This is a genomic window from Paraburkholderia fungorum (assembly GCF_003610895.1).
Lineage (GTDB): Bacteria > Pseudomonadota > Gammaproteobacteria > Burkholderiales > Burkholderiaceae > Paraburkholderia > Paraburkholderia fungorum_B.
Genome location: NZ_MCAS01000030.1, coordinates 1 through 56,861 on the forward strand (window position 1 = coordinate 1; position 56,861 = coordinate 56,861).

Annotated in this window: 51 protein-coding genes; 23 read left to right on the forward strand and 28 right to left on the reverse strand. The window is 62.7% G+C overall.

Features of this window, described 5'->3' with window-relative positions:
- Positions 1-39: 39 nt before the first annotated feature.
- A complete protein-coding gene (locus BCY88_RS25120) occupies positions 40-1,290 on the reverse strand; it encodes an IS256 family transposase (RefSeq protein ID WP_120342987.1) in 1,251 nt (416 codons plus the stop codon).
- Positions 1,291-1,574: 284 nt separating this feature from the next.
- A complete protein-coding gene (locus tag BCY88_RS25125; RefSeq protein ID WP_120346873.1) occupies positions 1,575-2,627 on the reverse strand; it encodes an NAD(P)-dependent alcohol dehydrogenase in 1,053 nt (350 codons plus the stop codon).
- A 319-nt stretch (positions 2,628-2,946) separates the two neighbouring features.
- Between BCY88_RS25125 and BCY88_RS25130 the strand changes: the two genes are divergently transcribed.
- Positions 2,947-3,975, forward strand: coding sequence for an AraC family transcriptional regulator (locus BCY88_RS25130; protein ID WP_259461506.1), 1,029 nt, complete (start codon positions 2,947-2,949; stop codon positions 3,973-3,975).
- A 20-nt stretch (positions 3,976-3,995) separates the two neighbouring features.
- Here the strand turns inward: BCY88_RS25130 and BCY88_RS25135 are convergent, their stop codons facing one another.
- From BCY88_RS25135 to BCY88_RS25145, 3 genes are all read right to left on the reverse strand, one after another.
- Entirely contained in the window at positions 3,996-4,769 is a 774-nt protein-coding gene (locus tag BCY88_RS25135) for a molybdopterin-dependent oxidoreductase (protein WP_120346875.1), read from the reverse strand.
- Positions 4,766-5,398, reverse strand: a complete 633-nt coding sequence (locus BCY88_RS25140) for a cytochrome b/b6 domain-containing protein (RefSeq protein WP_120346876.1) — start codon at positions 5,396-5,398, stop codon at positions 4,766-4,768. The genes BCY88_RS25135 and BCY88_RS25140 overlap by 4 nt, the downstream gene beginning before the upstream one ends.
- A 126-nt stretch (positions 5,399-5,524) precedes the next feature.
- The gene (locus BCY88_RS25145; RefSeq protein WP_120346877.1) at positions 5,525-6,157 is read right to left on the reverse strand and encodes a hypothetical protein; all 633 of its coding nucleotides are present in this window, start codon (positions 6,155-6,157) and stop codon (positions 5,525-5,527) included.
- 197 nt (positions 6,158-6,354) lie between these two features.
- Between BCY88_RS25145 and BCY88_RS25150 the strand changes: the two genes are divergently transcribed.
- Positions 6,355-7,026 (forward strand): heavy metal response regulator transcription factor, encoded by a 672-nt coding sequence (locus BCY88_RS25150; protein ID WP_120346878.1) that lies wholly within the window; start codon positions 6,355-6,357, stop codon positions 7,024-7,026.
- Complete coding sequence (locus tag BCY88_RS25155; protein WP_120346879.1) at positions 7,023-8,432, forward strand: heavy metal sensor histidine kinase; 1,410 nt, start codon at positions 7,023-7,025, stop codon at positions 8,430-8,432. Before BCY88_RS25150 ends, BCY88_RS25155 begins: the two co-directional genes overlap by 4 nt.
- Position 8,433: 1 nt before the next feature.
- Here BCY88_RS25155 and BCY88_RS25160 read toward each other — a convergent pair whose 3' ends face one another.
- A complete protein-coding gene (locus BCY88_RS25160) occupies positions 8,434-8,853 on the reverse strand; it encodes a VOC family protein (RefSeq protein ID WP_120346880.1) in 420 nt (139 codons plus the stop codon).
- A 227-nt stretch (positions 8,854-9,080) separates the two neighbouring features.
- Here BCY88_RS25160 and BCY88_RS25165 point away from each other — a divergent pair, with 227 nt between their 5' ends.
- Complete coding sequence (locus BCY88_RS25165; protein WP_120346881.1) at positions 9,081-9,404, forward strand: VOC family protein; 324 nt, start codon at positions 9,081-9,083, stop codon at positions 9,402-9,404.
- 114 nt (positions 9,405-9,518) lie between these two features.
- On the opposite strand, the gene BCY88_RS25170 is transcribed toward BCY88_RS25165, so the two are convergent.
- Positions 9,519-11,051 (reverse strand): sensor domain-containing diguanylate cyclase, encoded by a 1,533-nt coding sequence (locus tag BCY88_RS25170; protein WP_183081443.1) that lies wholly within the window; start codon positions 11,049-11,051, stop codon positions 9,519-9,521.
- A gap of 309 nt (positions 11,052-11,360) precedes the next feature.
- On the opposite strand from BCY88_RS25170, the gene BCY88_RS25175 reads away from it, so the two are divergent.
- From BCY88_RS25175 to BCY88_RS25190, 4 genes are all read left to right on the forward strand, one after another.
- A complete protein-coding gene (locus BCY88_RS25175) occupies positions 11,361-12,293 on the forward strand; it encodes a 2-hydroxyacid dehydrogenase (RefSeq protein ID WP_120346883.1) in 933 nt (310 codons plus the stop codon).
- 195 nt (positions 12,294-12,488) lie between these two features.
- Complete coding sequence (locus BCY88_RS25180) at positions 12,489-15,410, forward strand: molybdopterin-dependent oxidoreductase (RefSeq protein WP_120346884.1); 2,922 nt, start codon at positions 12,489-12,491, stop codon at positions 15,408-15,410.
- 97 nt (positions 15,411-15,507) lie between these two features.
- A complete protein-coding gene (locus BCY88_RS25185; protein ID WP_120346885.1) occupies positions 15,508-16,257 on the forward strand; it encodes a 4Fe-4S dicluster domain-containing protein in 750 nt (249 codons plus the stop codon).
- An 11-nt stretch (positions 16,258-16,268) separates the two neighbouring features.
- A complete protein-coding gene (locus BCY88_RS25190) occupies positions 16,269-17,219 on the forward strand; it encodes a dimethyl sulfoxide reductase anchor subunit family protein (RefSeq protein ID WP_120346886.1) in 951 nt (316 codons plus the stop codon).
- A gap of 92 nt (positions 17,220-17,311) precedes the next feature.
- Here BCY88_RS25190 and BCY88_RS25195 read toward each other — a convergent pair whose 3' ends face one another.
- Together BCY88_RS25195 and BCY88_RS25200 are read right to left on the reverse strand one after the other, a co-directional pair.
- On the reverse strand, positions 17,312-19,876 hold the full coding sequence (locus BCY88_RS25195; RefSeq protein ID WP_120346887.1) for an adenosylcobalamin-dependent ribonucleoside-diphosphate reductase: 2,565 nt from the start codon (positions 19,874-19,876) through the stop codon (positions 17,312-17,314).
- A gap of 384 nt (positions 19,877-20,260) precedes the next feature.
- The gene (locus tag BCY88_RS25200; RefSeq protein WP_028197253.1) at positions 20,261-20,545 is read right to left on the reverse strand and encodes a DUF3331 domain-containing protein; all 285 of its coding nucleotides are present in this window, start codon (positions 20,543-20,545) and stop codon (positions 20,261-20,263) included.
- A gap of 345 nt (positions 20,546-20,890) precedes the next feature.
- On the opposite strand from BCY88_RS25200, the gene BCY88_RS25205 reads away from it, so the two are divergent.
- Positions 20,891-21,961: an AI-2E family transporter gene (locus BCY88_RS25205; protein WP_120346888.1), complete on the forward strand. Its 1,071-nt coding sequence runs from the start codon at positions 20,891-20,893 to the stop codon at positions 21,959-21,961.
- Between the two features lie 56 nt (positions 21,962-22,017).
- Here BCY88_RS25205 and BCY88_RS25210 read toward each other — a convergent pair whose 3' ends face one another.
- Together BCY88_RS25210 and BCY88_RS25215 are read right to left on the reverse strand one after the other, a co-directional pair.
- Entirely contained in the window at positions 22,018-22,878 is an 861-nt protein-coding gene (locus BCY88_RS25210) for an alpha/beta hydrolase (RefSeq protein WP_120346889.1), read from the reverse strand.
- 211 nt (positions 22,879-23,089) lie between these two features.
- A complete protein-coding gene (locus tag BCY88_RS25215; RefSeq protein WP_120346890.1) occupies positions 23,090-24,199 on the reverse strand; it encodes an OpgC domain-containing protein in 1,110 nt (369 codons plus the stop codon).
- A 527-nt stretch (positions 24,200-24,726) separates the two neighbouring features.
- Here BCY88_RS25215 and BCY88_RS25220 point away from each other — a divergent pair.
- A complete protein-coding gene (locus BCY88_RS25220) occupies positions 24,727-25,899 on the forward strand; it encodes a porin (protein WP_120346891.1) in 1,173 nt (390 codons plus the stop codon).
- 46 nt (positions 25,900-25,945) lie between these two features.
- Here the strand turns inward: BCY88_RS25220 and BCY88_RS25225 are convergent, their stop codons facing one another.
- Positions 25,946-26,245 (reverse strand): hypothetical protein, encoded by a 300-nt coding sequence (locus BCY88_RS25225; RefSeq protein WP_259461507.1) that lies wholly within the window; start codon positions 26,243-26,245, stop codon positions 25,946-25,948.
- 360 nt (positions 26,246-26,605) lie between these two features.
- Positions 26,606-27,193, reverse strand: a complete 588-nt coding sequence (locus tag BCY88_RS25230) for an NUDIX domain-containing protein (RefSeq protein ID WP_120346893.1) — start codon at positions 27,191-27,193, stop codon at positions 26,606-26,608.
- A 186-nt stretch (positions 27,194-27,379) separates the two neighbouring features.
- Between BCY88_RS25230 and BCY88_RS25235 the strand changes: the two genes are divergently transcribed.
- The 4 genes from BCY88_RS25235 (at position 27,380) to BCY88_RS25250 (ending at position 33,334) form a co-directional block, all read left to right on the forward strand.
- Positions 27,380-28,135 (forward strand): DeoR/GlpR family DNA-binding transcription regulator, encoded by a 756-nt coding sequence (locus BCY88_RS25235; protein WP_183081444.1) that lies wholly within the window; start codon positions 27,380-27,382, stop codon positions 28,133-28,135.
- Between the two features lie 404 nt (positions 28,136-28,539).
- Positions 28,540-31,368, forward strand: a complete 2,829-nt coding sequence (locus tag BCY88_RS25240; protein ID WP_120346895.1) for a xanthine dehydrogenase family protein molybdopterin-binding subunit — start codon at positions 28,540-28,542, stop codon at positions 31,366-31,368.
- The gene (locus tag BCY88_RS25245) at positions 31,365-32,075 is read left to right on the forward strand and encodes a (2Fe-2S)-binding protein (RefSeq protein WP_120346896.1); all 711 of its coding nucleotides are present in this window, start codon (positions 31,365-31,367) and stop codon (positions 32,073-32,075) included. The genes BCY88_RS25240 and BCY88_RS25245 overlap by 4 nt, the downstream gene beginning before the upstream one ends.
- A complete protein-coding gene (locus BCY88_RS25250) occupies positions 32,072-33,334 on the forward strand; it encodes a cytochrome c (RefSeq protein ID WP_120346897.1) in 1,263 nt (420 codons plus the stop codon). Before BCY88_RS25245 ends, BCY88_RS25250 begins: the two co-directional genes overlap by 4 nt.
- A 167-nt stretch (positions 33,335-33,501) precedes the next feature.
- Here BCY88_RS25250 and BCY88_RS25255 read toward each other — a convergent pair whose 3' ends face one another.
- Entirely contained in the window at positions 33,502-33,909 is a 408-nt protein-coding gene (locus BCY88_RS25255) for an SRPBCC family protein (RefSeq protein WP_120346898.1), read from the reverse strand.
- 138 nt (positions 33,910-34,047) lie between these two features.
- Here BCY88_RS25255 and BCY88_RS25260 point away from each other — a divergent pair, with 138 nt between their 5' ends.
- Both BCY88_RS25260 and BCY88_RS25265 read left to right on the forward strand, forming a co-directional pair.
- Positions 34,048-34,464, forward strand: a complete 417-nt coding sequence (locus tag BCY88_RS25260) for a hypothetical protein (protein WP_120346899.1) — start codon at positions 34,048-34,050, stop codon at positions 34,462-34,464.
- 630 nt (positions 34,465-35,094) lie between these two features.
- Positions 35,095-36,063, forward strand: coding sequence for a peptidoglycan DD-metalloendopeptidase family protein (locus BCY88_RS25265; protein ID WP_183081445.1), 969 nt, complete (start codon positions 35,095-35,097; stop codon positions 36,061-36,063).
- On the opposite strand, the gene BCY88_RS25270 is transcribed toward BCY88_RS25265, so the two are convergent.
- On the reverse strand, positions 36,060-36,881 hold the full coding sequence (locus BCY88_RS25270; protein ID WP_120346945.1) for an alpha/beta fold hydrolase: 822 nt from the start codon (positions 36,879-36,881) through the stop codon (positions 36,060-36,062). The two genes, BCY88_RS25265 and BCY88_RS25270, sit on opposite strands and share 4 nt — an antisense overlap.
- Positions 36,882-37,348: 467 nt before the next feature.
- Positions 37,349-37,747, reverse strand: coding sequence for a hypothetical protein (locus BCY88_RS25275; RefSeq protein ID WP_120346900.1), 399 nt, complete (start codon positions 37,745-37,747; stop codon positions 37,349-37,351).
- A 467-nt stretch (positions 37,748-38,214) separates the two neighbouring features.
- Here BCY88_RS25275 and BCY88_RS25280 point away from each other — a divergent pair, with 467 nt between their 5' ends.
- The 3 genes from BCY88_RS25280 to BCY88_RS25290 are packed head-to-tail and all read left to right on the forward strand — an operon-like array spanning position 38,215 to position 42,223.
- Positions 38,215-38,670 (forward strand): (2Fe-2S)-binding protein, encoded by a 456-nt coding sequence (locus BCY88_RS25280; protein ID WP_120346901.1) that lies wholly within the window; start codon positions 38,215-38,217, stop codon positions 38,668-38,670.
- A gap of 1 nt (position 38,671) precedes the next feature.
- Complete coding sequence (locus tag BCY88_RS25285; RefSeq protein WP_120346902.1) at positions 38,672-40,924, forward strand: xanthine dehydrogenase family protein molybdopterin-binding subunit; 2,253 nt, start codon at positions 38,672-38,674, stop codon at positions 40,922-40,924.
- An 18-nt stretch (positions 40,925-40,942) separates the two neighbouring features.
- The gene (locus BCY88_RS25290) at positions 40,943-42,223 is read left to right on the forward strand and encodes a c-type cytochrome (RefSeq protein ID WP_120346903.1); all 1,281 of its coding nucleotides are present in this window, start codon (positions 40,943-40,945) and stop codon (positions 42,221-42,223) included.
- Between the two features lie 84 nt (positions 42,224-42,307).
- Here BCY88_RS25290 and BCY88_RS25295 read toward each other — a convergent pair whose 3' ends face one another.
- The 7 genes from BCY88_RS25295 to BCY88_RS25325 form a co-directional block, all read right to left on the reverse strand.
- On the reverse strand, positions 42,308-42,964 hold the full coding sequence (locus tag BCY88_RS25295) for an amino acid ABC transporter permease (protein WP_120346904.1): 657 nt from the start codon (positions 42,962-42,964) through the stop codon (positions 42,308-42,310).
- Positions 42,965-42,966: 2 nt separating this feature from the next.
- Entirely contained in the window at positions 42,967-43,719 is a 753-nt protein-coding gene (locus BCY88_RS25300; protein ID WP_120346905.1) for an amino acid ABC transporter permease, read from the reverse strand.
- Positions 43,720-43,837: 118 nt separating this feature from the next.
- On the reverse strand, positions 43,838-44,665 hold the full coding sequence (locus BCY88_RS25305) for a transporter substrate-binding domain-containing protein (RefSeq protein WP_120346906.1): 828 nt from the start codon (positions 44,663-44,665) through the stop codon (positions 43,838-43,840).
- Positions 44,666-44,718: 53 nt separating this feature from the next.
- The gene (locus BCY88_RS25310) at positions 44,719-45,792 is read right to left on the reverse strand and encodes an ABC transporter ATP-binding protein (protein WP_120346907.1); all 1,074 of its coding nucleotides are present in this window, start codon (positions 45,790-45,792) and stop codon (positions 44,719-44,721) included.
- Between the two features lie 61 nt (positions 45,793-45,853).
- Positions 45,854-46,762 (reverse strand): ABC transporter permease, encoded by a 909-nt coding sequence (locus BCY88_RS25315; protein WP_120346908.1) that lies wholly within the window; start codon positions 46,760-46,762, stop codon positions 45,854-45,856.
- Complete coding sequence (locus BCY88_RS25320; protein WP_120346909.1) at positions 46,759-47,739, reverse strand: ABC transporter permease; 981 nt, start codon at positions 47,737-47,739, stop codon at positions 46,759-46,761. Before BCY88_RS25320 ends, BCY88_RS25315 begins: the two co-directional genes overlap by 4 nt.
- Positions 47,736-48,830, reverse strand: a complete 1,095-nt coding sequence (locus BCY88_RS25325; protein WP_120346910.1) for an ABC transporter substrate-binding protein — start codon at positions 48,828-48,830, stop codon at positions 47,736-47,738. The genes BCY88_RS25320 and BCY88_RS25325 overlap by 4 nt, the downstream gene beginning before the upstream one ends.
- A 563-nt stretch (positions 48,831-49,393) precedes the next feature.
- On the opposite strand from BCY88_RS25325, the gene BCY88_RS25330 reads away from it, so the two are divergent.
- Positions 49,394-50,287 (forward strand): LysR substrate-binding domain-containing protein, encoded by an 894-nt coding sequence (locus BCY88_RS25330; RefSeq protein ID WP_120346911.1) that lies wholly within the window; start codon positions 49,394-49,396, stop codon positions 50,285-50,287.
- Positions 50,288-50,331: 44 nt separating this feature from the next.
- Here BCY88_RS25330 and BCY88_RS25335 read toward each other — a convergent pair whose 3' ends face one another.
- Positions 50,332-51,414 (reverse strand): calcium:cation antiporter, encoded by a 1,083-nt coding sequence (locus BCY88_RS25335; RefSeq protein WP_120346912.1) that lies wholly within the window; start codon positions 51,412-51,414, stop codon positions 50,332-50,334.
- 430 nt (positions 51,415-51,844) lie between these two features.
- The gene (locus BCY88_RS25340) at positions 51,845-52,210 is read right to left on the reverse strand and encodes a BON domain-containing protein (protein ID WP_120346913.1); all 366 of its coding nucleotides are present in this window, start codon (positions 52,208-52,210) and stop codon (positions 51,845-51,847) included.
- A 392-nt stretch (positions 52,211-52,602) separates the two neighbouring features.
- Between BCY88_RS25340 and BCY88_RS25345 the strand changes: the two genes are divergently transcribed.
- A complete protein-coding gene (locus tag BCY88_RS25345; protein WP_120346914.1) occupies positions 52,603-53,250 on the forward strand; it encodes a DNA-3-methyladenine glycosylase in 648 nt (215 codons plus the stop codon).
- A 273-nt stretch (positions 53,251-53,523) separates the two neighbouring features.
- A complete protein-coding gene (locus tag BCY88_RS25350; RefSeq protein ID WP_120346915.1) occupies positions 53,524-53,868 on the forward strand; it encodes a DUF4148 domain-containing protein in 345 nt (114 codons plus the stop codon).
- A gap of 301 nt (positions 53,869-54,169) precedes the next feature.
- On the opposite strand, the gene BCY88_RS25355 is transcribed toward BCY88_RS25350, so the two are convergent.
- A complete protein-coding gene (locus BCY88_RS25355; RefSeq protein WP_120346916.1) occupies positions 54,170-54,613 on the reverse strand; it encodes a CBS domain-containing protein in 444 nt (147 codons plus the stop codon).
- A 289-nt stretch (positions 54,614-54,902) separates the two neighbouring features.
- Between BCY88_RS25355 and ribA the strand changes: the two genes are divergently transcribed.
- Positions 54,903-55,553: a GTP cyclohydrolase II gene (gene ribA, locus BCY88_RS25360; RefSeq protein ID WP_028197221.1), complete on the forward strand. Its 651-nt coding sequence runs from the start codon at positions 54,903-54,905 to the stop codon at positions 55,551-55,553.
- Positions 55,554-55,710: 157 nt separating this feature from the next.
- Here ribA and BCY88_RS25365 read toward each other — a convergent pair whose 3' ends face one another.
- Complete coding sequence (locus tag BCY88_RS25365; protein ID WP_120346917.1) at positions 55,711-55,920, reverse strand: hypothetical protein; 210 nt, start codon at positions 55,918-55,920, stop codon at positions 55,711-55,713.
- A 26-nt stretch (positions 55,921-55,946) separates the two neighbouring features.
- Complete coding sequence (locus BCY88_RS25370; protein WP_120346946.1) at positions 55,947-56,861, reverse strand: NmrA family NAD(P)-binding protein; 915 nt, start codon at positions 56,859-56,861, stop codon at positions 55,947-55,949.

A 56,861-nucleotide genomic window follows, 5' to 3' on the forward strand; every position in this document is an offset into this window, starting at 1 on the left:
GGGGGTGTCAGAATTTCCGTGTTCAAGGCGGGTTGAGAATTACACGGATGGTCGAACGAATCGGTCCTCATAAAGTATGGCGAACTGGTTCATGGCGGCCTTCCAGTCATGAGCCGCACGCCCCCAATCGGCAGTGATGTTACGCAATGCAAGCCAGATGAGCTTCGTCGCAGCCTCGTCGGTCGGGAAGTGGCCCCGCGTTTTGATGATCTTGCGCAACTGCGAGTTGATGTTCTCAATGGCGTTCGTCGTGTATATCACCTTGCGAACCGACGGTGGAAACGCAAAGAACGGAATTACGCGATCCCAGGCGTTGCGCCACGCCGCGCTGACCGGCGGGAATTTCTGCCCCCATGGCCCATCAGCAAATGCATCGAGTTCCGCCTGCGCCGCTTCCGCGCTGGGCGCGGTGTAGATCGGGCGGATCGCTGCGGCCAGGCCCCTGCGGTCCTTCCAGCTCGCGTAATCGAGGCTGTTGCGGATCAGGTGAACAATGCAGGTCTGCAGCGTGGTGGCCGGAAACACTGCCGCCAGCGCCTCGGGCATACCCTTCAGACCATCGGTGACGGCGATCAGGATGTCGTTGACGCCGCGCGTCCTGAGGTCGTTGAACACCTTCATCCAGAACTTGGCGCCCTCGGTGTTCTCGATCCACAGGCCGAGGATATCGCGTGTGCCGTCGGGAAGAATGCCCAGCGCAAGGTAGATCGCCTTGTTGCGCACCACGGCGTCTTCGCGGATCTTGACCCGCAATGCGTCGAAGAACACCACCGGATACATCGGCTCAAGCGGGCGGCCCTGCCAGGCCGTCACTTCGGCCATGACCTCGTCGGTAACCGAGCTGATGAAATCAGGCGAGACGTCGGTGCCATACTGTTCGAGCAGAAAGCCTTGTATCTCACGCACGGTCATACCCCGGGCATACATGGCGACGATCTTGTCATCGAAACCCGTGAAGCGCCGTTCGTGCTTGGGAATCAGCAGCGGTTCGAAACTACCGTCGCGATCGCGTGGGATCTCGATACGGATCGGACCGTCCTCGGTCAGGACTGTCTTGGCGCCCGTGCCATTGCGCTGATTGGTGACGGCCGCGGGCTTTGCAGCACCGGACGTGTAGCCGAGATGATGGCTCATCTCGCCACCCAGCGCCCGCTCGATCAGCGCCTTCTTCAAGGACAACGTCGCGGCGTTGATCGCTTCGGCCGTCATCGGCCCGTTGCCGAACTTCTCAAGCAGCTCAGCGGGGATCACCGGCAGTTCTGCCGGCGTAGCTTTCGGTTTGCGAGGCATAGGTTCTCCTGGGGAGAATGATATGCCTTGAACACGAAATTAATGACAGGCCCGTGCCGCCCCGCACAGGGGCAACACTAATAAACCAATAACAAAGCAAGGAGAGGCCAACGCCGCAAAAACACAGCCAAAACAGACCACTAACAAAGCAAGGAGAGGCCAACGCCACAAAAACACAGCCAAAACACAAGCAAAACACACCACTAACAAAGCAAGAAAAACCCAAACCAGATCAACAACCAACCCACGACGCAAACCAAAAAAGCGCCGCAGGCAGAAAAAAATCACTTCCGCAAAGAATCCAGATCAATCACAAACCGATACTTAACATCGCTCTTAAGCATCCGTTCATAAGCCTCATTAATCCCCTGCATAGGAATCACCTCAATATCCGAAGTAATCCCGTGCTCGCCGCAGAAGTCGAGCATCTCCTGCGTCTCGGCAATCCCGCCAATCAGCGAACCAGCCAGACGGCGACGCTTGAAAATCAGATTGAACACCTGTGGCGACGGGTGATCGTGTTCCGGAGCCCCGACCAGCGTCATCGTTCCATCACGCTTGAGCAGATTCAAAAACGGATTCAAATCATGCTGTGCGGCCACGGTGTTCAGAATGAAATCGAAGCTGTTGGCATGCGCTGCCATCTCCTCAGCATTCTTCGAGATGACAACCTCATGCGCGCCAAGCCGCTTCGCATCTTCGATCTTCGACGGCGACGTCGTAAACAACACCACATGCGCACCCATCGCACGGGCCAGTTTCACGCCCATGTGACCCAGACCGCCCAAACCGACGATTCCGACCTTCTTGCCCGGACCGGCACCCCACGTGCGCAGCGGCGAATACGTCGTGATACCCGCGCACAGCAGCGGCGCCACGCCCGCCGGGTCGAGATTGTCCGGTACCCGCAGCGTGAATGCCTCATCCACCACCAGTTGAGTCGAATAACCGCCGTAGGTGATCTGACCGTCAACACGATCCACACCGTTGTACGTACCGACGAAACCGTTCTCGCAATACTGCTCAAAACCTTCCTCGCAATTCGCACACGTACGGCACGAATCGACCAGGCATCCCACACCCACCAGATCGCCCACCTTGTGCTGCGTCACGTCCGGACCCACCGCCGTTACGCGGCCGACAATTTCATGGCCCGGCACTACCGGAAAAACCGTGTTCTTCCATTCGTTGCGTGCCTGATGCAAGTCGGAATGGCATACGCCGCAAAACAGGACCTCCATTTGCACGTCATGGGCGCGCAGTTCGCGGCGCTGGATTTCGAACGGGGCGAGCGGCGCGGTCGCGTCGGTCGCTGCATAGGCATAAGTCGTGCTCATGGGTAACTCCAGCAAGAGGGTGATGTCACAAGGCGCCGGCGATGGGCGACGCGCGTCGCCGATGAGGCCAAACCTTGTTGTGAACCGGGATCACGGCGCAGGCGGTGGCCGACATATCCACCGAAACAGTGAACCGGCAACCAGGCCTCGCGCAGCGCGGAAATAGATGATCCGGCAGGGTTCCCATAGTAGGAGCCAGGAGCGAACCGGGGAATACCTGAATATCTTGAAGGTTTGCCTAAAACTCCTGACGATGAGCGCAGTAGGTCGATTGGTGCTAAATTTCAAGCATTATTCTCTTGTGCGTCACTATATCGTCATGTCAACCCGTTCTGTTGAACCCGCCCCCGCCGCCGGTGACCCCGCCGGTCGCGCCCCCGCTTTGGGTAGCCCCGCCCTTGGTGGTCCCGCCGATCCGGCCCAGCAGCGTCTGGTCGAATTGTTCGACGCGCTCGCACCCAATCCGGGGATTACGCGATCGAGCCTGGAAGGGGTCAATCTGATGCGCGCCAACACGCCGATGCCACGCATGCCCGTGATGTACGAGCCGAGCATCGTGATTGTCTGCCAGGGGCGCAAGCGTGGTTATCTCGGCGATCAGGTATTCCAGTACGACGCGCAACAGTACCTGGTGCTGTCGGTGCCGCTACCGTTCGAATGTGAAACCGAGGCGAGCCCGGATATGCCGTTCCTCGGCATCTCGGTGCGCGTCGATCTGAGCATGGTGGCCGAGTTGTTGATGGCGCTGAATGAAACGCAGGGCACCGCGCAGAACGAGCCGCTCGGCATCTATTCGACGCCGCTCGATCCCGCTTTGAGCAATGCCGTTCAGCGTTTGATGGACGCGTTGGCCTCGCCGCTCGACGCGCGCATTCTCGCGCCAGGCGTGGTCCGCGAAATCTGTTATCGCGTGCTGACGGGCGAGCAGGGGGACGCGATTCGCGCGGCGCTCACGCATCAGAATCATTTCGGCCGCATCGCCAAGGCGCTACGGCGAATCCACGCCGACTACCACGGGCAACTCGACGTCGATACGCTCGCGTCGGAAGCGGGCATGAGCCTCGCCGTTTTTCACGCGCAATTCAAGGCCGTGACGGCGACCTCGCCGATGCAATACGTGAAGACCACGCGTTTGCATCACGCGCGTTTGCTGATGGTGCAGGACGGCTTGAATGCGGGCGCGGCCGCGGCGCGAGTCGGTTACGAAAGCGCGTCGCAATTCAGCCGCGAATTCAAGCGTCTGTTCGGCCTGAGCCCGGTCGATGAAGTCAAACGCATGCGCACCGTGTACGATGCGCCGCCGCCGCGAGTGGTCAAACCGGCCGCACGTTATGTGACCGCGGTATAGGCGCGTGTTTGCCGCCAGCGCTATAGCCCGCTGAACCAGTTGTACCCCTGATCTTCCCAATAGCCACCGGGGTTCGTGTTGGTCACGAAGATCGCCGCGATGTGTTTGGGATTCTTGAAGCCCAGTTTGGTCGGTACGCGCAGCTTCAACGGGTAGCCGTATTTGGCCGGCAGCGGGGCGTCGCGGAAATCCAGCGTGAGTTGGGTTTGCGGATGCAAGGCCGTCGCCATGTCGAGGCTGGAGTAATAACGGTCCGCGCATTTGAAGCCGACATAGCGTGCGCTCAGATCGGCGCCGACGCGTTCGAGGAACGTGCGAAACGGCACGCCTCGCCATTGCCCGATCGCGCTCCATCCTTCAATGCAGATGTGCCGCGTAATCTGTGAAGCTTGTGGTAAGGCACGCAGTTGATCGAGCGTCCATGTGCGCTTGTCCGATACCAGGCCCGATACTTCCAGTTGAAACGTCGAGCCGTCGATATCCGGCGCATCGAACTCCGGATAGAACGCGTTGAAGGGGAACGGGTCGGTGATCTGGCTCGCCGCGTAAGTCGGCGCCAGCTTGTTGCGATCGAACAGCCATCCTTGCACGCGATCGTTCCAGCGCGACATGGCCCACAAGACCTTGTCGACGGAATCGCCGTCCTGCATGTTGCAGCCCGAGAGCATCGCCAGCGCGCCGATCGAAAGCGACGAGCGCAGGAACAGGCGCCGCTGCAGGCGTTCGATTTGCGGTTTGTGGTCGGCGAGGACAATGCGTGTGCCGCGCGAATCCTTGCGTTCTGATTCGCTCATGCGCCGCTCCTTTCGTGTCTCGTGAGGCCGGCGCGGCCGGTCAGCATCGGCAGCAGCGTGCGCGGCACCAGCAGCACCAGCGCCAGATGCACGGCGACAAAGCCGACCACGCCCGCCATCGCAACAAAATGCACGCGACGCGCGAAATCGAAGCCGCCGAATAGCGCGGTGAGCCACGAGAACTGCACCGGCTTCCAGATCGAGAGCCCCGACGCCACCAGCAGCACGCCAAGGAACAGCACGAACAGATAGAGCGCACGCTGTACCGCGTTGTATTTGCCGGTATCGTGCGGCAGCTTGAACCGCATCGCGAGGGCCGCGTCGTGTACGACATCGCGTGGATGGACGGGCAACAGCTTGCGGCGGAAATGCCCTCGTCCGATGCCATACGCCAGATACAACAGGCCGTTCGCGCACAGCAGCCACATCGCCGCAAAATGCCAGGCAATCGAGCCGCCCAGCCAGCCGCCGACGGTCGCCCACGCCGGAAATCGGAATGGAAAGAAGGGCGACGCGTTATAGATCGCCCAGCCGCTCATCACCATGCAGACCATTGCAAAGGCGTTGATCCAGTGTGTGATTCGTACGATTAGCGGGTGGACGATAAAGCGCGCTTGCGGTTTAGGCATGGTGAGCGGTGGCGAAACAAACGGAAATCCGAAAGCCGCACGATTGACTCATGCGGCTATCCAGAACGGCCTGGGAAACGAAAAAACGAACGGCTAACGCGCCGCGTTATGTCGGCTTAAATCGCCTCACATCGGCGGCGTGACACCGTGCTCGCCTGCCGAGATGAAATTCGCGGCCATCGAGCCATCGGCTTCCTTATGGGCGAACAGCACAACCTTGGCCCCCGGCACCAGCAGCGAGCGGTCGCCCGGTTCGAGCGCGACGATCGGCACGTCTTGCGGAATCACGATTTTCTTTTCACCGTCCTTGTACTTCACCGTGATCGTGCGGCCGTTGCTGACCACGAGCGAGCCCACCGTGCCGTTGGTCATCGTGCTGTTCGAGCCGAGGTCCCACGGGCGGTGACCTTCTCCGGCACCGCGCATGCTGGCCGGGAAGACATGCACTTCGAGCGCCTTGAGCGTGCCGTCGGGCTGCGGAATCGCGGCGGTGCCGACATAGCTGTCCGGCTTGATGTCGTTCACATTGGCGAGCGTCACGCCGCGAATCGGCGTGTCCTTGGCGAGCTTCACGTCGACGTCTTTGCCGTCGCGCGTGTGGACCTTGAGCAGGTCGCCCGAGAGCGAGGTCACCGTGCCGCGTACACCTGCGGGCGCGGCAGTCTGGGCCTGTGCGACGGATCCTGCGGCAAACAGCGAGACAGCAACGAGCGCGGGGGCGACGATGGCGCGCATCGCATTGGCGGAAACAATCTTCATGAGTCGGCTCTGGGTGGGTGAAGGATAGGGGCAGGTTAGGCGTGCGAGTGGCTCCGCAGGGTGACAGACGGATGACAAAAACGTCATGAACGGCGCGGCGCGGCCACGTAGAATGGCCACCATACCCACGTCCATTTTCATGACCCACGCCTACGGCGGCGCGCGGGGTTGGAAACTGGGCACCATAAGCACGCACCATGAGCATCCTCGTCATCGAAGACGATCCGAAAACCGGCGACTACCTGAAAAAGGGGCTGCGTGAAAGCGGCTACGCGGTCGACCTCGCGCGCACCGGCACAGACGGCCTGCATATGGCGCTCGAACACGCGTACGACCTCGTGGTGCTGGACGTGATGCTGCCGGGCATCGACGGCTGGGAAATCATGCGCGCGCTGCGGGCGCGGCGCGATTTGCCCGTCATTTTTCTGACCGCGCGCGATCACGTCAGCGACCGCATCCGCGGCCTCGAACTCGGCGCGGACGACTACCTCGTCAAACCCTTTTCCTTCACCGAACTGGTGTTGCGCATCCGCACGCTGCTGCGTCGCGGCGTAATCCGCGAGAGCGACGTGTTCGAGATCGCCGATCTCAAACTGGATGTCCTGCGCCGCAAGGTCACGCGCGAAGGAGTCGAGATTCCGCTGACCAACAAGGAATTCATGCTGCTGCATCTGCTGGTGCGCCGGCAGGGTGAAGCGTTATCACGCACGCAGATCGCCTCGGAAGTGTGGGATATGAATTTCGACAGCGACACTAACGTGGTCGACGTCGCCATTAAACGGCTGCGCGCCAAGGTCGATCATCCGTTCGAGAAGAAGCTGATTCATACGGTGCGCAGCATTGGCTATACCTTCGGCGACGGCCTATGAAACTGTGGACCGAACGTTCGCTGACGACGCGTACCACCGTGTTGTTCGCCACGATCGCGTGCGTGGTGATCGGCACGCTGGGTGCGTACTTCTATCACTCGGCGCACGTGTCGCTGGAGCGCCGCGCGGACGTGGTGCTCACCGGCCGTGTCGAGCATTTCAGCCGTATCGTGCGTGATCTTTATTCGGTCAGCGAATTAAAGAACCGGCCGTTGCTGTTCGAGACCATGCTCGGCGCGGAGCAGGACGTGCTGCTGTTTCGCCGCCCAGGCGAAGCGCCGTTTATCGACGTCAACCCCGCGAACATTGCGGTGCCCACCCTGCAGGCCGGTGCACAGAACCGGTTGCCGACGCTCCCGGATATTCACCAGACCCTGTTGCCCGACGGTGTGCCGATTCATTGGGCGATTGCCACGGTCAGGGCGCGTGAGGACGGCAGCGAGGTCGAAGTGATCGCCGCGCATCCGATGACCGAGGAAGTGCGGATGCTGGCCGCGTACCGCAATCGCATCGTACTGGCCACGCTGATCGGCATGCTGGCCGCGACGTTGCTCGCCTACTACGTGCTGCGCCGCACGTTCCGGCCGGTGCGCGAGATTGCCACGCGAGCGGCGCAGATCAGTCCGGCGAGCCTGTCGGTACGGCTCGACAGCGAGGCCGCACCGGTCGAACTCCGCCAGCTCACGCACGCCTTCAATGCGATGCTCGATCGTCTTGCGGACGGCTATCAGCGCCTCTCGCAGTTCTCCGCCGATCTGGCGCATGAAATTCGCACGCCCGTGGGCGCCCTGATCGGCCAGACCCAGGTGACGCTCGCCAAATCGCGCGACGTCGATGAATATCAGCAAGTGCTCGAATCGAATCTCGAGGAACTGAGCCGGTTGAGCCACATCGCGGAAAATATCCTGTTTCTGGCGCATGCGGACCATGCTGCATTGGCGATCGATCGTGAGCCGATCGATCTACGCAATGAACTCGTCAGGATCGCAGATTATTTCGAAGGCCCCGCCGACGAGCGCGGTATGCGCTTTACCGTCGAGGCGCAGGGTATGGCGTCGGTCAATCCGATGCTGTGCCGGCGTGCGATCAACAATCTCGTCGTCAACGCGGTTCGATACGGCGCGAACGATACGGTTGTGCGTTTGAGCGGCACGCAGGACGAACAGGGCGCGACAGTGGTGGTGGAAAACGACGGTGCGCCGATTCCTGACGAGCAGCTGAACCGCCTGTTCGATCGCTTCTACCGCGCGGACGCGGCGCGCAGCGCGTTTACCGAATCGAGCGGGCTGGGCCTCGCGATCGTCAGGGCGATCATGCATCTGCACGGCGGCACGGCGCGGGTGGTGTGTCCGGTGCCGGGCGTGGTGCGCTTCGAGTTGCGCTTTCCGGGCATTCCGGGCAGCTAGTCTACCGGGCTGTTTGCGTGGCCGTGCCCGTATCCGGCTCATGACAACACACGCAGAGCTTGTTGCCATCGGGATCGCGAAAGTACGCACCGTAATAGTCGGCGTGATAGTGCGGGCGCAAACCCGGTGGTCCTTCACAGGCGCCGCCGTGAGCAAGTGCCGCGGCATGCGCCCGATCGACCGTGGCGCGGTCCGCGGCAAGCAGGGCCAACATCTGGCCATTGCCAACGGTGGCGGGTCGATCGTTGTAGGGTTTGCTGATCACGAACAGCGGCCGCGGCGCATCGGCCGCCATCCAGCCGGCCCAGCATGCATCGCTGTCACGGAACTTGAGCCGCAGCCCTAACGTCTCCATCAGCACGCCATAGAAGTTGAACGCGCGCTCGAAATCCGAAATACCGACGAATACGTGGGAAAGCATCAGGGTCCCTCCTGGTTTGCCTTGCAGTGCCGGCCCGAACCGGGCCAGTCGATTCTAACTTTCTTCAGATGCCAGGCTAACGGACGTCAACCGTCTTCATCCCGCGCCCTGGTAGTTGTCAGGGCGCAAACCGGTAATGGCGATACCGGGATGACTGCGCAACTGGTTGCGCCAATGTTTCATCGATACGATGAAAACACCTCATCCCCACTGTCAGGACACTCGCTATGAAACGCTTCCATATCGCCTTGGCCGTTGCGAGCCTCGATGCGTCCATCGAAGACTACACCCGCCGTCTCGACCAGCCGCCTACCGCGGTGGTACCCGGCCGTTACGCGATGTGGCGTACCGATCTGCTCAATTTTTCGATCAACGAGATGCCGGACAAAGCAGGGCAGCTTCGGCACGTTGGCTTCGAGGACGACGCGGTGGAAGGGTACGCGAGCAGCAAAGATGTGAACGGGCTCGAATGGGAGCTGTTTTCGGTCGAAGAGCAGGATCGGCGGATCGTCAGCACTTACGGCGAGGCGGTCCGGACCGACCAAGGCTGAGCCGGGTCGAATAGGCGCGCAACCAGGTGTCTGGCGTAGCGCCCGATCCGCTGATGCAGCGCTGTCTTCAGCGATCGAAACAACGCCGTGCGGGCATACGGGCGCACGCCAGGATCAATCGCCCGGGGCGTCCGCAGCCGGACGGTTGGCGTAGTGCGCGCGCTTTTCCTCATACATCAGCAGATCGGCACGTTGCACGCCGGCTTCGAGCCGGTCGCCGCGCTGGCACGTCGCCGCGCCCATCGAAAAACTCAGCAGCGAACCGGGATAAAACTGGTTGTTCAGATCGACCAGCTGGCGGATCGAGTCGACCATTGCGGCGCCGCCGCGCTCGTCGGTGTCCGGCAACAGAATCGCGAACTCGTCGCCGCCGATACGCGCCGCGTAAAAAGGCGCGTCTATCGCCTTGGCGAGAACCTCGCCGGCGCGCCGTAACAATGCATCGCCGGCGGCGTGGCCAAGCTGGTCGTTTACGCGTTTGAGGCCGTTCAGATCGGCCATGATGATCGTCACGGGCCACGGACCCTTGCGCTCAAGGCGGTTCAGCTCATCCACGTAGAACGAACGGTTGCGCAGCTTGGTCAGCACGTCATGTTTGCCCAGGAACTCCAGGTACGCTTCGGCCTTCTTGCGCGCCGTGATGTCGGTGAGGGCCACCAGCACCAGGTCCCAATTGTGTTCATGGCCCGGCAGTACCGAAAATTGCAGGTGCACGTGCACCTCGTTACCGTCGAGCGCATAGTTGAGCACTTCGCGCTGCTGAAACAGCTTGCCGTCCCACAGATCGAGCAACTGCTCGCGGAAATGCGGCCGCATGTCGTCGCGGAAAACGTCCGGCAGGTGCGCCAGCAGCGTTTTTTTGTCTTTCGCCGCGAACATGTCGAGCGTGTGCTGGTTCACGTCGAGCACGTGAATTTCCTGCATGCAGCGTTCGACAAACTCGGGATGCACGTCGGTGAACACCCGAAAATCGCTGATGCCGGCCGCCCGCGCGCCGTCGAGCAGCCGCTTGACCGCGCTGAAATCCTCCACCCACAGCGATACTGGCGAATACTCGAACAGGCCGCGCACGTACTGTTCGGCAAGCGTCACGCGGTGCCGCGCGCCTTCGAGTTCGGTAATGTCTTCGACGGACACGAGCACGCGGTCCCAGCGGCCTTCATGACCGGGCAACACGGCGCCCTTGAGCAACACGTCGAGGCGCCGGCCGCCGAGCGTGTAGTTGACCGTCTGGCTCGTGAAGTGGGCTTGTCCGGCCCATAGCTGACACAGCTCCTCAAGATGAGTCTTGAGCATGTCGTCGCGGAACACGGTGGCGAGATTGCTGGTGAGCGCGTCGAAATCGGCCGCCTCGAATTGCGTCAGCGTTTTCTGATTGACCTTGATAACGCGAATGCTGTGCGCGCATTCGGCAACAAGTGCCGGATATTCGGCGAAATGGGCGCGCAGATCGGTTACGCCCTCTGTCCGCCATCTGTCGAATAGCGCGTGCACGCCGCTGAAGTCTTCGAGCCAAAGCGACACAGGAGCGAGTTCGAACATTTCGGAGTCGTCCTTCGATCCCCCAAGGGGACTTCCTTCGGGGCGGGCGACTTCCTGTGGGGCGTCACTGGCGGGCGCTGGGCCGCGCGGGGGAGTGTCCAGCATGGGATTTCCGTGGTCGGCGTTCGGCTATTTTAAAGCGGTTGGGTTCGGTTCAAAAGAAAGACGTAGGGTGCATGGTATTTGCGCCGATCCATTCAGGAAGATAACGGCGTGGCCTGGGTGGACTTTAGGCCCTGCGGCAGCAGGTTCGCAACAGGACTTTCCGTTCGCGGTCGCTTTCCGGCCGTTCGCGAGGCGTTCACGCAGGCGCTCTCAATCGCTTGCGAGCGCCCGCCAGCGGGGCTGGGCGTGGCTTGCTACACTCACTCGTCGCGCCTTCGTCCCTCATCGTCCCAAGAAAAAACGTCCCTCATGAAGCCATCCCTGCTGGTTTTGATCCCTTTGAAAGACGCAAGCCGCGCGAGTGTCGAGGCGGCCTTCGACGTCGTCCATGCACCCGACGCCACCCAGCGGGCCGCCGCGATCGCCGCGCATGGCGAGACGTTCCGTGCCGTGCTGACCAATGGCACCACCGGCCTCACAGCCGCTGAAATCGACCGGCTGCCGCAACTCGAGTTTGTCAGCGTGCTTGGCGCAGGCTATGAAAACCTCGCTGTCGACCATGCCCGCTCCCGCGGCATCGTGCTCGCGAGCGGCGCGGGCACCAACGATCATTGCGTGGCCGATCACGCGTTCGCCTTGCTGCTCGCGGTGGTGCGCGACGTGCCGCAACTCGATCAGGCCACCCGCAAGGGCGCCTGGCGCGACACCTTGCCGATGCGCCCGAATGTGTCGGGCAAGCGGCTCGGCATCGTCGGGCTCGGTCATATCGGCGAGAAGATCGCGCGACGCGGTGCCGGGTTCGATATGGAAATCGGATATCACAACCGCAAACCGCGCGAAGGCTCTTCGCTGCGCTATTTCGACAGCGTGCAGGGTCTCGCGCAGTGGTGCGACTTCCTGATCGTGGCGACGCCTGGTGGCGCCGCTACGCGCCATCTGATCGGCAAAGCGGTGCTGGACGCACTCGGTCCGCACGGTTTCGTGGTCAACGTTTCGCGCGGCAGCGTGGTGGATACCGCCGCGCTGGCCGTTGCGCTCACTGCAGGCACGATCGCCGGGGCGGCGCTGGATGTCTACGAGGGCGAGCCGCATCCGCCCGAAGCCTTGCTGGCGCTGCGCAACGTCGTCCTGACACCGCATGTGGGCGGCCGCTCGCCGGAGGCGATCACCGCATCGGTCGACAATTTTCTGGCTAACGCCACGCGCCATTTTGCCGGCGAGACGGTTTTGACGCCGATCTGACATCCGAAGGCGACAAAAGACAGCGGAAGGCAGCCGAAGGCGGCTGAATAAAGGTGAAGGCAAATTGAAATCATCGGCGTAGCGGATAGTTTCTGTCGTAAATCGTGATTTCCCTTGTGGCCCGGTGGCGAATAGGATGATCGGTATCGAACCCACATCGCTTCGACATAGCCGGAGCCGCGACGGAGATCCCGCATGGAACACCACGCCCGCACGCAGGACGAACGGCTCGAGATCAAGACGACCACCTGCTACATGTGCGCCTGCCGTTGCGGCATTCGTGTGCATCTGCGCGAAGGCGAGGTGCGCTATATCGACGGCAACCCTGAGCATCCCCTGAATCAGGGGGTGATCTGCGCCAAGGGCGCGTCGGGCATCATGAAGCAGTACTCGCCCGCGCGTCTGACCCAGCCATTGATGCGCAAGGCGGGCGCGGAGCGGGGCAGTGCGCAGTTCGAACCGGTGTCGTGGGAGGTCGCGTTCGACGTACTCGAAAAGCGCCTGGCCACGATTCGCGCCACCGATCCGAAGAAATTCGCGCTGTTTACCGGCCGCGACCAGATGCAGGCGCTTACCGGGCTGTTCGCCAAACAGTTCGGCACGCCTAATTACGCGGCCCACGGCGGCTTCTGTTCGGCGAACATGGCGGCCGGCATGATCTATACGATCGGCGGCTCGTTCTGGGAGTTCGGCGGCCCCGATCTCGACAGCGCCAAACTCTTCTTCATGATCGGTACGGCGGAAGATCACCATTCGAATCCGCTCAAGATCGCCATTTCCAAGTTCAAACGCGCGGGTGGACGCTTCATCGCAATCAACCCGATTCGCACCGGTTATGCGGCGATTGCCGACGAGTGGGTGCCCATCAAGCCCGGCACGGATGGCGCGCTGTTCATGGCGTTTCTGCATGAACTGATTGCCGCTGACGCGTGGGATCACGAATTCGTGCAGCGCTATACGAACGCGGCGGAGCTCGTGGATCTCGACGAAGCCAGCGAGAACTTCGGCCTGTTCGTGCGCGACCCGGATCGGCCGGTGGGCAATCCGCTGTTTCCACAGAATCACCTCTGGTGGGATGCCGCCGCCGCGCGCGCCGTGCCGCACCATGCCCCGGGCGTCACTCCCGCACTCGACGGCCGCTATACGCTCGACGACGGCACGCCGGTCACGCCGTCGTTCGCGTTGCTGCGCGAGCGCGTGGCCGACTGCACGCCCGAGTGGGCCGCCGGGATCACCGGCATCGCCGCCGACACGATTCGCCGCCTCGCTGCCGAAATGATCCAGACGAGCCGCGACCACCGGATCACACTGCCGATTTCCTGGACCGATGCGTGGGGCGAGACGCACGAGACCGTCACCGGCAATCCGGTCGCCTTTCACGCGATGCGCGGGCTGGCCGCGCATTCCAACGGCTTCCAGTCGATCCGCGCGCTCGCGGTGTTGATGTCCTTGCTCGGTACGATCGACCGTCCGGGCGGCTTTCGTCACAAGTCGCCGTTTCCTCGCGCAGTGCCGCCGTCGGCCAAACCGCCGAACAGCCCGGACGCGGTCAAGCCGAATACGCCGCTCGCCAGCGGGCCGCTCGGCTGGCCCGCCGCGCCCGAGGATCTGTTCATCGACGAAAACGGCGGCCCGGTGCGCATCGACAAGGCGTTTTCCTGGGAATATCCGCTCGCCGTTCACGGCGTGATGCATAGCGTGATCACCAACGCCTGGCGCGGCGATCCGTATCCGATCGATACCTTGCTGATTTTCATGGCCAACATGGCCTGGAATTCGTCGATGAATACGGTGAAGGTGCGCGAGATGCTCGCCGACAAGCACGCGAACGGCGAGTACAAGATTCCGTTTCTCGTGGTGTGCGATGCGTTCCAGTCGGAGATGACGGCGTTCGCCGATCTGATCCTGCCGGACACCACCTATCTCGAGCGGCACGACGCGATGTCGATGCTCGACCGGCCGATCTCCGAGTTCGACGGTCCGGTGGACTCCGTGCGCGTGCCGGTCGTGCCGCCGACAGGCGAGTGCAAACCGTTCCAGGAAGTGCTGATCGAACTCGCTTCGCGTCTGAAGTTTCCGGCCTTTACGACGGCCGAGGGCACGCGGCGCTTTCGCGACTATCCGGATTTCATCATCAACCACACGACGACGCCTGATTCCGGCGTGGGCTTTCTGATCGGCTGGCGCGGCAAGGACGGCGACAAGGCGCTGGTGGGCGAGCCCAACCCGCAGCAGTGGGAGCAGTACGCAAAGAACAACTGCGTATTCCACTACCGCCTGCCGGAGACGCTCCAGTACATGCGCAACTGCAACGGGCCGTATCTCGACTGGGCCGTGAAAAACGGCTTCCGCAAATTCAACGAACCGATCCTGATCCAGTTGTACTCCGACGTCATGCAGAAGTTCAGGCTCGCCGCGCAAGGCCGCACGAGCGGCAGGCAGCCGCCGGATCACCTGCGCGCGCGCGTGGAGAAGTACTTCGACCCGCTGCCGTTCTGGTATGCGCCGCTGGAAAGCGATTCCACCGATCTCGCGCGGTTTCCGCTCGCCGCCGTGACGCAACGGCCGATGGCCATGTATCACTCGTGGGATTCGCAGAACGCGTGGCTGCGGCAGATTCATGGCGAGAACTATCTCTACATGAATCCGCTCATGGCCGCCGAAAACGGCATTGCCGACGGCAGCTGGATCTATGCCGAATCGCAATGGGGCCGCGTGCGCTGCATGGCGCGCTTTAGCGAGGCCGTCGAGCCGGGTACGGTATGGACCTGGAATGCGATTGGCAAAGCCTCGGGCGCGTGGAATCTGGGCGCCGGCGCGAACGAATCGCAGCGTGGCTTCCTGCTCAATCACCTCATTACCGACGAGCTGCCCGGCCGCGACGAAACGGCGGCACGCCTCTCGAACTCGGACCCGGTGACGGGTCAGGCGGCATGGTACGACGTGCGCGTGCGGCTCTATCCGGCGGAAGCGGACGCGCGTCACACCTTGCCGCAGTTCGACGCGATGCCCGCGTTACCGGGGTCGAACGGGGTGATCTCGCGGATCGTGCAGACCTATTTCGCGGGGCGTGGTGAGTTCGCGGCGCGGCTGCGCGGCGCGACGGGGTGCAAGTGACGCGCGATTCCCACGGGAGAGGACAGTGCGGCTCGGACGCACCGGTTGCGCCACGAAGCATGCGAACAACGCGATAAAGCAGCACAAGGAGCCTTTGATGACCCAGATGGCATTGGTAATCGACCTGAACGTGTGCGTGGGGTGCCAGGCTTGCGTGACGAGTTGCAAGGAGTGGAACACGTCGGGCGAGTCGGGCAGTCTCGCCGACCTGAATCCCTACGATGCGGATCCGTCCGGCACGTTCTTCAACCGGGTCCAGAGTTTCGAGGCCGGCAGCTTCCCGAACGCCGACACGATCCACTTCCCGAAGTCATGCCTGCATTGCGAGGACCCGCCGTGTGTGCCGGTCTGTCCGACCGGCGCGAGCTACAAGCGCAAGGAAGACGGCCTCGTGCTGGTCGATTTCGACAAATGCATCGGCTGCAAATACTGCGCGTGGGCTTGCCCGTACGGTGCGCGCGAACTCGACGAAGCGCGCAAGGAGATGACGAAATGCACGTTGTGCGTCGACCGCATTCATGACGAGAACCTCTCCGAGCGCGATCGCCAGCCGGCATGCGTGCTCGCGTGCCCGACCTCCGCGCGGCTGTTTGGCGATATCCACGATCCGGAATCGGTGGTATCGAAGGCGATCGAGGAGCGTGGCGGTTATCAACTGATGCCTGAGTGGAATACACGGCCGGCGAACCACTATCTGCCGCGTGTCAAAACGCCGGCTTCGGGTTGTGGGAGCGGCGCCTGTTCGTGCAAGGACACGGGTACAGCCGCGCAGGCGCCCGAAGAATCGCTCGATGCGCGACTCGAGCGCGGCGAACTGCATCTTGCGTCGATGGCGACGCGCATCTGAGGGACCTCGCGATGAATCCTGCTTTTTCAGTAGTTTTTCTCACGACCTTGAGCGGCGCGGCGCAGGGCCTGCTGATCGCACTCGTTGGCGTAGAGACGGCAGCGCACCTCGGACTCGTCATGGCGCCCGCGAATGCGTTCTATGTCATCGGTGCGGGCCTGGCGGTCGTGCTGGGCTTGCTTGGGTTGATCGCCTCGTTTTTTCACCTTGGGCATCCGGAGCGCGCATGGCGTGCGATTGCGATGTGGCGGACCTCGTGGTTGTCGCGCGAATGCCTGTGCCTGCCGGCGTTTCTCGCCTGCGCGTTTTTCTATGGTGTCGCCCACGAATTTGGCTCGCCGTGGTCGCTCGCGATAGGGTGGCTCGGCGTGTTGGCGAGCGCGACGCTGTTTGTCTGCACGGCGATGATCTACGCCTGCCTGCGCTTTCTGCAGGAGTGGGCCACGCCGCTCACGCTGGTCAACTTCGCCCTGCTAGGCTGCGCGTCCGGCTTCACGCTGGCGACGGCGCTGACCGCCTGGTTCGCGCCGGGATTGACCGTGGAACTGGCGCTCTGCGCTTGCGGGCTGACGCTCGCCGGCTGCGCGAGCCGCTCGGCATCGCTCGTGCGCAATGCGCGATTGCGGCCGAAGTCCACCGTGCAGAGCGCGACCGGCATCGACAACCCGAAGCTCGTGCAAGTTTCGCGCGGCTTTACTGCCGGGGCGTTCAATCTGCGCGAGTTCTTTCACGGCAAATCGGCGGGGACGCTGCGCGGCGTCAAATGGGGATTTCTCGTGACCGCGTTTGCCATACCGGTTGGTTTGATCGCGCTGGGGGCGGGCTTACATCCGCTTGGCGCGTCGCTCGGCTTGCTGGCCGGCGCCTGCCTTGTGCAGTACGCCGGCCTCGTGGCGGAACGCTGGTTCTTCTTCGCGGAGGCGAAGCATCCGCAGAATCTGTATTACGCGAGAGTCGGCTGAAGGGGCGCTTGCGCGGTGGGTAGATCGTGCAACTGTGCAACTGGGCACGATCTACCGGCATGCGGCCGCTCCCGCCGGCCGTTGCCTGTCACTCACCCGCACGCGCCGACTTCGCCACACGCGGTGCAGAAGTCGCACCCATCCTTGCGAATCACCGCGTTCGCACCACACGATCCGCATTTGCGTCCGAGCATGGTATGCAAGCCTTGCGTGCCACCCGCTTGCGCCAACGCCGTTTCGTCAGCATCGCCCGGATGCGGACGAATGCCGAAATCCGCCGGTAACGCGCTCTCGGCTTTCATCTGCCCACGCGGCAAACGCGCCAGCATGCGCGACGGCACCTGATTGCCTTCAGAGTCGAGAAAGCCGCGCCGATGCAGAATCTGCTGGATCGCAAAGGCAAGCGCCGCCACTTCCGAATCGTGCCAACGTGGCGTGCGATGACCGTCGAGCCGCTGCACCTCACCGAGCCGCACTTGCCCGCGATCCCACGAAACCTTGCGCATATCCTGCAGGTTGCGCGCGACGAAACCACCGCGCGCAGCAAGCGAGAGCGAGCGCATCGTGGCCGTGATCCATTGCTGAGACTCGTCGCGCTGACCCGTCGGAATGAAGAATTCGATGGGGCGCTCGATCGTGACCTCTTCGCCGCCTAGCCGCCCCGTCACTTCGATGAACGAGACCGCCACATAAAGCGATTTCTTGCCGGCTTGTGTCAGGTACTCGACTTTTTCAATGATCGCGGGCAACTCGCCCTTGGGCCGATGATCGATCGCGATCCGCAGCGGATCCTGATCGGTCTCGGCCAGCGTGTCGTCCACTTGCGGTGGCGGGCTTACGCTCAGCACCGCGCCCAGCGTTTCATTCGGACGATAAGTGGCGAGGCCCTTGAGACCACTTTTCCACGCGTCGAAGTAGAGGCTTTCGAACGCCTCGAATGGATAGTCCGCCGGCACGTTCACCGTCTTCGAGATCGACGTGTCCACGTAGGGCTGCACGGCGGCCATCATGTCGAGGTGATCGCGCGCCGACATCTCGAGCGCGCTCACGAAGTAGTCCGGCAAGTTGCTCACATCGCCACCGAGTTCGCGATAGAGGCGGTACGCGTAGTCTTCGACATCGAACGATTCGCGACTGCCGTCGGCCATCACCTTCATGCGGGTATAGGTCCACGAGAAGGCCGGTTCGATGCCGTTCGACGCGTTGTCGGCGAACGCGAGGCTGACCGTGCCGGTGGGCGCGATCGACAGCAAATGACTGTTGCGGATGCCGTCGCGGCGGATCGCCTCCTTGATGTCGTCGGGCAGGCGCGAAGCGAATGTGCCCGTTTCCAGATAGCGCCCGGCGTCGAACAGCTCAAACGCACCGCGCTCGCGCGCCAGTTCCACCGAGGCCCGGTAGGCTTCGTCGCGCATCAGCCGCGCGATGCGCACGGCAAAGTCGCGGCCTTCCTGCGCGTTGTAGCGCAAGCCGAGCATGACCAGCGTATCGCCTAGGCCGGTGAAGCCGACGCCGATGCGCCGCTTGGCGCGCGACTCGTCATATTGCTGCTGCAGCGGCCAGAGCGTGACGTCGAGCACGTCGTCGAGAAAACGCACCTGGGTGCGGGTGCGTCTGGCAAGACCGTCCCAGTCGAACGAAGGTTTGCCGCCTTTCAATTGCGCGAACGGATCGAGCACGAAACGCGTGAGGTTCAGCGGTCCGAGATTGCAGCAGCCGTAGGCCGGCAGCGGTTGCTCGCCGCACGGATTGGTGGCGCGGATGGTTTCGACGGCGCGCAGATTGTTGTCCTCGTTCATGCGCGAAATGAACACAATGCCGGGCTCGGCGACGTCGTAGGTGGAGCGCATGATGCGATCCCAGATCTCGCGTGCGGGCCGTTCGCTGTAGACCCACAGGCCGTCTTCGCGTTGCCGCACGTCGCCTGCCGCGCGCAGCGCCGGCGACGGCTCGGCGCGGTGCACGAGCGGCCAGGGCTGGTCTTCTTCGACCGCGCGCATGAATTCGTCGGTGATGCCCACCGACACGTTGAAGTTGTTCCAGCGGCCCTTCGAATGCTTCGCCTCGATGAACTCGATCAGATCAGGGTGGTTACAGTCCAGCACGGCCATTTGCGCGCCGCGCCGCGAGCCGGCGCTTTCCACGGTCCGGCATGAGGCGTCGAATACGTCCATATAGCTGCATGGTCCGGACGCCGCGGAACTGGTGGTGTGGACGCGCGCGCCTTTGGGCCGGATCGCGGAGAAGTTATAGCCGACGCCACCGCCGCGGCGCATCGTTTCGGCGGCTTGCAGCAACGCTACATAGATGCCGGGCAGGCCTTCTTCATCGACGCCTTGAATCGCATCGCCGACCGGCTGCACAAAGCAATTGATCAGCGTGGCCGCGATGCCCGTGCCGGCCGCGCTCATGATGCGCCCGGCGCCGAGCGCGCCGTGCCGCAGATTGTCGACGAAGAGCGCTTCCACCGATTCGCGCAGCGCCTCCGGTTCCGCCTGAGCGACTCCGCGGGCGACGCGTTTGAACACTTCGTCGGCCGATTGTTCACTGCCTTTTGCGTACTTCTCCTGCAGCACGTCCAGAGAGAATTGTTGCGGTGCAATGAGTTGGCTGGGAGGCGTTGCTGCCGCGCGGGTGTCCGGGGTGTCTTCTGCCATGGTGTTGCCTCTCGTTTGCCGCCAGACGGGCTGCGGCGGGTTCGAATGGGATTGAGGGCATTCATTTAACCGTGCGCGTTTGGCAGGTGCGGTGACCTGGCGCAACGGGGATCACCTTAGCGCACGTGGCGAACGGCCGCAATCAGGCTTTTGTGGCCGGCCCGCCCATTGGCGGCGTCAGCCGCAGCGGCTTTTCTGAAGCGACCTGCATCAGGCAGAAAGTTGGCGGGCAGCGCCGGGCGTGTGCGAGTGCGGTTGGGAAGGGGGCAAGCGCGGCGCGCCGGAGCGAACGCCTTGCGAAGGGGAAAATGACGGCGAACGTTCCAGGCGTATTCCGGGGTGTTCGAGGCGTTTGTCAGGAAAGTGCCGTCCAGGCAAAAAACCTCAGGCTTCGACCAGTTCGCCCAGCACCTCGGCGCAGATCATCGCGGAAGCATTCGAAGGTGCCGGCCGTTCAGCCGGCTTGAACACCGCATCGCCGCGGCGGATCTTGCGGCGCGTCACTGCGCACGTTCCCGACGTGTGCGCCGAGCGCCGCCGCCACCGTTGCTCGCCATAATGACAGCGCCCCGGTTCGACCCAGCGGATCACCAGCGTCGTGTCGGAGCGCTCGAGAATCTCGATACGTACGCCATTGGTTCCGTCAAGGGGGATGGACTCTAAGGTCATCATCGTCGGCTCCGTATTGTGGTCTGCCGAATGTAGTCCCGTGAGCGCTGGATAGCCATTGTGCCGCGGTTGAAACACTGTTCTCCAAATAGCAACAATGAAACTTGACATTCACGCAAGTTTGAAACGACGGGGCTTTGCGGGCGATATGCGCGGCGAATTTACGATAGCGTGGATTTTTGCAACGCACTGTTGTACGCAGCGAGACAAGCATGCTGCCTGCGAAGGGCGCCGGTGCTTCCTTTAAGATGTGGTTATTGATGAGCGACCGTGCAACGCAAGTGTAGCGGGTTTGCATTTTTCTGGACGGCTCGCGCGCATATCCACAAGATCCTAAGAGCCTTCATGATTTCAAGCCCACCCGATTCGCCGACACCGCCTGATTGCCTGAAAAAACAGAAAGCGGCATCACTCGTCCTGTACATCGGACTCGTGCTGCTGGCGCTGTGGGTCGTACGCGATTTCATAGCGGCGATGGCCTGGGCCGGCGTCGTTGCGATTGCCCTGTGGCCGCTTTTGCAAAAGGTGGAGGGCAGCCGCTGGTTCACTGGCCGCACCACGTTGATCGCCGTGCTGCTGACCTTCGCGGTCGCCTTGCTGGTGGTGCTGCCGTTCGGTATCGGCATTTCGCAGGCGCTGCGCGAAGCGCACGACATGAACGAGTGGTTCAAGACCGTACAGGAAAACGGCATTCCGATGCCGGCTCTTGTCGAACGGCTGCCGTTCGGTGTGCAACAGATTTCAGCCTGGTGGCAGGCGAATCTCGCTCAGCCGCTGCGCGACTCGGCGGCCATGAAGGGATTGCACAGCACCACCGTGATGACGCTCGGCCGCCATTTCGGCGCGCGCGCGGCGCACGGCGTGATGGTGTTCGCCTTCATGCTGGTCACGCTTTTCGTGATCTTTCAGGCGGGGCCGCGTCTGTCGGGCTCGCTGATGAAAGGCGTGCGGCGCGGCTTCGGCAACGACGGCGCGCAGTTGCTCGAGCGTATGGCTACGGCCGTGCGGGGCACGGTGTCGGGGCTGGTGGTGGTCGGGCTCGGCGAGGGGGTGTTGATGGGCGTCGCCTATTTCGTGACCGGCTTGCCGCACGTCGCCCTGCTTGCATTCATCACGGCGATCGCCGCGATGCTGCCGTTCTGCGCGCCGGTCACATTCGGCCTCGCGGCCTTGTGGCTGTTCTCGCAAGGCTCGGTGGCCGGGGCCATCGGGCTAGCGGTGTTCGGTTCGATCGTGGTGTTTGTCGCCGAACATTTCGTGCGGCCGGTGCTGATCGGCAACTCGACGCGATTGCCTTTCCTGCTGGTGCTATTCGGCATTCTCGGCGGCGCGGAGACGTTCGGTTTGCTGGGCCTGTTCATCGGGCCCGCGCTCATGACCGTGCTGGTCGTGCTGTGGACTGACCTCGTGCAATAGTTGCACGCAATGTGGCGGTGCAATCAGGACTGCTGATTCGCCGGTTCAGTTCTGATTTACTTGTCCTGATCGCGCGCGGGTTGTTTGACGCAACCCAGCGTATATTTCAGCGCGGCAGGCAGCAGCGCGCTCCAGACCTCCCAGGTGTGGCCGCCGTCGATGATGCGCAGCGCAGCCGGATTTCCCGCCAGCCGAAGATGCGTGTAAAGCGAAGACGCGTCGGCCTGGATCGTGAGGTCGTCGTCACCCGCGGCGATGAACATCGGCAGGCGATACGGCCGGCTCATGTAGCGCTCCCATTGCGCCGGATAGTTGAGCGCATGCCAGACGTGCAGATCGAACTGCCGGTCGCCGAATACGCCGACCCGGCGTGCCGCCGAACCGGGCGGGGGCTCGTTCGCATAGATCGCGGGGCTCAGCAGGAGCGCGCCGCAAAAAAGTTCGGGTTGCGTCATGGCATAGCGCAGTGCGCCGAACCCCCCCATCGAAACGCCGCCGATCATCCGCCCGCCGCGTTGCGTGGCGACCGCGTAGTGCGTTTCGATCTCCGGCAGCAGATCGGCGAAGAACGCGGTCTCCATCTTCTCCTTGCGATCGACATACCAGTCCGTGCCGCCTTGCGGCATCACGATCGCGACCGGCGGTATCTCCTTGCGCTCGATCAGCGTATCGGCGGTGGCTTGCAGGTGACCCTGCGTGAGCCAGTCATTGGCGTCGCCGTTGTTGCCGTGCAGAAGGTAGAGCACGGGAATGCGGGGAGCGTCGTGACGATAGCCGGTGGGCAGATAGAGCGTGTAGGACCAGTCCCGGCCGAGTGCTTCCGAATGGAAGCTGCGGCTGACGATGGTGCTGGCGCTTGCCGTCGCGCCGACAGCAGCGCACAGCGCGAGGAGTGCGGAATGTAGGAATAGACGCATGTCAGAGTAAGAGGCCGCCGCGCAGGTCGCGCGCGGCCGTCATGCTATCAGGATCAGCAGTGGAAATCGGCAAGCGGCAAGCGGGAAAGTGACAACGCGGGAATTCCGCAGTAACTCCGCGATAACCCCGCAATCCCGTCAGACACACAGATAGCACACGATAAGCGGCAATGCCGCAAAAGCGCGGCGCAGGTGCGCACGCGCTGCCGCCTCAGGGCGACGTTCTGAGGCGCAAGCTCCAGAGGCGCGTGGTGAAACGCTTGAGCGGCTCCGACGCTCTTGCGACAGCGAACAGTGCGCCGACGGCGCAGGCGTCCGCCACCAGCCCGAGGGGATAGTTCAGATAGCCGTCGGTCGCGGCATACAGCACCGAATCGACGACCAGAGAAATCACCGCGCCCGCGACAAAACACAACAGCCCTTTACGGCCGATCATGCCGACCCACGGCAGCCATTGCGCGAGCTTTTTTGCCCAGCCGAGCTGGATCAGGTTCGCGACGAGCCAGGCAATCGCAAGAAAATTGATCGCGCGCAGGTAGGAGAGGTTTTGCTTCAGGCTGCCATCGAGTGGCTCGCGTTCAATGAACAGTTTGTAGTAGGCCGCGGCGGCGACCACGGCGAGCGCCAGGATGCTGACCAGCCAGCCGAAGCGATGCGCGTTGACGCGCTGATAGACCGGCTGGCAACGGGCCAGCACACCGAGCACGAACAGCAACTGCCAGGCAAACGGGTTGAAATCCCAGTGCATGTCCGGCGCGGCGGGCAGGTAGGCGTTAATCGCCGGTGCGGCCGCCCACAGGGCGACGCTGCCGGCCAGCAGCAGCCATGGCTTGCTGCGCGCGAGCGGCAGGATCATGGGCACCAGCAGCGCGAAGAACGTGTACATGGGCAGCACGGAGGCGAGATACGGCTGACGGCGGAACAGCAGAATGTCGCGCAGGGCGGCCACGGGCGTGGCCATCAGATCGTCGAGATCGGTGGTGGCGAGATTCGGGCCGTCGATACTGAATGCGCTGAGCACCGCGCTGACCAGCAGCATCAAGCCGGCCGTAATGAGGAATGCCCGATAAATTTCGAGCGAGCGCCGCAGGAAGCGGCTGCGCGCGGTCGCCTCGTTACGCCGTTCGGCGAGTGCCGCGTAGGCCGTTGCCGTGGCGAAGCCGCCGAGAAACACGAAGACTTCCGCCGCGTCGCACAGCGCATACGCGTGCAGCGTGATGCGCGAGAGAATGCTGCCGCCGATGTGATCGACGACGATGATCAGGAGGACCAGCCCGCGAAAAAAATCGAGCTCAATTAAACGGGTTTGCGACTTCTGCATTGTGTGGCGCCAAAAGCAGCCCCGTGTGACGGCGCGCTAGTTCAGCGCGGCGGCGTCTCACAAAGCTTTTGAAATTGGATTGGATGCGGCGGCGGACGGCCGCCCTGTGCAAGGCCGCGTCGCAGCCTGAACCAGCCATGCGAGGCTCGGTTGTGGAGGCCAGTAAAAATGACCCGTTTGACGGCGCGGAGTTCCGCTGCAGCGCCGCAAAAGCTTTCGATTATATTTCGTTTCATGACAAAGTGGCCACGAGACGTGCAGGACGGGTGCCGCCAATACGGCAGCCAGCTTGGGTCCGGGCGGTACAGCGCCGTTTACCTGAATCGGCGTTGCGAAAAAAGGGGGTGACCCACGCAGTGGAGATTTCGCAACGTTTTGAGATATGGGCGTGACACCTGATGGACGGCGACGTAACGGCGTGTGAGGATTTCTTCAAAGCGCGTCGGGGTCGATAAACGCCTCAAGAAGCGTCAAGAAGAAAGCGGTCGGATCGAGTTGTCCCATTACTCGAGCTCAGGGAGATCTTCATGAACAAGCAAGTGTTCGCGCTGGCTGTCTCCACTGTTTTGTCCGCGATTCCGTTAGCCGTTTTCTCCCCGCCTGCTTTTGCCCAGACGAGCGTGACGCTGTACGGCGTGCTCGATGAAGGCATCAATTACACCAACAATGTCGGCCGTGGCCATGTCTATGAACTCGCGAGCGGCGATGCCCAGGGCAGCCGCTGGGGCCTGAAAGGCGACGAGGATCTCGGCGGTGGTCTGAAGGCAATCTTCCAGCTGGAAAACGGTTTCGACGTCAGCTCCGGACGGCTTAACCAGGGCGGCCGGATGTTCGGGCGCCAGGCGTTCGTCGGCTTGAGCTCGGAGCCATACGGCACACTGACGTTCGGCCGCCAATACGATTCGGTGGTCGACTATCTGGCGCAGACGACGGCCAACGGCAACTGGGCCGGTGCGCTGTTCTCGCATCCCTACGATAACGACAACACCGACAACTCATTCCGTCTCGACAACAGCGTCAAGTACACCAGTCCGTCGATCTCGGGCTTCCAGTTTGGCGGCGTCTACAGCTTTAGCAACGATACGGGTTTTGCCAACAATCGCGCGTACAGTTTCGGCGGCCAGTATGCCTACGGCGGACTGCTGGTAGCCGCGGCATATCTGCAGGCCGACAATCCCGGCAACGGCTCGAACGGTGCGATTACCGCGAACGACGCCAGCTTTATCGCTGCCCGCATGCGCGTGTTCGGCGGCGGCATTACCTATACCTTCGGGCCGGCCACGGCTGGCTTCGTGTACACCAATTCGAACTACCTCGACCCGACCGGCAACGGCTATCTCGGCGTGACGCCGCTCGTGCCACCGGGCGTGCTGTTGAACTCGCTCAAGTATCAGAACTTCGAGGTGAACGGCAAGTATCAGATTTCACCGATGTTTTTCGTCGGCGCGCAGTACGTGTACACGATGGAAACCTACGACGCCTCGAACGGTGGTGTGAAGCCGAGAATTCATTCGTTCGGCTTGATGGCGGACTACAACCTGTCCAAGCGCACCGACGTGTACATTCAGGGCGAATATCAGCAGGTGACTGGCGATTCAACCTACACGATTCTGGACTATGCCTTCACGCCCGGTACCCAGTCGCCCTCGTCGACGTCGAAGCAGGTCGTGGTGCGCGCGGCGATACGGCATAAATTCTAGGGCGAACGGTGAGAGGGCCGCGAACATCTTACGGAGCAGGGCAGATTCAGTTCATCACATAGTTCTGAATCAGTATTCCGACTATCACGCCGGCAGGAATACCGAAAGTTCTGCCGCGAATGGTCGCGGTTAGATCTTCGTCGAGTACGAAGCTGCAGCGGCGTTCACGCCAGACCGTTTTATAGGCCAATGGTTTTGCATCGACAATAACAAGGGAAATGAGCGCGGTCAGGATGACCTGCTCCAATGCATGCAGCTTCGCAATAAACGGCGAAAATTCACCGGCATTGCACAGCACCACCATAACGACTGCAGCGATCAGGGCGCCGAAAAAGAAACCACCCATGAATCTGTTCGCTGAATTAAGAGAATCCACTTGAACCTCAAATCATCCGCCGGCTTTGTCGAGCTGGCGGAGTAAAAAATATGCTTACGGAAATGGCTTTCCTGTTTGAAGACGCACCATGCTTGGCCGCGAAGCGGATGGTCTTCAAAGGAACCCGTAAGGATATTTTTTTGACCCTCTTCAACATATCGTCCTTTTCCTAATGTTGCGTGGGATTAGGCGGAGATGGTGCGGCGCGTGACCTGACCTGACCTGACCGCTGAGAGAAAGGCTGTAGCAGCGGCAGGGCGCTTGCCGCACTTCGCGCGAGCGCCCATACCTGCTGCCGTCGGTTTTGTCGAGTGTGCTGCGAGTTGCCGCTTACGCGCTGAACAGATTCAACCTGGCGTACTGCAACAACATGATCGTCTTTCCGTCGACAATCTCGCCGCGCCCGATCATCTCCAGCGCTTCGTCCACGGGCAGTTCCAACACCTCGATATCTTCGCCTTCGTCGGCGATTCCGCCGCCCGCGCCGACTTTTGCCGCCGCATCGTATTCGGCCACGAAAAAGTGCAGCTTTTCCGTCACTGAACCCGGGCTCATGAAAGCTTCAAATACCTTGCGCACGTCATGCACGCGGTAGCCGGTTTCCTCTTCGACTTCGGCGCGAATGCGTTCCTCGGGGGAGGCCGCCTCCAGCAGACCCGCGGGCGCCTCGATCAGCATGCCGTGGTGGCCGTTGACGTACGCCGGCAGGCGGAATTGCCGGGTCAGCACGACTGTGCGGCGGCGCGGGTCGACCAGCAGCAGCGTTGCGCCATTGCCGCGATCGTAGGTCTCGCGGCTCTGGCGCTGCCAGTTGCCGTCCGCGCGCTGATAGTCGAAGGTGGTTTTCTTCAGCACGTACCAGTCGTCTGATAGCACTTTTACGTCGACGATCCGCACTCGCCCGGCGATTTCGTTCATGACTCGCATCCTGTCCTCGCATCTGGTTCTGTTGGAAAAGGAAAACGCGGCCTGCACCGCGTGCAATTCATGGTATCGTGCAGTATCGTGCAAAAACAAGAAATTTCGTGCAATGTGTTCAACCAACCGACTCAACCAGCTCAACCAATCGACCCAACCAGCGGGAACACCCACAGGATCGCCGTCATGCTGACATCACAAAGAAAACAGCTGATTCTCGACACGCTCGAGCGTGACGGGCAGGTGATTGCCAAGACCCTGAGCATGGAGTTCGAGGTTTCGGAGGACACCATCCGGCGCGATTTGCGCGAACTTGCCGCGGAAGGGCAGCTCCAGCGTGTGCATGGCGGCGCCTTGCCGGCCTCGCCAGCGGCGGCGGATTTTGCCGGACGCGAACATATCGAATCGGCGTCGAAGGCCGCAATCGGCCGGGCGGCAGCGGGCCTGATCGGGCGCGGGCAGATTGCGTTCGTCGACGGCGGCACGACAGCCGTGCAACTGGCGCGTCATCTTCCGCGCGACTTGCGGGCGACGATCGTCACGCACAGTCCGAGCATCGCCGTCGAACTGGCGCAGCACACGGAGATCGAGGTCATCATGATCGGCGGTCGCCTGTTCCGGCATTCAATGGTCAACGTGGGCGCGGCGGCGATTGAAGCCCTCAGCCACATTCGCGCCGATTTCTATTTCATGGGCGTGACCGGGGTGCATCCGCAAGCGGGCCTGAGTACCGGCGATATGGAGGAGGCCTACGTGAAGCGCGCGCTCGCGGAGCATGCGGCGGAAACGGTGGTGCTGGCGTCGGCGGAAAAACTCAATGCGGCCTCGGCGTACAGGATCGCGGACGTGTCGGCGGCCGGTACGATCGTCGTCGAGAAGAACACGCCCGAGGCGCTCACCGCGCCGTTCGAAGCGTTGGGTATCACGATCTTGCGCGCCTGATAAAGCGTTATGAACTTGCCGTTATAACGAATCGTGACGAGAGTCATGCGCTATCCATACGCGATCCGTTATTTCCGAGATAGAGAACAAAAATTGACGCACCCTATTGCGATTCAGCGCGATAATCCCCGCCTTTGCCCTCTGGAGGGCAGGAAAATAGGCACTCACGGTAGTTCAAGGTAAATCAGATCGACTGCGGCATAGCCGAAGTGATGGCTGCTGCACGTCGCCGGTACGCCCGGGCGGATGTAAGCGCCCGCGGTCCGAACATCTCCCTCGTGGTTTACAGCCGTTTCGCGCAGATCAGCCACGTATAAGCTGGTAGGAGAGGCGCGTCGCGATGGTCTGTGCTCCGCGTTCGTCCTGCCATGGGGTTGCCGCCGTGTTCACTAAAGGAGAAGTCCATGGGGAAACTCGACCTTTCGCGTCGTAGTTTTCTGAAGGCCAGCGTATTGGCGGGTGTGTCGGTGTATATCGCGCCGATGGGCAGCCGCGCATTCGCTGCGTTGTTCGAAGAAAAGATTCTGACGCCGGTTCAGTGGGATGCCGCCAACGGCCAGGCGAAATTCCGTATCGACGGGATTGCCAAAGTGACGGGTTCGAAAGTGTTCGCGCGCGACATTCGCGCCGCCGACATGCCGCACTGGCCGCAGCAGCAATCGCACGCTTTCATTTTGCGCACGACGCAAGCCGATCGTAGCTACGAAGGCTTCGATCTGACGCTGCTTGGCGACGAACTGAAGCCTGACCGCGTGGTCACGGCGGCCGATCTGACGCGCGACGGCCTGATCTTCCCGGCCTTCTACGGCGACGACATGTTGCTGCCGCAGGGCAAGACGCCCGCGTATCTCGGCCAGGCGGTCGCGATCCTGATCTATCACGACTTCGCGCGCTTCCGCTTCGCGAAAGACAAACTGAAGTTTCAGGATCAGATCATCCGGTATGGCGCGCAAACCGGGCCGCTCGAACGCGATCCGTGGGGCACCTTCCGCTTCGTGCGCGTCGGCGGCAAGACGCCGTATGACGACGATCTCTTCTCCAGCCTGAAAGACGCGCCGGTGTTCCCGAGCATGATGCGCAAGCACCAGCCGGTGTGGCCGGACGGCGTCGAACACGGCAAGCTCGACGAGCAGGGCATGTTCCATGCCGGACAGATCCAGCAGGAGCTGGATCATCCGTCGGCGGACTGGCTCGTGCTGGAGCGCGAATACAACACGCAGTCGATCGACACGGCCGCGCTCGAACCCGACAACGCGAACTGCTGGTACGACGCGGCGACCCAATCGCTGCACATGGTCGTGCCGACCCAGGCGCCGTCGGAAGTCGCCGACAGTGCCGCCGGCATGGTCGCGAAGTGCGCGTTCCCGGTGAAGAACCTGTTCATTCACCCGTGCTATACGGTTGGCTACGGTTCGAAGGACCACTTCAACGTGCCGTTCTACGGCCTCGTCTGCGCGATGTATGCGGACGGCCGCCCGGTGCGTCTTGCCAACGATCGCTACGAACAGTTCCAGACTTCCTTGAAACGCCATGCGTTCAAGATGAACTACCGGATCGCGGTCGATAAGAACACCGGTTTGATGCAATCGTTCAAGGCCGAGATGGAAGCGAACGGCGGCGGGCGCTGCAACTTTTCGCCGTCGGTGGCGATGGTTGGCGCGACGGCCGCGCAATCGATCTATTACTTCCCGAAGAACGATCTCGCGTCGGTGGCGATTGCCTCGCGCGCCATCGACGCCGGTTCGGCACGCGGCTACGGCACGCTGCAAAGCATGGCCGCGACCGAGATGATGGTCGACGAAATCGCCGCGCAACTGAATATCGATCCGATCGACTTCCGCCTCAAGAACGCGCTGCGCTCGGGCATGAAGAACACGCAGGGCGCGGTGCCCGCCGGCGCGATTCGCGTCGACGACGTGCTGCAGAAGGCGAAGGTTCATCCGCTGTGGGTGAATCGGGCGAAGCGTAAGGCCGAGTTCGAAGCCGCGCATCCGGGCACGCGTTATGGCGTCGGTTTTGCCTGCGTGCAGAAGGACTTCGGCACGGGCGCGGAAACTTCGTTCGCGAAGGTCGAGTTCAGCGCCGACGGCAAGATCGGCCTGCAACATACTGCCGCCGAAATCGGCACCGGCATGTCGACTTCGCAGGCGATTGCGGTTGCGAAGTGGCTCGGCAAACCGGCCACCGACGTGCATGTCGCGATCACCGACTGGCCGGATCTGCCGGTCGTCACGAGCGGCGATCCGTACATGATGTCGCAGGCGGACCAGGACAAGCTGGCCGCCAATCCGCGCTGGTCGCCGGGTTATGCGTCGCCGTCGAGCGCGACGAATTCGGCGTTCTACTTTACGCACAGCACGCGCGAAGCGGCCCGCGTCGTCTTCGCGCACGGCTTGTGGCCGGCGGCGATGTCGATCTGGAGCCAGGGGCTCGGCGGCGGCCAGGCCGCGCCGCTGGTGGTGCGCATGGAGGACGCGCGTTGGGTCGACGGCAAGCTGTCCGCGGCGGGGCTCGAAGCGCTGCCGTTCGAACAGCTCGCGAAGAAGGCGCACGAGTTGGGTCTCGTCACCGGCGCGACCGTGCACGTGTTCAATCGCTGGCAATGGACCGAGTCGGACTTCGAGATCGACGGCAGCGTCGAGCGTCTGCCGCTCGACGGCCTCGCGCTGCGCTACGGCGATAACGCGTCGGCAGATAAGAAGAAACTGCAAACCACGCCGAACCACTACCGCGTACTCGATCGTCAGCGCGTATTCATTCCGCCGGTTCAGCGCAATAACGCGGCCGTGACCTACTACAGCGCGGTTGGCACGCTGGTCGAACTGTCGGTGCATGAAGCAAGCGGCAAGGTGAATGTGCTCGCGCATCACTCGATCATGGAGTGCGGCAATCAGCTTTCGCCCCAACTCGTATCGGGCCAGTTGCAAGGCGGCCTTGCAATGGGTATCGGCCATGCGCTGCACGAGTATTTGCCGCTCTACGAGGATGGCCCCGGCAACGGCACGTGGAACTTCAATCGCTATCACTTGCCGCGCGCGACGGACGTCGCCGTCTGGACCCAGACCGGCGAAGTGCTGCCGCCGCTGACCGAGACCGACCCGCCGAAGGGTATCGCCGAAGTCGTGATGATTCCGGTGGTCGGCGCCATCGTGAACGGCATCGCGCACGCGATCGGCCATCGCTTTACCGACCTGCCGGTCACCCCGCAACTTATTCAGAAGGTGCTCGCATGACGGCCCCCACTCAAACTTCCGCCAATGCCGCGAGCGGCGCCAGCGCTGCTGTTCCTGCCGTTGCTGCTTCGGGCGCTGCGGCGGCCAACACTGCTTCCGGCGCCTCGGGCGTTGCTGCCGGCGCGCCCGCGGCAACGGTGGTCGAGCGTCCGTTGACGCATTTCCGCACGCTGCCGGTGTCGATCAAGGTGAACGGCGAGATCGTCGGCCCGACCGACGTGCCGGCCGGTCTGATGATGATCGATTTCCTGCACGAGTACCTGCATCTGACCGGCTCGCGCCTCGGTTGCGGCCAGGGCATCTGCCACGCGTGCGTCGTGATCGTCGACAAACCGGACGGCACCAGCGAAGAAGTGCGCACCTGCATCACGGGCGCGAATTTCTTCAACGGCAAAACCATCCGCACGATTGAAGGGCACGCGAAGCGCAACGAAGCAGGCGAGGTCGTGGAGTTGTCGCCGATCCAGCAGAAGTTTCTCGAGCACTTCAGTTTTCAGTGCGGCTACTGTACGCCCGGCTTCGTCAACGCGGCGACCGTGTTGATCGAACGCCTGAAACGCCAGCCGGTTGCGAAGAATCAGGTCGAGCAAACCATCACCGAGGCGTTGAACGACCATATCTGCCGCTGCACGGGCTACGTGCGCTACTACGAGGCCGTGAAGGAGGTCGTGATGACCACGCCCGGCCTCGTAAAGGATGCCGCATGATGAGCGCCTCCATGAATCTGCGCCGCGTGCTGCTGTTGCTCGGCACGGCGGCTTTGCTCAGCGCCTGCGGCAAGCACGACGACTCCGCCGCGGCGATGCAGGCCGCCGCCGCGTTGGGCCCGCAATCCACGGCGGCCGATCCGCTCGCGCGCGGCCGCTACCTCGTCAAAGCCGCCGACTGCGCCGCCTGTCATACCACCTCGGACGGTGCGCCGTTCGCCGGTGGCGTGAAGCTGGCTTCGCCGTTCGGCACCTTCTACGGCACCAACATCACGCCGGACAAGGACCACGGGATCGGCAACTGGACTGCGGACGATCTCTACAAGGCACTGCACGACGGCGTCACGCCGACCAAACAGTTGTATCCGGCCATGCCGTACACGTCGTACCGCCAGCTGTCGCGCGCGGATAGCGACGCGATCTACGCGTATCTGATGGCGCAGAAGCCGGCAGCGGTGGCGAACCACGAACCGGAGTTGTCGTTTCCGTTCAACATGCGTTTTGGCGTGCGCTTCTGGGACTGGATGTTCCTGAAGGACACGTTGCCGGACGCATCGAAGGGAGCGTCGGCGGACTGGAATCGCGGCCGCTATCTCGCGAGCGCGCTTGGCCACTGCGCCGAATGCCATACGCCGCGCGGCACCTTCGGCCAGCTCGACGGGGCGAAGCCGCTCACGGGCGCGGCGCTCGGCCGGATCGCCGCGCCGGACATCACGCCGCATGGTCTGGCGGCGCGTGGCTGGACAGCAGCGGACTTGCAGACGTTCTTCGCCACCGGTATCGCGCCGCAGGGATCGGCCTTCGGCGAGATGTATCCGGTTGTGCATCTGAGCAGCCAGTACATGACGCATGACGATCTGCGCGCAATGTCGACCTATCTGCTCGGCGATCAGGCGCCGGCGCCGCAACCCTTGCAATCGGTCTCGGCCGATGCCGCGCAACTCGAGGCGGGGCGCAATGTGTATCTGGCGGTGTGCGCCGGTTGTCACGGCCTGGGCGGCGAGGGCAAGCCGCACGTCGCGGTGCCGATGCGCGGCAACTCGACCGTGCGTCAAGGCGATGCCCATAACCTGATCGTGGCGATGCTCGACGGCATTGGCGCCCAGGATTTCCCGGGCCTCGAGCGGATGCAGGAGATGCCGGGCTTTGCCACGCAACTCAGCGACGGCGAACTTGCCCAGCTCGCGAACTATCTGCGCGCGACGTATGGCGGCCAGCCCGCCGACGTGACGGCCGATGCGGTGAAAGCGCTGCGATGAAACATGCCATGCGTCAGGGCGCTGCAAGTCTGGCGCAAGGCGTGATGAGGGGAAGGTAGAAGAGCCGGTGCCGTCAAAGGCGCCGGCTTTTTTTATGGAGTTTTACGCGGACGGCAACGCTCGGTATCGCCACGCTGCCGCTTGCATCGAACCTCGCATCGTGCGGATCAATCTCGCGCTTCCAGCAAGGCCTTCAGCGCGTTCAGATCACGCTCGACCCACTGCGCGTCGGCGGCGAATTTCTCGTCTGTCATGCCGGGCAGGCGAAACAGCGTGAACTGGACATCGCTGCCGTTGCCATTGGCGATCACCCGCAGCGGGATGTAAATCTCGTTGCCGTCCGGCAGGAGCACGTAATGATCGAGCACGCCGTAGTCGTTGACGGCGGAGAAGCGCACCTTCACCGGGCCGTCGCTGCTTTCGAAACGCCACTGCGCGCCCTCGTGGCCGAGCGGTTTGCCGAGGCCGGATGCCCACAACGGGAATGCTTGCGGCGGCGAAGTGAAAGCGTAAACATCGCGCCAGTCGCGCGCGATATGGACGCTGATGATATGTGCCCGCGACGAACCGGTCATTGTGTCTCTGCTCTCCTGTGAACGGCGCGCAATGAACTCGCGCGCGATGGTCGGCTCAAATGGTATCGCGCCGTCGCCCCCCGGCGGCGCGCGCTACGTTTCGCCGTAGACCAATCTGATTCCCTTTCCGGAGACTTCATGAGTAATCGCGCGACGCAAACCGCTCCCCAGCCGTCTTCCGCCCAATCGCAGAGTGCGCCGCTGGCTTGCGTGCAGGGCACGATCAGCAAGGTGTTCCTCGCCCCCGAGTTTCACAACAACGCCGATCACCAGCACTTTGTCATCAGGATCGACAAGGTGCTGAAATTCGCTGGCGGGACGCAGGATCTGACCGGTACCGAGGTATTCGTCGCCGTGCGCTTTGGCGACAGCGAGGGGTTGGCGCATGAAATCCCCGGCTTGCAAGCGGGCCAGCCAATCGAGGCTCAAGGTGAATATATCTCCGACGCCAGCGCTTATCCGACCCAGGACAACTCCAACCCCGTTTTGCCGGTACTGCACTTCACGCACCATCCGGTCGGTTACGTGAAGTATCAAGGCCAGACTTACAGCTAGCCGTCCGTCGATCCTGGCAAGCGGATGGGCGTGATGTCCGTCCGCTTGCCTATGCTGTTCCCCTCTGCGCTCGCCATCGCGGCGGGCGGTCATTCAAGTTTTAACTACACTTTGCCGTTAAAGAAAACGTTACCAGTCGATCATCCTGTGGCGTAGCTGCTGACGGATCGTCGCGACCATGCGCGTAGAAGCCTTTGGCCAATACCACGCATGAGGCGCGGATCGACCGTGTGGGCCGGATCAGGCCGCCTGGGCGGCGACCGGCCTGTGCGAAGGCTTGCGACGCGAAGATGGTTGCACACGCAACCGAGTCTGCATCACCGTGCGTAAGGTTTGTATCAGAGTGTGTGAGGCGGGGCGTTTTTTGCAAAACGCACTTTACAATTCCGCGTGAATTTTAATCGGCAATCTGGCCCTTTTCGCGGAAGATCGCCTGTTTATCGGGCATTCGGCATTCGGCATTCGGCAGTCTGTCAGGCGAAAGGGATTGGGTTGCACGGCATGGCATGAGTGAGCGCCGCACGAGGCGGCCTCGCTGTGTCGCGAGAGAAAGCAGCGCTTCACCAGAATGCGCGCATCTCACGCGACAGGGCGGCACTCGGCCTGCCCATAGAAAAGCAGGAGTCGAACATGTTGGGAAAGCGTTTCGACAGAACAATGATGGCCAGTCTGGCGGGCGTGTCGTTTGCGCTGGCGTTCAGCGGTTGTGCGAATGTGGGGCAGCAAGGCGCGCAAACGGGCGCGGCATCGGCCGCGCCGGTTGCTTCGGCTGCGTCCGGTGTGCCGGCCGCGGCTGCGGCGCCGGCTTCCGACGCGCTCGCGGGCTCGTCGGTCAAGCTGGCCGCCGGCGACGGCACGCCGCTTAAGAAGACCCCGCCGCTGGTTTATCGTGTCAAGCGTGGCGATACGCTGGCGCGCGTCGCCCAGCACCATCATTGCAGCGTCAGGCAGTTGCTGGCGTGGAACGGTCTGAAGTCTTCCTCGCGGTTGAAGCCGGGGCAGGTGCTGCACGTCGCTTCGCCGGAAACGGTGCGGGCGGTCAATCTGGCCAATGCGGCGGCCGCCGCTGCGAAGGCGGCGGCTGCGTCCGCGCCGGCTGTTCCGCTCACAGCGCAGGCGCCGGGGACGGCCAATGCGCAGGCAAGTGCGCAATCACCGGCGCAATCACCCGCGCCCAGCGCGGCCGAGGTGCGCGAAGTCGCCCAGGAGACTTCGCGGCATGCGAACGGTGTGTCGCTCGCGTGGCCTGCGGGTGGCCGCGTGGTCGAGACTTTCCAGCCAGGCGAAACGCGCGGCATCGAAATTGGCGGCAAACCCGGCGATCCGGTGCGGGCCGCGGCCGACGGCAAGGTGATGTACGCCGGCACGGGCCTGAACAGCTACGGCAGTCTCATCATCGTTCAGCACAACAAGGACTTTCTGACTGCTTACTCGCATAACCGCAAGCTGCTGGTGAAAATCGGCGACATCGTGCGGCAGGGGCAGCAGATTGCCGAGATGGGCGACGAAAATAACTCGCGCGTCTCCGTGGGCTTCGAGTTGCGCCGCGACGGCAAGCCGGTCGATCCGATGCCGTATCTGCCGCAAGGCCGCGGCTAGGCGGCGAGCCAGCGCAACGCCGCTGCGACGATCGCTTCGGGTGCATCTTCCTGCATGAGATGACCGGCCTTAGGCACGGGCTGAAAACTCGCGCCGGGGATGACCGCCGCCAGTTGCCGGCCGCGTTCGAGCGGAATCCACTGGTCGTCTTCACCCCACAGGACTTGCGTTGGACAGCGCATCTGCGAATAGCGGGCTTCGACCTCGTCGGTGTAGCGCTGGTCCATTTGGGCGATCTGGCGATAGAACGCGGATTGTCCCGTTGCGCCGAGCCAAGGTGTCACATAAGGCGCAAGTTCCTCGTCCGGAATATCACGGGCGATGGCGCCACGCACGTAGGCCTTCACCACCGCTTCGTGAATATACGGCGGCAGTCCGGCGAAGGCCGCGCCGTGTTCGCGCACGTGCCGCACGAACGGCGACCCCCATGGCGCGACGGCGACCGGATCGATCAGCATGAGACTGCGATAGTCGCACCCGTCGATCAGATGCGCGCGCAAAGAAGTCGCGCCGCCGAAATCGTGCGCGATGACGTCCGGATTCTTCAATTTCCAATGCGTGAGCAATTCCGCCAGGAGCACGTTCTGCACGCCGAGTGAGACGTCCTGAGCGTCACGTTGCTCGGATTGGCCGTAGCCAAGCAGATCGTAGTAATAGACAGTGCGAACTTGCGCGAGATGGGGCGCGATGCGATGCCACACATACGAAGAAAACGGTGTGCCGTGCACCAGCACCAGCGGCGGACCGTTGCCGGTCACGCGAAAGCGCACGGTTTGATCGCGGAACGTATAGCTGTCGGGCAGTGGCCAGATTTGCATGACGGTGAGCATCGGGAGAAAGTCTGCTTACCTTAGCAGGGCGCACTCAAGTGTGCAGACCGGCCTGTCGCCGTATCTTCCAATGCGCTTCCCGCAAAAGCTCACCTTTGTTTTATTCAGCAAAGCCAGGCAAATTCAATGGATGGCGATTCACGGCGTCGCCGGATTGAGTGGCGAGCGATGCACTGTTACGAAGCGCGCACGAATCGCCTTGAAATAGGGGATTTTTGTATGGGCTCGGTTCGGAAAGCCTGGTAATCGCCGCGGGTACGTCGATTCGGTATTTCATGAGACAACGCGTGATCGACCGGAATACACGCGTGGCAATGGTGAGGTAATTCGGGAGCCGAAGGCGCAATGATCACCGGACGTCGTGCTGCCGCGCTCAAGCGCGGCGGCGACGTCCAATCAATACCGACAAAACCCGGCCACACTCAGCGAAACTCAGCGAAGAAACGCGCCGCCGGCTACTTCGATTCAATACCGCGCAGCAGTTGCGACACCTGGCCGTGGTGATGCAGGATCGCCGGGTCCGCTTGCAGGAGCGGCAAGTAGCGCGGCAGGAACGCGTTGTTGGGTTGGTCGGAGGAAAAGAGGCCAGAGACGGCTTCGGCGGCGGCGAGCCGGTCGGCGGCGTCCGCTTCCTTGTCGTCGAGAATCTCGTCGACGTTCGCGATCACTGTGGAAAGCGGCGTGAGCCAGCGGAACCCCGAGCCGTTGATGAGCACTTGCAGGAAGGCCGCGGGCGTCACCGGGCCGAATTCCTTTTCGTACACTGCGCGTTCGTGATCGAGAATCGACTTATGCAACGCCAATAGCGGTTTGCGAATGTCCGAAAGGAATTGAATGCATTGCTGGTCGTTCATCTTGCCGCTCCTTCGGGTAGTCATGCCGGATCAAGCCGGGCGATCGTGTCAAACCAGATCCATGCTAACAAAATCGCTAGAGGATGCGCCAATAAGCGTGATGCGTGTACGCGAAGCGTTTCAGATCAAACCCATGCGGCAATCGTAGTGCATCGATCCGAATCCCGTTTCATATCCAGCCGGGGCGCGGCCGGAGCGTTTTCGCCGCGCGGACACGCAGTCGGCCTGCACGCCTTGTCTGCGAACTTCTTTATACAAGACTACAATTTCCACGCCCCTCCCAGCGCACTCGCGCTTCGCATCATCTGCTGCATCCTTTGAACGATAACCGCATTGCGGATTAGCACGGCTTATCGAATAAACACAGCAAGTCTTTGCGTTTTGGTTCGACACCGCCGTCTAAAAAGACTGAATAAGCAGTCTGAACAAGCAGCCTGGCAAACAATAAACCCCACTCGGAGCCGCCCATGACAACGTTCAATATCAACGGCCAGACTCATACTGTCGACGCACCGCCTGACATGCCTCTGCTATGGGTTCTGCGCGATCTAGTCGGCTTGACCGGCACCAAGTTCGGCTGCGGCATCGCTCAATGCGGCGCGTGCACCGTGCATCTGGATGGCGTCGCGGTGCGCTCGTGCGTGCTGCCGGCGGCGGCCGTCGGCGACCGGCAAATCACCACCATCGAAGCGGTCGGCGGCACGCCGGCCGGGCAAAAGGTGCAGCAGGCCTGGCGTCAACTGGACGTTGTGCAGTGCGGCTACTGCCAGTCGGGGCAGGTGATGTCGGCGGCTTCGCTGATCGCGAGCAATCCTGATCCGAGCGATGCGGATATCGACGCCGCCATGGCGGGCAATATCTGCCGCTGTGGGACGTACAACCGCATCCGCGCGGCGATCAAGCAAGCCGCGAAGGGGGCCTGACATGTCCCAGGGACTGCTCGATGCACAAAACGGCGCGCCGCCTCCGAAGGGCGACAAGGGCGGCAAGGGCGGTATCACCCGCCGTACGTTCCTGAAATTCAGCGTCACGGTAGGCGCGGCAACCGGCGGGGGCTTGCTGCTTGGCTTCAGCATGCCGGCCGTCAGTCAGGACCAGAAGGCCGGCAAATCGGTGATCGGCGGCGATGCCGATGAAGCGCCACAAACCGGCGTGTTCGCGCCGAACGCCTTTATCCAGATCGACACGGCGGGCAAGGTCACGCTGGTGATTCCGAAAGTCGAAATGGGACAAGGCGTCTACACGTCAATCCCGATGCTGATCGCCGAAGAGCTCGAGGTGCCGCTCGATTCGGTCACGCTCGACCACGCGCCGCCAAACGAAAAACTTTTCATGGACCCGCTGCTCGGCGGCCAGCTGACCGGCGGTTCGACGTCGATTCGCTATGCGTGGGAGCCGATGCGCCGTGCCGGCGCGACCGCGCGCGCGGTCCTGATCAACGCCGCCGCCCAGCAATGGCAGGTCGATCCCGCAAGCTGTCATGCGCAGGCTGGCCAGGTGATTCATCCGGCGAGCAACCGCAGCATCGGGTACGGACAGTTAGTGAATGCCGCGGCGAAGCTGCCCGCGCCGCAGAACGTGCAGTTGAAAGATCCGAAAGATTTCAAGGTGATCGGCACGCCGGTGAAACGGCTCGATTCGCCAGAAAAGGTCGACGGCACCGCCATGTTCGGACTGGACGTGCGTCTGCCCGACATGGTCTACGCGGCCATTGCGAATTGCCCGGTGTTCGGCGGCACGCTTGCCAGCGTCGACGATACCAACGCGAAGAAGATTCCCGGCGTGCGCCAGGTCGTCAAGCTGGATAACGCGGTCGCCGTGATCGGCGATCATACGTGGGCCGCCAAACGCGGTTTGCAGGCGCTGGATATCAAATGGAACGAAGGCGCGGGCGCGCAGATCGGCATGAAGCAGATCGTCGACGATCTCGCCAATGCCGCGCAGCGCAACGGCGCGGTGGCGCGTAAAGAGGGCGACGTCAGCAACGCGTTTTCAAACGCCAAGACGCGCGTCGACGCGGTGTATCAACAGCCGTTCCTCGCGCACGCCACGATGGAACCGATCAACTGCACAGTGCACGTGCGGCCCGACGGCTGCGACATCTGGCTCGGCTCGCAAGTGCCGACGCGGGTGGTGGACGCGGCGGTTGCCGTCACCGGCTTGCCCGCGGACAAGATCGTCGTGCACAACCATCTGATCGGCGGCGGCTTTGGGCGGCGGCTCGAATTCGACATGGTCACGCAGTCGGTCAAGATCGGCAAGCAGGTGTCGACGCCGGTAAAGGTGCTGTGGACGCGCGAAGAAGACATCCAGCACGACATGTACCGGCCGTACTACTACGACAGGATCTCCGCCGGGCTCGACGCGAACGGCAAACCGATCGCGTGGCAGCACCGGATTGTCGGCTCGTCGATCATGGCGCGTTTCGCGCCGCCCGCATTCCAGCATGGGCTCGATCCTGATGCCGTGGAAGTCGCGGCCGACCTGCCGTACGACCTGCCGAATCAACTGGTCGACTATGTGCGCCAGGAACCGCATGCGGTTCCCACTGCATTCTGGCGCGGCGTGGGGCCAACGCGCGGCACCTTCGTGGTCGAGAGTTTTATCGACGAACTCGCCGCGCAGGCAAAAGTCGATCCGGTCAAGTACCGCCAGGATCTGCTGGGCAAAACGCCGCGCGCGCTGAACGTGCTCAATACCGCCACGCAGGCGGCGAACTGGGGCAGTGCGGTGCCGAAGGGGCAAGGGCGTGGCGTGTCGGTGATGCATGCATTCGGCAGCTTCTTCTCGATCGTCGTCGACGTGGCCGTCGATCAGGGCGAGGTGGCCGTCAAGCACGTCGTGTGCGCGGTCGATTGCGGGATGGTGGTGAATCCGAACACGATTGAGGCACAGGTGCAAGGCGGCATCATCTTCGGCATCACGGCCGCGCTCTATAGCGAGATCACGATCAAGGACGGCCGTGTGGAGCAGAACAACTTCACCGACTACCGGATGCTGCGGATCGATCAGGCGCCGCCCATCGAGGTCCATATCGTGAAGAGCAGCGAGGCGCCCGGCGGCATCGGCGAGCCGGGCACGGCGGCGCTCGCGCCCGCGCTGACGAACGCGATTTATGCGGCCACCGGCAAGCGGCTGCGGCAATTGCCGGTCGGCAGCCAACTGCAAACCGCCTGAGCCTGACTGGAGCCCAACATGAACAACACACTCAAGGGTTTCGGCGCGGTGCTGTGCGCGACGTTGCCGTTCCTGACGCAAGCCCCGGCACAAGCGGCGGATCAGGCGCTGGTGCAGCGCGGCGCGTATCTGGCGAAGGTCGGCGATTGCGTCGCCTGTCATACGGCGCCGAAGGGCAAACCGTTCGCGGGTGGCCTCGCGATGACCACGCCGATGGGCCAGATCTACACCACCAACATCACGCCGGATCAGCAAACCGGCATCGGCAACTACACGGAGGCGGACTTTGCGAGCGCGATGCGCGAGGGCGTCGCGAAAGACGGTCACAACCTGTATCCGGCCATGCCGTATCCGTCCTATGCCAAGGTCAACGACGACGACATGAAAGCGCTGTACGCGTACTTCATGAACGGGGTCGCGCCGGTGCAGCAGGCGAACCGCGAGCCGGACATCAAATGGCCGTTGAACATGCGCTGGCCGTTGAAGTTCTGGAACATGGTGTTCCTGGAGAAGGGCGCCTATCAGGACAAGCCAGGCAAGGACGTGGCGTGGAATCGTGGCGCGTATCTGATTCAAGGTCTCGGGCACTGCGGCTCGTGCCATACGCCGCGCGGCATCGCGTTCCAGGAGAAAGCGCTGGATGAAAGCGGCAGCGCGTTCCTGACCGGCGGTTTGCTGGACGGCTGGTTCGCGGCGAATCTAACCGGCGAGCACAACGTCGGCCTCGGCCGCTGGAACGATCAGGATCTCCAGGCGTTCCTGAAGACCGGCGCGAATCGCCATGCCTCGGCGTTCGGTTCGATGACCAGCGTGATCAACAACAGCACGCAGGGCATGAACGACACCGACATCGCGGCGATGTCCGCGTACCTGAAATCACTGCCGCCGGCGGGTGGCAGTGGCGCGCCGCCTTACTCGTACGATCCACAGGCGACGAAGGTGTCGCTCAACCGTCCCGCGAACGATGCCGGCGCCCGCGTCTATACGGCTTACTGTATGCATTGCCATGGTGTCGATGGGCGCGGCTTCGCACCGATGCTGGCGCCGTTGGCGGGGAATCCGAACGTGCTGGAGAAGGATCCGTCCTCGCTGATCAACGTGACGTTGAACGGCACGGAGGATCTGGTGATCGGCGGCATTCCCGCGCCGTATCCGATGCCGAAGTACGCGCCGGTGCTCAACGATCAGCAGATCGCCGACGTGCTGAGCTTCGTGCGCGCCGGGTGGAATAACGGTGGGCCGGCAGTCACGGCGGCCGACGTGGCGAAGCTGCGCAAGTCGACCCAGGCGGCTCGCTAGAAAGCACTGCGTTCAGGGCTCGCAACAAAAAAAGCGGCAACCGTGTAGAACGGTTGCCGCTTTTTTACCGGCTCGCAGAAAGCGTCAGCGGTGCTGCCCGACCTTCTGCCGCTTCTCCAGCACTCGTGCATACCACGTCAGCGGGAAACACATCGCGAAGTAAATCATCGCGACCATGCCGTAGATCGGAAACGGGCGGAAGGCGGCGTTGGTGATCATCGTGCCGGTCTTGGTCAATTCCGTGAAGCCGATGATCGACGCGAGCGCCGTGCTCTTCACCACCTGCACGAGGAAACCGACCGTGGGCGCCACGGCGATCTTGAGCGCCTGCGGCCAGACGATGTAGCGCAGTTGCTGGCTGAACGTCATGCCCAGACTCGCCCCCGCTGCCCACTGGCCACGCGGCACGGCTTCCACGCAGCCACGCCAGATATCGACCAGATACGCGCTGGTATAAAGCGTCAGCGTGACGGTTGCCGCGACCCAGGGCGAGACGTCGACGCCCAGCAAGGGCAGGCCGAAGAACGCCAGAAAAAGCTGCATCAGGAGCGGCGTGCCTTGAAACACTTCGATGTACAGCACCACGATCCGCCGCAGCCACGGCAAGGGCGAAACGCGCATCGCGAGCAGGATCAGCCCGACAATGCCGCCGCCGACAAACGCGATCAGCGACAGCAACACCGTCCAGCGGGCGGCGAGCAACAGATTGCGGGCGATGTCCCACAGCGTGAAGTCGACCATGATCAACGCTCCGTCGGCAGAGTGCGGGCACCGCGCCACATCAGGCGGGTGCGCCAGTTACGCGGCGCGCTCTCACCGCTGCCGCCGCGAGCCACGCGGCCCGCAAAGAGGTTGCGGCCGAGCCGGTTCATGAGCTGCCGCAACACGATCGACAACACCAGATACGTCGCGGTGATGATCACGTAGCTCTCGAACGAGCGGAAATTACGCGACTGGATGAAGTTAGCCGCGTAGGTCAGGTCGGGCACGGAGATCTGCGAGACCACCGCTGAGCCGAGCATCACGATCAGCACCTGGCTCAACAAGGAGGGAAACACGTTGGCGAGCGCCTGTGGCAGCACGACGTAGCGGAACACCTGGCGCCCATGCAGGCCGAGCGCTTGCGCCGCCTGCACCTGGCCGCGAGAAATCGAATCGATCCCGGCGCGCACGATTTCGATCGCGTAGGCGCCGAGATTGACGGTCATCGCCAGAATCGCGGCCTGCACTTCGTCGATATGAATGCCGAGGCTCGGCAGGCCGAAGAAAATGAAGAACAGCTGCACGATGAACGGCGTATTGCGGATCAACTCGACATAGGTCGCGATCACCGCGCGTGCCCACTTCGGGCCGGCCACCGCGATGCTCGCCCCGCCAATGCCGACGAGGCCGCCGAGTACGGTGGATACCGCGGTCAGCCCCAGCGTGACGGCGACGCCGCGCGCGAGCAGCCCCGCATAGAGGCCGAAGCCGCTGAAATCGAACGCATAGGTCATGGCGTGGCGCTCATCGTGAGGTCAAACTCCGGCGCGAACGCCCGAAGGAAGTCCCCTCTGAGGGCGGCCCGAAGGATCCCCCTGGGGGACCGGCTCGGCCAGTCCGCGCAATCAAGGTTTAGAGGTCGGCCGGCAGCGGCGCACGCAGCCATTTCTGCGAAATCGCATTCATGGTGCCGTCCTTGCGGGCCTTGGCAATCGTTTCGTCGACTTTCTGCTTCAGACGCGGCTCGTTCTTGTTCAAACCGACGTGATCCGGCGAACTGAACAGCGAGAATTTCTGCTCGGGATCGTTTGCCGGATGACGCGCAAGAATGGTGGCGCCGACGTCGTTGCCGACTACCATCAACTGTACCTGACCAGAAAGAAACGCCGAAATTGCGCCGTTAGGATCGTCGAATCTTTTTATGGTCGCGCTGGGCGGCGCGATCTTGCTGATGCTCAGGTCTTCCAGGGTGCCGCGCGCGACCGAAATCGTTTTGCCGGCGAGGTCGGCCGCGTTCTTCACGGGCAGCGTCTTCGGACCGAAGACCGCGAGGTAGTAGGGCGCATAAGGCTGCGAGAAATCGATCACCTTTTCGCGCTCGGGCGTCTGGCCGACTGAAAGCAGCATGTCAGCCTTGTGGTCGGCCAGATAGGCCATCCGGTTGTCGCCCGTCACCTGCACGAGTTCGACCTTCGCGTTGAGCGCCTTGCCGATCAGATTGGCCACGTCGATGTCATAGCCCATCGGCTTCATGTCCGGGCCGATCGAGCCGAACGGCGGGTAGTCCTCGAATACGCCGATCCGCACCGTTCCCGACTTGGCGATGTTGTCGAGCGCGTCCGCATGCGCGGCCGGCGACGCCAGGGCGCACAGCGCGCCGAGGCCGGTGAAGGCGAGCGTCGCGGCAAGGGTGGCGAAGACGCGGCGTGCGTTCGATTGGGCAACTTGGGGCTGATTCATGGTCTTTCCTCTGTCGAAAACTCGTTATTGGAATGGGCTTCAGGATGAGCGTTTCAATGCGCCGCGCGGGCCGCGATCAGTTTGCACGCGTGCGGTGGCAGTTCTGCGATCACCGGCATGCCGAGCGTCAGTCCCGGCGTTTCGCGCGGCGTGGTCGCGGCAGTCAGGGTGAAACCCGCACAATCGATCGTGGCTTCAAGCGAGGCCCCCACGTCGCGAATAAACGTCACCGTGCCTGCAAGGCGATTCTGCCCGGCATCGGCGGACGCCGATTTGACGCACACGTCTTCCGGCCGGATCAGGAGGCGGATATCGCTGCGGGAATCCGGCACGCGCAGCGGTTGCGCAACCGCAATGCGCCTGCCGCCCGGCAGGCTGACGCCGCCCGCGCCGTCGTAGCTGACCGGCAGGATATTACCGAGCCCGATGAAGTCGGCGACGAATTCGCTGACCGGGTCGCGATAAATATCGAGCGGTTTGCCGACTTGCGCAATCCGGCCTTTCTCCATCACGACGATCTCGTCGGCCATGGTCATCGCCTCGCGCTGGTCGTGCGTCACCATGATCGTCGTGATGCCGAGGCGTTGTTGCAGCAGGCGGATTTCGACCTGCATCGCTTCGCGCAATTTGGCGTCGAGTGCGGAGAGCGGTTCGTCGAGCAGCAGCAGTTTCGGTTGCGATGCAATGGCCCGCGCAATCGCCACGCGTTGCCGCTGGCCGCCGGAAAGTTGCGTGACCGGCCGGTTCGCCATATGCGGCAACTGGATCAGCTCCAGCAATTCGGCCACGCGGCGCGCTTGCGCGTCTTTCGCGGTCTTGCGCAGCCTGAGCGGATACGCGACGTTTTGCGCGACCGTCATATGCGGAAACAGCGCGAGCGACTGAAACACCATGCCGAAGTCGCGCTGGTTGGCGGGCAGATGCGTGATGTCGCGGCCGGCAAAATCGATGCGGCCCGAGCTCGGCGTTTCCAGCCCGGCGATCATCCGCAAGAGCGTGGTCTTGCCGCAGCCGGACGGCCCGAGAAAGCACACCAGCTTGCCGTCGGGCACGCTCAGATCGACGCGGTCGACGGCGTGGGCCGCGTTGAAACGCTTGGTCACGGCCTGCAAGGTCAGATGGGTCATCGAATGCTCCAGCAAAAAGGCATCGTCGCGGCGGGAATCGGGAAGGTATTCAAAGCGATGCTCAAAGCGCCACGCCTTTGTCGCCGATCAGCTTCTCGAGCAGCCAGATCAGCGCGAAGTCGATTACGACGATGAATACGGCGAAACAGAACACGGTCGGATCGAGCGACGACACCGTGCGGCTGTAGAGCCACACCGGCAGCGTCATCGTGTCGATGCCATACAGGAAGAAGGTCACCGTAAATTCGTTGAACGAGACGATAAAGGCGAACAGCATGCCGGCGAGAATGCCGGGGCGCATGAGCGGCAGAATCACGTCGATCAGCGCGCGACCCGGGCTCGCGCCCATCACGCAGGCCGCTTCCTCGAACTCCGGGCCGATCGAGGCCACCGAGGCGGCACAATTTTTTACGGTGAACGGCAGCGCCAGAATCACGTGCGCGATGATCAGGCGGAATACGCCGAGTTCGATCGGCAGCACGTTGAACACCAGCAGCAGCGACAAGCCGAGCATCACCAGCGGATAGACGAGCGGCAGCGCCACCAGTTGTTCGACCGCGGGTTTGCCGCGAAAGCGGTAGCGGCTCAGTGCGTAGGCGGCGGGCACCGAGACGAGCGTGGCGATGAGCATCGTCGACAGCGCGACGATCAGGCTCGTGCTGAGCGCGGCGCCCATTGAGAGCGAGTCGCTCGCATCCGGCGAGACGAAGCTGTGCCACGCCGCGCGGTACCAATGCAAGCCGTAGGCGTGCGGCGGGAACTCGAGCGTGTCGGCCGCGCTGAACGACATCGTGATCATCGTCAGGATCGGCAGCGCGGCGAGGAACAGCACAATGGCGGCGAGCAGCGCGGTGGCCTTGCCGAGCTGGCCAGGCATGGTGGTCGGCAAACGCGGCAAACGCGGCAGGCGCGGTGAGCGCGGTGAGCGCGATGGCGGCGTCAGGCGCGGAGTCTGGATCGGCGTGCTCATGTATGAGACCCCTCGGCAAGACGTTGTGTACGGCGCGCGAGGCGCTGCGACAGCGCCATCACGGTGAGCGTCGCGATCATCAACACGACCCCCGATGCGGACGCGGCGGGCCAGTTCAGCAAGGGTGCGACCTGATCGTGCACCAGCACGGCGAGCATCGGCACGCGGCGTCCGCCGAGCAGCAGCGGTACGGCGAATGCGCTGGCGTTGTACGCGAACACGAGCAGGGCGCCGGACACGAGACCCGGCATGGCGAGCGGCAGCAACACATGACGCAGCGTTTGCCAACGCGTCGCGCCGAGCGTGGCCGCGGCTTCTTCATACGAGCTCGAGACCGCGCGCATCGCGCTCGACAACGGCAGCACGGCAAGCGGAAACGCCGTCTGAATCAACCCGAGCAACACGCCGTGTTCGCGGTACAGCCACATCACCGGGCGCTCGACCAGACCGCTGCCGAGCAGCGCGTGATTGAGCAGGCCCGCCGGACCGAGAATGATCAGCCAGCCATAACCTTGCAGCAGCAGATTGACGAGCAAGGGCAGCAGTACGCCCGCCAGCAACAGCCGCCGTGCGAGCCGTGATTGGGTGCGCGCCATGGCCAACGCGACCGGAATCGCCAGCAGCACGGCGCAGATCATGCTCTGGAATGCGAGCTTCAGCGTGAGCCACAACGACTTCAGGAAATAGCCGTCGAGCAGATCGGCGTAGTTCTGCAGCGTGAAGCCATGCCATTCGTTGCCCTGGGTGCCAAAGCTCATCCGCAGCACGACGAGCGCTGCCGCGCCGAGTATGGCGAGAAATAGCAGGATCGGCGCGAGCAGAAGCCAGGGGCGCGCCCTTGCGAGCGCCGTGGACGCGGGTTCGTCCGGTGCGTCGGACGCGGCGCCGGGCGAACCGGGCGTGCCCGGCGCATCACCCGACGCCGCGTCCGACGCCGGCGAAACACGCCGCGAAAAGCGCGCGAGCATCGCGGTCATGCCGAGAAAATCTCGGTATAGCGCTTGATCCACGCGGGCTGCACGACAGCGAGCGCCTTGTCGTCATGCAGGATCGCTTTCTCGGCGATCTGTTGCGGGCTCGGCACGAACGCGCGGCTTTCGGCGGGAATCACGGCTTTCGAATTGACCGGCCCGTTCAGCACGTCGGCCGCCATGCGGCCTTGCACGCCGGCGTCGAGCGAATGGTTGATGAAGGCGTGGATCAGATCGCTGTCGGCGGGATGCGACTTCGGGATCACCGTGAACATCAACTGCGTGGCGAAGCCTTCCTTCATGCCGTAGGTCACGCCCATTTTGTATTCGGGCTTGCGGATCTGGTCGGGGAAAAAGGCCGGCGAATAGATGCCGCCGATATCGAGCGAACCGGTGCGGAACAGATCGGCCACCTGATTCGGATTTTCGCCGAGCGTCATCACGCGGTCTTTCAACTGCATCAGCTTCTTGAAGCCGGGTTCGATGTTCTGCTGCGAGCCGCCATTCATTTTCGCGGTGATGATCGCGAGGTCCACCGCTTCGGCCCATTCGGGCGGCGGCAGGAACAGGCGTCCGGCGTACTTCGGATCCCATAGGGCTTCGTACGAAGAGGGCGCCGTTTTGACCGTCGACGTGTTGTAGATCAGCCCATCGGACCACAGCAGATAGCCCACGCCGAAGCCGTTCGCGCCCGTGCGGTATTGCGCCGCGACGTCCTTCAGGTTCGGCAGCTTGTCGAGATCGGGCTTCATCAGCAGGCCCGCGTCGCCGAGACCTGCCGCGCCGACGCCAGCCAGCGTGATGACGTCATAAGTGGGGCGATCGCCCGCGGCCTTGACCTTGGCCACCATGCCGGAAGTGCCGTCGGCGCGGTCGGCGATGACCTTCGCGCCGGTCTTCGCCATAAACGTGGCGGCGATATTGCGCAACGCGGCGGCGCCGGTGTCGTCCGACCAGGTCAGCAAACGCAGCGTCTTGCCGGAGAAGTTGTGCTCCTGAGCTCGCAGATTGACGAATGGCATCGGCAAGGTGGACGCCGCGAGTGCCGCGCCAATCGTCTTGATGGCCTGCCTTCTACCCCGTTTAATTTCCTGCATGGCGGTCTCCTGTGTTGAACGCCGGTTGCTTCGTGATATTCGCGCTGACCGCTGCCGCTGGATCGCCCATTTGCGCTGCGTGTCATACCTGACTTCAGTGCCCAACCCCACGCGATACCGGATGCGTTGCGTGTTGATGCACTCTAGGTTTGCCAAAATCCCCCAACAAACGAAATATGCGCATGGCGCGCATGACGGAATCTCATGGCCTGGTTCTCGTGCGATGCTAGCGGCGGTTTTGCGATGAATCGTGGGAACGCCAATCCAGTGGCGTATCGGGGTTAACGTCCATGATCTTTTTTGCGCCGGCGGGGTGAGGGGAGGTATGAGGAAAGCTCGGTTCTGGTGCGATGCCAGGCGGGATGTGCCCCGAGTCGGTGCAAGCGGCGGCGCTCAGGCGGGAATTGATCGTCGCGACATGAGCGAAACGCATGTGCGTTCGCTTGCGCGCCATTCGTGCAAGAACTTCTGATCGCGTATCCTGTGGGCTCAAGGGGCGTACTGGCATGTAACGCTGCCTGCGCACCCAATGATTTTTTCTGATCCCGGACTGGACTACTCCGATGCGACGTCTCCCGCCGCTCAACGCGCTGCAGATTTTCGAAACCGTCGCACGGCACCGCAGCTTTACGCGTGCCGCGGATCACCTATGCCTGACGCAGGGCGCGGTGAGCCGCCAAATCATCGCGCTCGAGGACTATTACAAGTTTCCGCTCTTCAAACGCCACGCCAAGGGCCTGACGCTGACCGCCGAAGGCGAATTGCTATTGCCGGCGGTGAAAGAGAGCTTCGCGCGTATCGAGGAGATTTCGCTGCGCCTGACCCGGCAACGCACCGATCTCGCGCTGAAGGTGCCGACCTGCGTGATGCGCTGGATGCTGCCGAAGATCATGCGTTTCCAGGCTGAATATCCCGAGTTGCACGTGCAGATCACCACCACCTGGCAGCACGACGTCGACTTCCAACTCGAGCCGTTCGATGCGGCGATCATCTATGGTTCGTCGCCGGGTGTGGGCGTGCAGGCGGTGCCCTTGTTCGAGGAGCGTTTGACGCCGGTGTGCGCGCCCGATCTGCTGAAAGACAAACCGCTCGGCGCGATTGCGGATCTGGCGCGTCATACGCTGCTGCATCCGACGCGCGACCATCGCGACTGGAAGATGTGGCTCGCCAAGGTGTGCGAGATGGATGCCGCGAATGCGCAGGCCATCGACGCGGAGCACGGCCCGAGCTTCGACACGCTCGACATGGCGACCAACGCTGCCTTGCAGGGTTTCGGCGTCGCCATCAGCGATCTCGCCTTGATCGACGAAGACGTTGCAGCGCGACGCCTCGTGCGGCCATTCGATACGGTGCTCAAGACCGGCTGGCGCTATTACTTCGTGTATCCGGATTCAGTCGCGCATCAGCAGAAGCTGAATCTGTTTCGCGACTGGATTGCGGCGCATTGGGAAGAGTAGGAGGCGTGCGTTGCTGGTAACACGCCGCCCTCTTGAGCCGCTTGTCAGGGCGCGAAAGACAGAAACAGATACGCCGCGAACAACGACAGATGGACGGCGCCTTGCAGGATCGTCGTGCGTCCGGAACTCAGCGTCAGGGTGCCGACCACCAGCGTGAGCATGAGCAGGACGGTTTCCTTGCCGTCGATACCGAGGATGAGCGGCTGGGCGGTCCACAAAAACACCGCCGCAACGGTTGGAATGGTCAAGCCGATACTGGCCAGCGCCGAGCCGAGCGCGAGATTCAGGCTGTTCTGCAAGCGATCGGCCCGCGCCGCGCGCACCGCGGCAAGCCCTTCGGGCAGCAGCACCAGCGCGGCAATGATGATGCCGACCACCGCCGGCGGCGCGCCGGCGTTCTGCACCGCCGTTTCCACCACGGGCGAGAGTACTTTCGCCAGCAACACGACTGCGACGAGGCACACCACCAGCAAGCCGCCGCTTGTCAGCGCCACGCCGATGCTTGGCGGGGCGGCATGAACGTCCTCGTCAGGAACGCCGGCAAGAAAGTAGTCGCGATGCCGCACGGTCTGGACGAACACGAACACCCCGTACAGCACCAGCGAGGACACGCCCGCGAACGCCAGTTGCGACGACGACAGGACTGGGCCCACGCTGGTTGTCGTGTAGTTCGGCATGACCAGCGTCAGCACGGACAACGAGGCGAGCACCGCCAGCGCGGCCGCGGCGCCACGGCTCTGAAAGTCCTGCTCGCGATGCCGGATGCCGCCCACCAGCAGGCAGATACCCACGATCCCGTTGCAGACGATCATTACCGCGGCGAACACCGTGTCGCGCGCGAGGCCGGCTTTTTCCGGCCCGGACGTCAACATCACCGAAACGATGAGCGCGACCTCGATCACGGTCACGGCCACTGCCAGCACCAGCGTGCCGAACGGCTCGCCGACGCGATGCGCCACCACTTCCGCATGGTGGACCGCCGTGAACACCGCAGCGCACAGCGCGACCCCAATCAACGCGAGCAGCAGCCCGTTGCCCGGCAAGGCGTAGGCGGCGCCCAGCACGATCCAGGCGACGAAGGGAGCGGCAATGGTCCAGCGGGGTAAAGCGGTCGCGGGCGTGGTCATTCGGAGCTTCCTTTCGTGGCGGGTTCTTGTTGCTTGTATCGGACTGGCGCGCTGCGGACAGACGGGCACCGGCAAGCTATGCGAGCGGGCGTGAGTGCTAAACCATCCTGTCAACAACGCGCCCTAACGCATTAAATTATAAAGGATAGTTTACGGCGGGCGAGGCTTTGTCAGCCTGCGGTACGGATTGCGCCGGCGCAGTGGCGAAGGCAGGCAAGCGGCGGCTGTGCTGCATCCGAAGGATTGGGCCACGCAGCGTTGCGCGGAAAATGCCGGTCGGTTTCGACGGCGCGGTTTCGATGGTCAATCGCCATCGGTCCACAACTGCCGGAATGGAAACTCGGGGAAACACGCTGGATATTTCAGTCCGGGCGCGCCGCTTTGTGAAAAGCATTGCGCCCGGTTGTGGCACTTAGGCCGGTGAGGCGGCTTACTGTCCGACCGGACGGATCGACAGGGCGTTCTTGACCGACGTTACGCCTGGCACGGCTTGCGCGGCCTGGGTTGCCAGGTCGACTTGCGGTTGCTCAGGCACCGTGCCGGCCAGCGTCACCGCGCCGCTACGCGCGCGCACGGTAATGTTGGTCACCGTCAGACCCTTGGTCTTCGACAGCGCGCTGCGCACTTTGCGTCCCAGTGCCCGGTCGGCTTTCTTGACCGACTTGGCGCTGGTTGCCGACGAAGCAGCCATCGGGGCAGTTGTAGCAGTAGCATCGCTGCTTTGCGCGTACGTATTGATGGACGCCAGAACGATCAGCGCGCCGCCGACCATCTTGATTGCCTGGAATGCTTTCATTCAACTCTCTCCTGTTGTCATGAATACGACGGCCCGCGGATGGGGCCGGGGTACTGCGCCAGCGGTACTTCGGGATCAAATCTGAACGGAACGTTGCTGCGAATCGTGCGACTTCCTGCAAACTGCGAGTTGATCAGGCGCGCTTGAACACGCATGCCGGCAAGGGCTGTGCTGCAGGCCGGAAACACACGATACTCCAATTAGTGCCATGGTGATTGCGCCGCTGCCAGGAAGTGAGGTTTTGGTACAACGAATGGGCCGATGAATGCAGGCCGATGGCGCTTTATCACTTTATCGCTTGATCCGGCGCGGGCGACGCGCTTTGGCGTGCCTGCCGGTTGCCCGCATCGCCCATTCATCGAACCTTGCGCTTAACGACCCAACCGGACTGCATGCCGAACAAACCGCTGCCCATCCTCCCACTGCTTCGTGACGATTTGCCACCCGATACGGTCGCGCTGGCGCGCTTCATGGTCGGCAAATACCTGGTGCACGATCTCCCCGAAGGCCGTATGAGCGGCCGGATTGTCGAAACGGAGGCGTATCCGCTCGGCGATTCGACCAGCCATGCGTTTATGGGCCGCCGCCCGTATAACGGCTCGATGTTTCTCGCCCCCGGGCATGCGTATATCCGGCTCACGTACGGGCTGTCGTACATGCTGAATATGTCCGCGGAAGCGGAAGAGGTCGGCGCCGGCATTCTGATTCGCGCGATCGAACCATTGGAAGGTTTGCCGCTGATGGAAGCGCGGCGGCCTGGCGTGCCCCTGCGCGACCTCGCGCGCGGTCCCGGCCGGCTCACCATGGCATTTGGCATTGGTCAGTCATTCGACGGCCACGATCTTTGCAGCGGGCGCGACTTGTGGATTGGCGTGATAGAGACCGGGGACGTGCCGATCGGCGTGACGACGCGCATCGGCTTGTCGCGCGAGATGCATCGGCCGCTACGGTTTTTCGAGCCTGGCAGTGTGTTCGTCAGCGGACCGCGAAAACTGTTGCTGCCGCCGCATGCGGACGCTTTGACCCGCACGCCAGATTGACGATCGAGGCCATGCAATGCGCTAGAACCCGCTCAGTGGCGGTGCTTTACCGAAACATCAGACAGAAGGGTTACGATCCCGACAATTATTACGGTAAAGATCGGACTTCAGTCCTGCCCAGCCGTAAGTTCCGCCGCATTCTTGCGTTTTGAACAATTATGTATCTCGCAATTAAGGGTTTTCCCTTGATGACCGGGTGACTAGACTGAAGTCACTCGCTTCTCACATGGTGTGCCAAGCGAAGCAAAAAACCAGGTCTGGAGGTAAGTCATCATGAAGTCACTCATCAAGGCAGTCGCTATTGCAGCCATTCTCGCCGCCCCGGTCGCTTCGTTCGCTCAATCGAGCCAACAACCCCTGACCCGCTCGGAAGTGCGCAGTCAATTGATCCAGCTGGAACAAGCCGGCTACAACCCGGCAGCGAGTAACGACACCAACTATCCGTCCGACATTCAGGCCGCCGAAAGCCGCGTGCAGGCGCGAAACCCGGCTGTCGCGCAGACCCAGGAACCGGTCGCGGATACCAGTGGTTACGGTGGCGCGGTGAGCGGATCGTCACAAGCGGGTGGCGTGGTCCAGCCGGTGTCCGGCCCGAAGTCGGTCTATTTCGGTAACTGAATTGCGCAGCTGCGGCCGGTCCGCAGCTAAGTGACGTGCGAAGTGATGTGCGAAGTGATGTGCGCGGTGCGTGCATCCACTGAGCGCACGTTGACGATCAGCAAGCAGTCAGCTGGTGTAAATGGATATGCCAATGCGCGCCGCATGCGGCGCGCATTGAAGAAACAGGAACCTCCGCTGCCGCAAGGTAGCTTCGCCCAACCTCTTTCAAGGATTGGGCTTTTTTTGTGCTCCGTTGCGCCTGGCAGCGTTTGATGCGCGGCGCGCGATGGCCGTGGGCCCGCGCGTCAGGCGGCGACCCTCAGGGCCGTTCGCCGTGGATATAGAACTCCAGTTGCTGGATCGTGAATTGCTGCTCGGCGATGATGTTCTTCACCAGGTCGCCGATCGATACCATACCCACCAGCCGGTCGTTTTCGATCACCGGCAAGTGGCGCATGCGCCGTTCGGTCATCAGGGCCATGCAGTCGTCGGTGCTCTGGTCGGGGCGCACGAAGCGCACGGCCTTGCTCATGATGTCGCGCACCGGTGTGGCCTTCGACGAACGGTCCATCAGTACGACTTTGCGCGCATAGTCGCGCTCCGTAACGATCCCGGCGATGCTGTCGCCGTCTGTCACGACCAGCGCGCCGATACCTTTTTCAGCCATCAGCTTGATAGCGTCGTAGACGGAGTCGTCGGCCTCGACAGTAAAAACGGTGGTGTGATTGGGTTTTGTTTTAAGAAGCTGTGCAACGCTTGTCATGGAGCGGCTCCGTTTCGCAGTGCAGCACACCGATGCGGCGTGCTGTCGTGAGGGACAGGCCATTCCAGTATAGGCGCGACGCGCGGCCGAGGTACTTCGGGAATACCTGTGGCGTGCGGCGGGGCCGGTCCCGGTTACCCTCGGGAGTGGCGCGGCGCCAGGGCGGTTCCTTGCGCGGCGCATGGACATCCGGTGCGTCGCGCCGATTAGCGGTAAACTCCCAGTCCGTACTAATCTGTACCTTATCCCCGGTTTGATCGGGTTCATGTCAGCACCATTGTCTAACGCCATGCTCACGTCTCACGATCCGTCGCCAGCAGCAGACGGCGCAATCAACGGCGAGTGCGTCATCCTTGACGCCACCGCCACGCTCCCCACGCGCTACGGCACGTTCACCTCCTACGTGTTTCGCGTGTGCGAAAGCGGCGCCGAACATCTCGCGCTCGTGATGGGCGACGTCGCGAACAAGTCATCCGTGTTGACACGCTTGCACTCCGAGTGCCTGACGGGCGACGTGCTCGGCTCGTATCGCTGCGATTGCGGCGAGCAGCTCGATCTCGCGCTGCGCTATATCGCGGCAGAAGGCTGCGGCGTGTTGCTCTATCTGCGCGGCCACGAAGGGCGCGGCATTGGCCTGTCCAACAAGATTCGTGCGTATGCGCTGCAGGAGCAGGGCCGCGACACCGTCGAGGCCAACCTCGATCTCGGCTTGCCCGACGATTCGCGCGAATACGATTCGGCGGCGGGCATCTTGCGCACGCTCAAGGTCACCTCGGTGCGCCTGATGAGCAACAATCCGGAGAAGTTCGACACGCTGTCGAAGCACGGTATTCCGGTATGCGAGCGGGTCGCGCTGGCGATTCCGATGCGCGAGGAAAATGAGCGCTATATCCGCACCAAACAATTGAAGTTTGGGCATTACTTCGACGAAAACGAATAAGCGCAAATAAGCGGCGCATAGACGCCGGCCGCCTTTTGCAAACGGCGGCCGGCGTTGATGCGTCGATTTCGTCAATGTATTGCGGTGTTATGTCGATCGGCTTCGCCGGCTCTGCGGCGCGCCCACGGCGCATCGGCGGGGCGTCGGCACCGGTGGGTCAGAATAGGCTGAAGTCGTCGTTGCTGTCGGGAATTGCGTTGAGCACGTCCTGAAGCGCTCGCCAGCCGATCAGTCTCGCGAGACCGGCTGAGATTGCCAGGATCGCGGTCCAATTGCGGATGTTTGTCGTGCCGCGCGCTTGCAGCGGACGACGCACGGCGCTTTTCCGTGACTTCATCGATGCGCGCAGCAAAGGGCAGGTATGCATGCCGTTTCTCCAATCACGAGTGCCGTTTAGCGTGCGGCGGCGGTTGCTGTAGACGTTGCGGCGACCCGTGCCAGGATCGCCGCGAAGACGTCCGCGAGGGCAGTCGAACCGAAGCGCCGCTCGCTGATCTCCGTTTCGACGTCGATGCGGCCCGCGTTGTGCGCGTCGTACAGCTCCGTGATGAGACGCGCGTGATTCTCGCCGAGTCCCGCGCCCTGGAGCATCGCGGCCCATTCGCCGCGTGGCATTTCGTAGGCCGTAATCTGACGGTGCGTCAACGCACCGAGCGTGTGTGCCAGGTCTAAAGCGCTGACGCGCGCTTCACCTTCGATACTCACTATGCGGGGCGTCGCTTTCGCGGGTCTCTCGTCGAGTAGAAGTTCGGCGGCCAGCAGGCCGACGTCTTCCGCGGCGACCGTCGGAAACAGCTTGGTCAACGGATGGTGCAAGCTCGGCAGCACGCCTTTCGCGAGTGCGACAGGTAAGACGCGGGCCCAGTTGTGCATGTGTTCCGCGGCGCGCAGAAACGTCAATTGCGAGGCAATGTTCACGAGTCGCGCTTCGAGGGTGTGAAACAGCGTCGTAATGCCCGTGCCGCTCGGGTGCTCGGCGCCGTAATCGGAGAGCGCGAGCAGGCGTTGCGGCGGGTAGTCACGCAATACGTTCGCGCTCACGTCGATCATGCGCCGCATCGTGGTTGCGGGGTCGGCGTCGGCGCGCGGTACCGGACACAGTATCTGCACGGCGTACGCGCCTTTGATCGCGCGCGCGACCGAGACGGGGTCGAGCAGATCGGCAACGGCGATTTCACAGCCGATTTCCGCCAACACCGCCCCTTGCTCATCGTTGCGGACCACCGCGCGCACTTCACGGCCCGCCCGGCGCAATGCCGCGGCAGTCACTCTGCCGACATTGCCTGCTGCTCCAAAGATCACAAACAC

Coding starts and splice junctions, on each gene's coding strand:
- BCY88_RS25120 (WP_120342987.1), bottom strand. CDS start 1,290: ATGCCTCGCAAACCGAAAGCTACGCCGGCAGAACTGCCGGTGATCCCC.
- BCY88_RS25125 (WP_120346873.1), bottom strand. CDS start 2,627: ATGAGCACGACTTATGCCTATGCAGCGACCGACGCGACCGCGCCGCTC.
- BCY88_RS25130 (WP_259461506.1), top strand. CDS start 2,947: ATGTCAACCCGTTCTGTTGAACCCGCCCCCGCCGCCGGTGACCCCGCC.
- BCY88_RS25135 (WP_120346875.1), bottom strand. CDS start 4,769: ATGAGCGAATCAGAACGCAAGGATTCGCGCGGCACACGCATTGTCCTC.
- BCY88_RS25140 (WP_120346876.1), bottom strand. CDS start 5,398: ATGCCTAAACCGCAAGCGCGCTTTATCGTCCACCCGCTAATCGTACGA.
- BCY88_RS25145 (WP_120346877.1), bottom strand. CDS start 6,157: ATGAAGATTGTTTCCGCCAATGCGATGCGCGCCATCGTCGCCCCCGCG.
- BCY88_RS25150 (WP_120346878.1), top strand. CDS start 6,355: ATGAGCATCCTCGTCATCGAAGACGATCCGAAAACCGGCGACTACCTG.
- BCY88_RS25155 (WP_120346879.1), top strand. CDS start 7,023: ATGAAACTGTGGACCGAACGTTCGCTGACGACGCGTACCACCGTGTTG.
- BCY88_RS25160 (WP_120346880.1), bottom strand. CDS start 8,853: ATGCTTTCCCACGTATTCGTCGGTATTTCGGATTTCGAGCGCGCGTTC.
- BCY88_RS25165 (WP_120346881.1), top strand. CDS start 9,081: ATGAAACGCTTCCATATCGCCTTGGCCGTTGCGAGCCTCGATGCGTCC.
- BCY88_RS25170 (WP_183081443.1), bottom strand. CDS start 11,051: ATGCTGGACACTCCCCCGCGCGGCCCAGCGCCCGCCAGTGACGCCCCA.
- BCY88_RS25175 (WP_120346883.1), top strand. CDS start 11,361: ATGAAGCCATCCCTGCTGGTTTTGATCCCTTTGAAAGACGCAAGCCGC.
- BCY88_RS25180 (WP_120346884.1), top strand. CDS start 12,489: ATGGAACACCACGCCCGCACGCAGGACGAACGGCTCGAGATCAAGACG.
- BCY88_RS25185 (WP_120346885.1), top strand. CDS start 15,508: ATGACCCAGATGGCATTGGTAATCGACCTGAACGTGTGCGTGGGGTGC.
- BCY88_RS25190 (WP_120346886.1), top strand. CDS start 16,269: ATGAATCCTGCTTTTTCAGTAGTTTTTCTCACGACCTTGAGCGGCGCG.
- BCY88_RS25195 (WP_120346887.1), bottom strand. CDS start 19,876: ATGGCAGAAGACACCCCGGACACCCGCGCGGCAGCAACGCCTCCCAGC.
- BCY88_RS25200 (WP_028197253.1), bottom strand. CDS start 20,545: ATGACCTTAGAGTCCATCCCCCTTGACGGAACCAATGGCGTACGTATC.
- BCY88_RS25205 (WP_120346888.1), top strand. CDS start 20,891: ATGATTTCAAGCCCACCCGATTCGCCGACACCGCCTGATTGCCTGAAA.
- BCY88_RS25210 (WP_120346889.1), bottom strand. CDS start 22,878: ATGCGTCTATTCCTACATTCCGCACTCCTCGCGCTGTGCGCTGCTGTC.
- BCY88_RS25215 (WP_120346890.1), bottom strand. CDS start 24,199: ATGCAGAAGTCGCAAACCCGTTTAATTGAGCTCGATTTTTTTCGCGGG.
- BCY88_RS25220 (WP_120346891.1), top strand. CDS start 24,727: ATGAACAAGCAAGTGTTCGCGCTGGCTGTCTCCACTGTTTTGTCCGCG.
- BCY88_RS25225 (WP_259461507.1), bottom strand. CDS start 26,245: ATGGGTGGTTTCTTTTTCGGCGCCCTGATCGCTGCAGTCGTTATGGTG.
- BCY88_RS25230 (WP_120346893.1), bottom strand. CDS start 27,193: ATGAACGAAATCGCCGGGCGAGTGCGGATCGTCGACGTAAAAGTGCTA.
- BCY88_RS25235 (WP_183081444.1), top strand. CDS start 27,380: ATGCTGACATCACAAAGAAAACAGCTGATTCTCGACACGCTCGAGCGT.
- BCY88_RS25240 (WP_120346895.1), top strand. CDS start 28,540: ATGGGGAAACTCGACCTTTCGCGTCGTAGTTTTCTGAAGGCCAGCGTA.
- BCY88_RS25245 (WP_120346896.1), top strand. CDS start 31,365: ATGACGGCCCCCACTCAAACTTCCGCCAATGCCGCGAGCGGCGCCAGC.
- BCY88_RS25250 (WP_120346897.1), top strand. CDS start 32,072: ATGATGAGCGCCTCCATGAATCTGCGCCGCGTGCTGCTGTTGCTCGGC.
- BCY88_RS25255 (WP_120346898.1), bottom strand. CDS start 33,909: ATGACCGGTTCGTCGCGGGCACATATCATCAGCGTCCATATCGCGCGC.
- BCY88_RS25260 (WP_120346899.1), top strand. CDS start 34,048: ATGAGTAATCGCGCGACGCAAACCGCTCCCCAGCCGTCTTCCGCCCAA.
- BCY88_RS25265 (WP_183081445.1), top strand. CDS start 35,095: ATGTTGGGAAAGCGTTTCGACAGAACAATGATGGCCAGTCTGGCGGGC.
- BCY88_RS25270 (WP_120346945.1), bottom strand. CDS start 36,881: ATGCAAATCTGGCCACTGCCCGACAGCTATACGTTCCGCGATCAAACC.
- BCY88_RS25275 (WP_120346900.1), bottom strand. CDS start 37,747: ATGAACGACCAGCAATGCATTCAATTCCTTTCGGACATTCGCAAACCG.
- BCY88_RS25280 (WP_120346901.1), top strand. CDS start 38,215: ATGACAACGTTCAATATCAACGGCCAGACTCATACTGTCGACGCACCG.
- BCY88_RS25285 (WP_120346902.1), top strand. CDS start 38,672: ATGTCCCAGGGACTGCTCGATGCACAAAACGGCGCGCCGCCTCCGAAG.
- BCY88_RS25290 (WP_120346903.1), top strand. CDS start 40,943: ATGAACAACACACTCAAGGGTTTCGGCGCGGTGCTGTGCGCGACGTTG.
- BCY88_RS25295 (WP_120346904.1), bottom strand. CDS start 42,964: ATGGTCGACTTCACGCTGTGGGACATCGCCCGCAATCTGTTGCTCGCC.
- BCY88_RS25300 (WP_120346905.1), bottom strand. CDS start 43,719: ATGACCTATGCGTTCGATTTCAGCGGCTTCGGCCTCTATGCGGGGCTG.
- BCY88_RS25305 (WP_120346906.1), bottom strand. CDS start 44,665: ATGAATCAGCCCCAAGTTGCCCAATCGAACGCACGCCGCGTCTTCGCC.
- BCY88_RS25310 (WP_120346907.1), bottom strand. CDS start 45,792: ATGACCCATCTGACCTTGCAGGCCGTGACCAAGCGTTTCAACGCGGCC.
- BCY88_RS25315 (WP_120346908.1), bottom strand. CDS start 46,762: ATGAGCACGCCGATCCAGACTCCGCGCCTGACGCCGCCATCGCGCTCA.
- BCY88_RS25320 (WP_120346909.1), bottom strand. CDS start 47,739: ATGACCGCGATGCTCGCGCGCTTTTCGCGGCGTGTTTCGCCGGCGTCG.
- BCY88_RS25325 (WP_120346910.1), bottom strand. CDS start 48,830: ATGCAGGAAATTAAACGGGGTAGAAGGCAGGCCATCAAGACGATTGGC.
- BCY88_RS25330 (WP_120346911.1), top strand. CDS start 49,394: ATGCGACGTCTCCCGCCGCTCAACGCGCTGCAGATTTTCGAAACCGTC.
- BCY88_RS25335 (WP_120346912.1), bottom strand. CDS start 51,414: ATGACCACGCCCGCGACCGCTTTACCCCGCTGGACCATTGCCGCTCCC.
- BCY88_RS25340 (WP_120346913.1), bottom strand. CDS start 52,210: ATGAAAGCATTCCAGGCAATCAAGATGGTCGGCGGCGCGCTGATCGTT.
- BCY88_RS25345 (WP_120346914.1), top strand. CDS start 52,603: ATGCCGAACAAACCGCTGCCCATCCTCCCACTGCTTCGTGACGATTTG.
- BCY88_RS25350 (WP_120346915.1), top strand. CDS start 53,524: ATGAAGTCACTCATCAAGGCAGTCGCTATTGCAGCCATTCTCGCCGCC.
- BCY88_RS25355 (WP_120346916.1), bottom strand. CDS start 54,613: ATGACAAGCGTTGCACAGCTTCTTAAAACAAAACCCAATCACACCACC.
- ribA (WP_028197221.1), top strand. CDS start 54,903: ATGCTCACGTCTCACGATCCGTCGCCAGCAGCAGACGGCGCAATCAAC.
- BCY88_RS25365 (WP_120346917.1), bottom strand. CDS start 55,920: ATGCATACCTGCCCTTTGCTGCGCGCATCGATGAAGTCACGGAAAAGC.